We start from the raw sequence: 56663 nt of genomic DNA, 5'->3' as shown, positions 1-56663 counted from the left end.
GCTCGTCGGCGGCCGGGACGGAGACCGAGGTGTAGGAGTGTGCGGCGGTGGCGCGGATCGCGTCAGTCAGGAGGTCGACCGTGGCCCAGGACGGTGGCGGGGTGTCGGGGCCATCGGGGCCGTCGATGCGGATCACGGCGTGGAAGTGCAGAGCGCCGCGCTTCTGGAACTCGGCGACCTTTCCGTACGACAGGCGAGCCGCTTCCTTCAGCTCTCGCTGTGTCAAACCCGCGCGGGCGGCGACCTCGCGGCGGAGCCGATTGGTGAAGCGCTGCCACAGCTGGCCTGCGTGGTTGTTGAACAGGACGGCGCCAGCGTAGTCGTAGCTGGCCGGATCGAGGGCGGTGCCGAGGGCGGGATCGTCGGACAGGTGGCGGGTGCCGCAGCCGCAAGCGCCATGGTTGGGCGGTTGTGGACGCGGCCGAAGGACGGGGCGGTGAGGGTGGCGAAGACGCGGGGGTGGTCGCGGACGGTGGCAGGGATGGCGCGGCGGTCGTCTCCAGCCAGGCCCGCCCGGATGAGGTGATAGGTGTCGCCCGCGTATGTCCAGGCGCAGGAGGGACAGCGGGAGGCACGGCGGTTGCCGCAGGCGAGGCGGAGGCGTCCGCCCGGCTCGTTCTCGGTGGAGTAGTGATGCAGCGTCTCGCCGGTGACCTTGTCTTTGCCGATCGTCCAGCCGGTGAGGTGGATGGGGTCGGAGCAGCCGCCGGTGCGGCGGATCTGCTCGTGCCAGCGGTCGTAGTCGGACGCCGAAGCCACCCTCAGCAGGTCGCCGAGGGTGGTCGGGTCGAGCAGCAGGTCAGGCACGGGCGCCCTCCCGAGTGCTGCGGGTGAGGGTGGTGCCGGTGCCGTGGCAGGCCGGGCAGTGCGCGGTGATGGTGCGCAGGTGGCCGTTCTGGTCGCGGCCGCCGAGGGTGATGGCGGCGGAAGCGTATCCGTCGCAGTTGGGGCAGATGCGGTGCGTCATGCTGGGGGTTCCTTCCGGCTCTTCGGATTCGGAATGGGGCAGGGCTCCCGGGCGGCGGAGACTTGGCGGTTGAGGCCGCCCGGGGGCCGGTCAGTGGCGCTTGGCTTCGGTGCTGATGAGCGAGCGGATGACCAGGGCGCAGACTGCGACCGAGGCGCCGGTGACGGCGACCGCGAGGAGCATCGAGACCAGGACGGCGCCGACGACCAGGACCACGGCGGTGCCGCCACCGACGAGGGCAACGACGGCGCCCGGGGTGAGCTGGACGGTGGGCCGGGCAGACGCCGTAGCCGGGGCCGGCACGACCGGGGTGGTGGTCGGCTGGTGCTGGATGACTGCGGTCGGTTCGATGGCGGCGGGCGGGGTGATCAGGCCGGTCGGCTGGGGCATGGTCGGGATCTTCGGGCGGAACATCAGCGATCTCCCTTCGCGGGCGGGCTACTTGACGGCGGTGTCGATGACGGGGGCGAGGAGGCTGTCTGCGATGAGGTAGCCGCCGAGGAGGAGCACCAGGACCAGCCAGAGCGGCGGGCGGATGAGCTTGCAGCCGAGGTAGCCGATGGCGGCGAGGGCGAACCAGAGCGGGACTTCCATGGCGGTGGCCTCCTAGCGGGCGGTGCAGCGGTGGGTGCGGGCGGCGAGCTGGGCGGCGGTCTGGCTGGAGTAGTCGGCGGACCAGCCGCAGCGATCGTTGGTGCACACGGCGGCGTGCTTGGTGTGGCCGTGGCGGTCGCGGTGGGTGCCGATCTGCACGGGGCCGATCCGCATGACGGAGTGGAAGTGGTCGCGGGCAGGCATGTAGGTGGTTCTCCCTTCGGGTCAGGCGAGTTGGGCGGCGATGGCGTCGGCCAGCTGTGGCGGGACGCCGAGGCGGGCGCGCAGGGTGTCGCTGTCGATCGGCGCTCCGGTCCGGGCCTGGTGGTCGTCGGCGACCTTGCGGGCGTGGTCAACCAGCGCGGCCGGGACCGGAGGAGCGGGAACCGCGGGTGGAGCCGCGACGGGCTCAGGTGCGGGAAGGGCCGGAGCTTCCTCGACCGCAGGCACCGGGGGAGCGTCCAACTCCTCCGCTTCGGTCGCCGGTTCGGGGTCGAGGTGGAGCGCGGGTGCCGACGGATCCGGCACCTGGTCTCCGGCCGAGTGGGCGAGGAGAGTGCCGCCCATGAAGGCCAGGGCGGGCCAGGCGGCGACGAGAATGCGCAGCCAGGCGGGGACGTTGCCCAGGTCGAGGAGTCCGGCGGTGGCGACGTTAGCGCCTAGCGAAGCGATCAGGGCGATAACGAACCAGCACCAGGCCAGCCGGGACGGTCCATCAGTGCGAAGCCGTCGCCAGGCAGCGACGAGCAGCAGGTCGACCGAGACCGGGTAAGCCCAGGCCTTCCAGCCGTCCTGTCCGGCAGCGGCGGCGAGGTCATGCAGGTGGGCGAAGGACAGCGCTCCGGCGATGACGGCCTGGACCAGGACGGCGTCGATACGCAGTCGCGAGGACATCACGTCACTGGTCCTGGCCGGAGTCGGAGGCGTCTTCGGATTCCTCGTCGCGGTACTCGTCCATGACGTCCGGGGAGTTGCTCCAGGCGGACAGCAGGGCGGATTCCAGCGGATCGACCGGGCACGGGAGCGGGGAGTGCTCGGGGCACGGGTTCAGGCTCACGGGGGTCACTCCGTTTCGGGCATGGCTCGGGTATGGACCTGGCGCGAAGGCGGTCGCGCCGACCGAGGAAGCGAGGGAGGGGTCAGGCCGTAGCGGGAGCCGTCTTGGATAGCGGCACGCGGGCCGGGGGCAGCGGGGCGACGGCGGGGCGGAAGGCTGCCAGGGCGGGCAGTTCCGGGGTGCGCTCAGCGTGCTTGTTGCAGATGTTCACAGCCTCGCGCAGCGAGGTGTGCGGGGCGCGGATGCGGGACCAGCCGCCGGAGGCGTCGCCCGTAACGGCGATGCCGGGGGTGTCGGTGGGGATCTGGATGGCGGCGAGGACGGCGTCCGGGGCGATGTCGCCGAAGGCCATGTTGGCGGAGGATTCGTCGTTGACGCGGTGTGCGGTGCGGCCGGTGAGCTGGGCGCGGAGCATGGTGATGCCCTTGCCGAGTTCGGAGCCGAAGCGCTGTCCGCAGATTTCGAGGTATATGCCGGCGGCGCGGCCGAGCTGGGCGAGGCGGACCAGGGCGGTGATGATGCGGTCGCGTCGTTTCTCGTCGTCCTTCGAAGCGAAGAGGGCGAGTTCGGCGACCTCGTCGACCAGGACAACGACCGGGACCGGGCGCAGGTCGTCGGGCAGGTCCCAGATGTCGGCGGCGATCTCCGCATCCGGGACGTTCACCGTGATCCGTTGGTTGGCGCGGATCAGCTGGTAGACGTCCTCCATGTGCGTGACGAGCGCTTCGAGCAGGGCGAGGGCGGTGTCAGGGTTGTCGGCGAGCGCGGAGAACCGGCGTGCCAGCGGGAAGAGTTCCACCCCTTGCTTGCAGTCGATGCCCACCAACGCGACATCCAGCGAAGCCAGACCGGCGACCAGGTTGCGCTGGTAGACGGACTTCCCTGATTCCGTGGCGCCGAGGGTGAGGCCGTGCGGGACGGTCCGGTAGTCGCGGTAGTGCACCGATCCGTCCTCGCGCAGGGCGACCGGGACCCGCATCGGGCGGGCGTCGGTTTTGGCCGGCATCTGCACTCGCCTGAGCACGTCGTAGCCGGTCATCCGTACCTCGACCACGCCCGAGCGCAGCTCACGTGAAGTGACGCCGTACAGCGCGAAGGAGTGGCGAAGCCGGTCGGCGGACGCCGCGACGTCGAAGGCGTCCTGTCCGGGGCGCAGGCCCAGGCGGAGGACCAGGCCGGTGCGGGTGGGCCGTATCCGCAGGATCCGCGGAGGCCGGGACTGCGGGACCTCCCGGTTCGCCATCCGGGCCAGGGCCAGACGCCAGCGGGCAGGCGGGACGGTCAGCCCGCAGGCGTCCATGACCGAGGCGTAGCGGACCAGGACCCGCAGCGAGGCGAGGGTGACCCCGAAGGTCAGCCAGTACCAGGCGGGGCGCCGCCACCGCAGGAGACCCGCAGCGGCGACGACCAGCACTAGAGCGACCGTGAACCAGGTCATGATCAGGCAGCCTTCGGCTTCGAGGCAGCAGCGGCCAGCGAGGTCACGGCGACCGCGCGGAAGGCGATGCCGTGGCGCTTCTGACCGTTGAACTCGTTCTCCCACGCCGAGGCGACGAGGCCCGTCAGCGCGACCGGGGTGCCCATGGCCAGGTCCTCGGAGACGCCCGGCTGCGGAACGGTGAGCTTGAGGATCTCGACCTCGTCCGGGGTAGAGAACATGACCTCCACGGTCATGAGGGTCACGCCGTCCTTGTCGAGGGCGATCTCACCGGTACGGCGGTCCTTGATCTTCGGCTGCGGAGCCTTGGCGACCATCACGGTGGCGTTCGCGGTGTCCACGGGGATCTGACGCATCGTCTTGTCTCCTCAATCGGTGTGGTGTTGACCGACATCCCGTCGGTGAGATCAGGAGACCGCAGGAGAGGGTGGACGCATCACCGTCCGTATGGACGTTTGGGGACGTCTGAGTTATCGTCAAAACGTCCCTAGTGGTCCCGGTGGAGGGCACGTCATGGCGAATGAGCGTCTGCGCGCGGCAATTTCGGCGAAGGGCGAGACGATCCAGTCCGTTGCCGAGCACGTCGGAGTGGATCCCAAGAGCGTCGAGCGGTGGATCACCACCGGCCGCACTCCGCACCGCGGGCACCGCTGGAAGGCGGCGAGCCTCCTCGGAGCCGATGAGGTCTACATCTGGCCGTCCGTGGAGAAGCAGGCGGAGAAGGCCAGCACCTCCGAGCTGATCACGTACTACCCGCACCGTGGCGCGGTGCCCGCCCCGCTCTGGTCATCCCTGATCGAGAAGGCGACGGACCAGGTCGACATCCTCGTGTACGCCGGACTGTTCCTCTTCGACGGCAATCCGGACCTGCCCGACCAACTGGCCGAGAAGGCGAAGGCGGGAGCCCAGGTCCGTATCCTGCTCGGCGATCCCGACTCCGAAGCGGTCCGCCAGCGTGGCGAAGAGGAGGGCATCGGCGGCGATCTGGCCGCACGTGCCCGGATCACCCGCCGCTACCTAGAGCCCGCCATGTCGACGCCCGGGGTCGAAGTCCGGCTGCACGACACGATCCTCTACAACTCGATCTACCGGTTCGACGAGGACGTTCTCGTGAACCCGCACGTACTCGGAGCTCCCGCCGGCCAGAACCCGGTGATGCACTTCCGGTACCTCCCCGGAGCGCGGACCTTCCGGCACTACCTGCGGAGCTTCGACTACGCATGGGAGCGGGGCCGGGAGGCATAGCGGGCCCCGGACGTGCAACGCTGAACACATGGCCCGTGTTGACTACTTCAACGATCCCAATGCCCCGAAGGCGAACAGCCTTGTTCCCTCCGTGACCGCCGTGGCCCGCAATGAGGCCGGGGAAGTCCTGCTGATCCACAAGACCGACAACGACCTCTGGGCCCTGCCCGGAGGTGGCATCGACCTGGGCGAGTCAGCGCCCGGCGCAGCCGTACGCGAGACGAAGGAAGAAACTGGCTTCGACGTGGAGGTGACCGGCCTCGTCGGCATCTACACCAACCCCGAGCACGTCATGGCGTACGACGACGGCGAGGTCCGTCAACAGTTCTCCATCTGCTTCCACGCCCGCATCACCGGCGGCGAGCTGCGGACAAGCAGCGAGAGCAAGGAAGTGGCCTTCGTCGACCCGAGCAAGCTGGACCAGCTGAACATCCACCCATCGATGCGCATGCGGATCGAGCACGGCCTGGCCGACCGGGCGGAGCCTTACATCGGGTGATGAGCCATGCGGTCGCGGGTCCGTTCGACAGCGCCCCGAAGGTAGGGCCGCGCCTTGCTGATCGCGTTGTGCACCTCGCTGCCCGGCTCGTATCGAACAAGGATTTCGTCGATCCGGACGTCGAAGTCGAAGGACTGCCCGGCGGGGCCGGTCGTCATGTCGGCAAAGATCAGGGCGTCCAGGACCGGCGAGTCTTCCCGCTCGTAGACGGCCAGCTCTGCCGAGAGCTCGCGCTGCTCCGCCTCGTACACGGCTCCCGAGTGATGAGCGACCAGCCGCACCAGGCGCGCCGGCGCACCCAGCGATTCGAGGTGCCGAGCACCATCGAGGGGATGGAACCCGGTGTCACGCAGCTCGGGCGCGTAGCCGATGTCATGGAGCCATGCGGCTGCGACGAGGAGATCCCGGTCAGCTCCGGACACAGCCGCCGAGGCCTCGCGAGCCCGATTGGCCACGGCCTGAGTGTGCAGCCAACGGTTTCCGAGCGGAGGAAGCAGGGACTCGGCGAGTTCGGCCGCTCCCTGGGGTGTGTCCAGTGCAGAAGGCATGGATGGAACGGTAGCCGAGCCGAGCAGAGAGTCGACAGCCCACGTTCGAGCGGTTGCAGATCAGAGTGCGGTAAGACTTTCCCTACTTCATCAAGGCCCGCGCGCGGCGCGGGCGCGCGCCGCCTCTGCGGCGCGGCCTGCCTCCTGTCTCCGCCCCGGCTGGCCGCGCCCGGCGGCGCGCTCGGCGGCTGCGGGCATGAAGGGGGGGGAGACACCCTCTGTGGCTGGGGCGGTCGGCTCCACGGCTTTAGGCAGCCACTTTGGGGCGAGCCTCGAAGATCATGGCCCCAACGTCGTGCTTTAACGGGCAGGTCCACAGACTGCCCGACGCGCCGGAAGCTTACGGGGCCATGATCACTCGCCCCAAAGCAGCTCCAGCCCAAAGCCGCTCCGCCGACCTTCAGCTGGTTCCCCTCCTCGCCCAGAGGGCATTCACACGGTCCTTCTGACGCAGATAGACCCAGCTCGGAACCGGTGGTGCTCCCGAGGTGGCAATACAGTAGTCACCATAGGCTGACAAAACTGTGCCAATTTGTGACGTGGACAGTTCTTCCTCGGTGAAGGTTGCGAGCGAATCGAGACGTCGGTCAAGAATCTCGCTCTTTGATTCCGCTGATCTCCACGCCATGACTTCAGTCAGCTGCGTAAATGCTGCTCCAGATGCCAGGGCGACGACGATCAAGCGCGCCAGAATAATATCGTTCTCATCGGAGGTTATTGGGATAGCGATAAGGATAACTCCGACAGAGACAGTGGAAAATACCCACAGCATGCGTCCGTAATATTCTGCAGTCGATTTATATAGCTGCTTCCCCCAGAAGGCGTTTTCTTGGAGGTGATCACAGAGTCGCTTCATGCCGAGGGGGGCGGTGCTAGCGAAATAGTCCGACGGAACGGGGGCGGGGTGCGTTTCTCCTGCAGGTGGAGTTACGCGGCCAAACCAGTTATTGAGGTCGACCCGCTCTTCGATTGTGCCGAGAGCATCGAGCAGGAGCCCGCGGATTCGTCCCTCCTCGCCAGCCGAGTGGCATTTAGCCGCCCTGTTTCGCGTAACCCAAGATGACACCTGGACGCCCAAAGCGATGAGGGCAGGGATATAGGTTAGCGGATTCGTGATGAAGACCGATGTGACACTCAGGACAAAGGTTGCTACCTGGAGCCACCTGCTCGCCTTGTAGCCTGTCGCTGCTTTCTCAAGCTGCGCATTAGCCAGTGCGATGATTTCGTGAGACGACGCCTGCGAACTGGTCACCTAGCAAAATCCCCCAGTGATTGAGAGCCCCTCGCGTGTCTCCTTGCTGCTCGCACTGAAGGGCTCTATTGGCAATGATTCGCGCTTTCGAGATCAAGGCGGAGTGGCTGCTTTGGCGCTTCGTGGATGAAGATTCCGCATTTTCGAAGAATTCAACTATTGCGCGCGTGATAGACGGAATTTGACAAGGGAAGGTAGACGATGCAATATTTTCGATTTCGTACGATGCGATGGGCTGTCCATGTTCTTTACTCCACCACTTGACTATCTTAATAAGCTGGGTGAAGTTGTCCCCCAGTAGTTCGCCCTTTCGGTTTATCTTTTGATTGCGCTCCTCGGGGGCGTAAGTGTTCCATTCGGTTCGGTCGGCCGACGGGATCTTGTAGGTCGGCCCACCGGTAGGGTTGGTGGCATCGGGGATGGCGGGAATTACGTCTACCTCGGGACCACGGTTAAAGCTGATGCGAACCGTGTTTTCTGAGATGCCAGCTTCCTGATAGGTGGGCTTCAGGATGTTCAATAGGCTTGATGTGAGGGACTCGGGAGTGATTGTCGTAGGTGAGGGCTTGTTCAGTGTGGCGACGATGTCCACGTCGGAATATTTTTGAATCGCGGTTGAGCGAGCCATGGAGCCGGTAATTTTGCACTCTTGAACCGCAGTGTCTTGTGAAAGGAATTGGCAAATCTCTTTGGCGCGCTCTAGCGCAACATCAAGCTGATGTTGGCTCAAGCTGATGCTTCGAGCGAAGAGTTCGAAAGTTTTCTCCAGTGTGGCGTTCATGTGTTCGATGGGCTCGGATCCTCAAGTGGAGGGGACGTCAGGGCTGGTCCCAGGTCATCCTGCCCTAGGAGTCCTACAGCACGAGGACTGCTTGGAAGAACTTTCTCCGGGCCGTCCCTGGGCCGTACGAGGCTGACCAACGCCGACAGTCGGTACCCACAGGTGACCACCCCCACCCCGCTCTGGGCTGGGCCATCGGAGTTGATCTGCGACACTAGAAGGGTTATGCCTGCACCCGGAGAACTCACTTTCGTCGCGCCCCGCGGAGCCAAGAAGCCGCCGCGGCACCTCGCCGACCTCACGCCCGCCGAGCGCAAGGAAGCGGTCGCCGCGACCGGCGAGAAGCCGTTCCGCGCCCAGCAGCTCTCGCAGCACTACTTCGCGCGGTACGCGCACGACCCGGCCGAGTGGACCAACATCCCGGCCGCGTCGCGGGAGAAGCTCGCCGAGGCGCTGTTCCCCGAGCTGATGTCCGTGATCCGGCACATCAGCTGCGACGACGACACCACCCGTAAGACCCTGTGGAAGCTGCACGACGGGACGCTCGTCGAGTCCGTCCTGATGCGCTATCCGGACCGCGTCACGATGTGCATCTCCTCGCAGGCCGGCTGCGGGATGAACTGCCCCTTCTGCGCCACCGGGCAGGCCGGCCTCGACCGCAATCTGTCGACCGCCGAGATCGTGCACCAGATCGTCGACGGCATGCGCGCCCTGCGCGACGGTGAGGTGCCCGGCGGTCCCGCCCGGCTGTCCAACATCGTCTTCATGGGCATGGGCGAGCCGCTCGCCAACTACAAGCGGGTCGTCGGCGCCATCCGCCGGCTCACCGACCCCGAGCCGGACGGCCTCGGTCTCTCCCAGCGCGGGATCACCGTCTCCACCGTGGGCCTCGTCCCGGCCATGCTGCGCTTCGCCGACGAGGGCTTCAAGTGCCGCCTCGCCGTCTCGCTGCACGCCCCGGACGACGAGCTGCGCGACACCCTGGTCCCCGTCAACACCCGGTGGAAGGTCCGCGAGGTCCTGGACGCCGCCTGGGAGTACGCGGAGAAGTCCGGCCGCCGGATCTCCATCGAGTACGCCCTGATCCGCGACATCAACGACCAGGCCTGGCGCGGCGACCTGCTCGGCCGGCTTCTCAAGGGCAAGCGGGTGCACGTCAACCTGATCCCGCTGAACCCCACGCCCGGCTCCAAGTGGACCGCCTCGCGCCCCGAGGACGAGAAGGCGTTCGTCGAGGCCATCGCGGCCCACGGCGTGCCGGTCACCGTCCGGGACACCCGCGGTCAGGAGATCGACGGGGCCTGCGGTCAGCTGGCGGCCTCCGAGCGCTAGGAGGTTCCCGGGCGGGCGGTCTCCGGGCGCCCGCGACTCCCGGGCCTCTCCGGTCCGGCCGGAAACCACCGGTGTAGCCTGGGCCGAAATCAACTTCATATTCCGACAGGGGAGCGCCACAGCGCTGAGAGTGCGGCACCAAGGACAGGTTGGCCGCAGACCCTCTGAACCTCGCCCGGGTCATTCCGGGTAGGAAGTTCGGACCTTACTCAAGCTGTTGCGCCCTGCCCGCTTCCGGTTCGCCGGACAGCGGGTGGGGCCGCGTCTCTTCCTGGTCACCTCCAGGAGGAATCACATGAACACCACCACGAAGTACGCGGCGACCGCGCTCGCGGCGGCGCTCGGCGTCACCGTGCTCGCCGGCTGCGGCAGCGACGACGGCTCCGCGGGCTCCGGGGCGTCCAAGGGCAGCGGTTCCAAGACCGTGACCCTGGTCAGCCACGACTCCTTCAACGTCTCGGACGACGTGCTGAAGGCGTTCACGAAGGAGACCGGCTACACGGTCAAGACCCTCAAGAGCGGCGACGCCGGAGCCGCGCTCAACCAGGAGATCCTGACCAAGGGCTCCCCGCGCGGCGATGTCTTCTTCGGCGTCGACAACACCCTGCTCTCCCGCGCCCTCGACAACGGTCTCTTCACCGCGTACGAGGCCAAGGGCCTGGACCGCGTCGCGCCGGACACGCAGACGGACGAGAAGCACCGCGTCACGCCCGTCGACACCGGTGACATCTGCGTCAACTACGACAAGAAGTACTTCGCCGACAAGAAGCTCGCCCCGCCGAAGACCTTCGCGGACCTGCTGAAGCCCGCGTACAAGAACCTTCTCGTCACGGAGAACGCGGCCAGTTCCTCGCCCGGTCTCGGCTTCCTCCTCGGCACCATCGCCGCCGAGGGCGAGGACGGCTACGAGGCGTACTGGAAGAAGCTGAAGGCCAACGGCGTCAAGGTCGTCGACGGCTGGGAGCAGGCGTACAACGAGGAGTTCTCCGGCTCCGCCGGCGGCAAGAAGGCCAAGGCCGACCGGCCGCTCGTCGTCTCCTACGCCTCCAGCCCGCCCGTCGAGGTGCTCTACGCCGACCCCCAGCCGAAGGAGGCCCCCACCGGGGTCGCCACCGGCACCTGCTTCCGGCAGACCGAGTACGCCGGGCTGCTGACCGGGGCGAAGAACGAGGCGGGCGGCAAGGCGCTGCTGGACTTCATGATCAGCAAGACGTTCCAGGAGGACATGCCGCTGAACATGTTCGTCAACCCGGTCGTCAAGGACGCCGAGCTGCCGGAGCTGTTCACGAAGCACGGCGAGAAGGTCGACACGCCTCCCACCGTCACGCCCGAGAAGATCGCCGCCAACCGTGAGCAGTGGATCCAGTCGTGGCAGTCGCTGGTCCTGAAGTAGAGCCGAAGAAGGAAGCCGCCCGGCCCGCCGGCAGCGGGTCCGGGCGGCGGTCCGGGCGGCGCGGAGCCGCGGTGCGGCTCGGCCTGATGGCCGTGCCCGTCGCGTTCTTCGCGCTGTTCTTCGCCTATCCCGTGACCGCCATCGTCGGCCGCGGGCTCAAGGCGGAGGGCGCCTGGCAGTTCGGGCGGATCGGCGAGGTGCTGAGCCGCGCGGACATCCTCGACGTCCTCTGGTTCACCACCTGGCAGGCCCTCGCCTCGACCGCGCTCACCCTGCTGATCGCCCTGCCCGGGGCGTACGTCTTCGCCCGCTTCGACTTCCCGGGCAAACAGGTGCTGCGGGCGGTCGTCACCGTGCCGTTCGTGCTGCCCACCGTCGTCGTCGGCACCGCGTTCCTGGCGCTGCTCGGGCGCGGCGGGCTCCTCGACGAGCTGTGGGGCGTCCGGCTCGACACCACCGTGTGGGCGATCCTGCTGGCCCACGTCTTCTTCAACTACGCCGTGGTCGTCCGCACGGTGGGCGGGCTCTGGTCCCAGCTCGACCCGCGCCAGGAGGAGGCCGCCCGGGTGCTGGGGGCCGGACGGTTCGCCGCGTTCCGCCGGGTGACACTGCCCGCGCTCGCCCCGGCCGTGGCCGCCGCCGCGCTGATGGTCTTCCTCTTCACGTTCACCTCCTTCGGCGTCGTGCAGATCCTCGGCGGACCGGCGTACTCCACCCTGGAGGTGGAGATCTACCGGCAGACCGCGCAACTGCTGGACCTGCCGACCGCCGCTGTGCTGACCCTGGTGCAGTTCGCCGCGGTCGGCGGAATCCTCGCCGTGCACGCCGCGACCGTACGCCGCCGGGAACGGGCGCTGAAGCTGGTCGACCCGGCGCAGACCTCGCGGAGGCCGCGTGGCGCGGGACAGTGGGCGTTGCTCGGCGGCGTTCTGCTCACCGCGCTGCTGCTGATCCTGCTGCCGCTCGGTGTGCTGGTGGAGCGATCCCTCGACGGAGCAGACGGGCCCGGCGGTTACGGCTTCGGCTACTACGAGGCCCTCCAGTCGGTCGGGGCGGGCGGCTCCTCCACGTTCCTGGTGCCCCCGCTGGAGGCCGTCGGCAACTCCCTGCGGTACGCGCTCGTCGCGACGCTCATCGCCCTCGTCATCGGCGGGCTCGCGGCGGCGGCCCTGACCCGGCGGGCCGGGCGGCTGGTCCGCGGCTTCGACGCCCTGCTGATGCTGCCGCTCGGGGTGTCCGCCGTGACCGTCGGCTTCGGCTTCCTGATCACCCTGGACAAGCCGCCGCTCGACCTGCGGACCTCCTGGATCCTGGTCCCGCTGGCCCAGGCGCTGGTCGGCGTCCCCTTCGTCGTACGGACCATGCTGCCCGTCCTGCGGGCCGTCGACGACCGGCTGCGGGAGGCCGCCGCCGTGCTCGGGGCATCACCGCTGCGGGCCTGGCGGGAGGTCGACCTGCCGCTGGTGCGACGGGCGGTGCTGGTCGCGGCGGGCTTCGCCTTCGCCGTCTCCCTCGGGGAGTTCGGCGCGACGGTCTTCATCGCGCGGCCCGACAACCCGACCCTGCCGGTCGCCGTGGCCCGGCTGCTGGGCCGGTCGGGGGAGCTCAACTACGGGCAGGCGATGGCCCTGAGCACGATTCTGATGCTGGTGTGCGCGGTGTCGCTGCTGCTCCTGGAGCGCATCCGCACCGACCGATCCGGGGAGTTCTGAACGACATGCTGAGCTTGCGGGAAGCCACCGTACGGTTCGGGGAGCGGGCCGCGCTCGACGCCGTGGACCTGGAGGTCGCCGACCACCGGATCGTCTGTGTCCTGGGGCCCAGCGGCAGCGGCAAGTCCACCCTGCTCCGGGCCGTCGCCGGGCTCCAGCCCATGGACGGCGGCCGGGTGCTGCTGGCCGGACAGGACCAGGCGGGCGTCCCGGTGCACCGGCGCGGGCTCGGCCTGATGTTCCAGGACCACCAGCTCTTCCCGCACCGGGACGTCGGCTCCAACGTCGCCTTCGGGCTGCGCATGCACGGCGTCGGACGGGCCGGGACGAACGCCCGGGTCCGCGAACTCCTGGAGCTGGTCGGTCTGCCGGGCGCGGAACGCCGGGCCGTCGCCGCGCTCTCCGGCGGCGAACAGCAGCGCGTCGCCCTGGCCCGCGCGCTCGCCCCGCGCCCGAAGCTGCTGATGCTCGACGAGCCCCTCGGCCAGCTCGACCGGAGCCTGCGTGAACGGCTCGTCGTGGAACTCCGCACGCTCTTCCAGGAGTTGGGGACGACCGTGCTGGCCGTCACGCACGACCAGGGCGAGGCGTTCGCGCTCGCCGACCGGGTCGTCGTGATGCGGGACGGCCGGATCGCGCAGGAGGGCACTCCGCTGGACGTCTGGCAGCGCCCCGCCTCCGCGTTCGTCGCCCGGTTCCTCGGCTTCGACAACGTCACCCCCGCCACGGTCACCGGACAGGCCGCCGCCACCGCCTGGGGCAAGGTCCCGGTGCCCGAGGGCTCCCCGCAGGGCGAGGTCGATCTGCTGGTCCGGCCCGCCGGAGTCCGGATCGGCGCTCCCGAGGACGGCCTGCGATGCACGGTCGGCGTCCGCACCTTCCGGGGGAACCACGTGACCGTACGGCTGCTGCCCGAGAACGCGCCGGTGCTGGAGGCCGAATGCGCCCTGCGGGACACTCCGGACGAGGGCGCGGCCGTGGGCGTCCGCTTCGACGCGGCGGAGACGGTGGTGCTGGCAGGGGCCGGGGTGCCTTCAGGGGCCTGAGTTCCCCGCCACCACCAGACCCAGTTCGTACGCCAGGATCACCGCCTGCGCCCGGTCCCGCAGCCCCATCTTCGCGAACAGCCGGTTGATGTGGGTCTTCACCGTGTGGTCGGTGATGGTCAGCCGGTCGGCGATGTCCGCGTTGGACAGACCCCGGGCGATGAGGACGAGGACCTCGGCCTCGCGTGCGGTCAGCCCGTCGATCGAGCGCTTCGGCGGAGCGCTGACCCGCTGCCGCGCGAACTCCGCGATGAGCCGCCCGGTGATCTCGGGGGCCAGCAGGGCGTGGCCGCCCGCCACCACCCGTACCGCGTGCAGCAGTTCGGGAAAGGTCGCGTCCTTCAGGAGGAAGCCGCTGGCTCCGGCGGTGAGAGCGTCGTACACGTACTCGTCCAGGCCGAACGTCGTCAGCATCAGCGCCCTGGTCGCCCCGTGCGACGCCGCGACGATCTCGCGCGCCGCGTCGATACCGCCGAGGCGGGGCATCCGGATGTCCAACAGGGCCACATCGGGCCGCAGTTCGGCCGCGCCGAGCACGGCCTGTTCGCCGTCCTCCGCCTCCCCGACCACCTCGATGTCGTCCTGCGTGTTCAGCAGGCCGGAGAAAGCCGTCCGGACGACGGCCTGGTCGTCGGCCACCAGCACCCGGATCACCACGGCAGCTCCGCCTCCACGAGAAAGCCGCCGCCCGGACCCCGGCCGGTGGTGAGCGCCCCGCCGAGCAGGGAGGCCCGTTCGGCCATGCCCACCAGCCCGTGCCCCGCCCGCCCGGTGGAGCCGGACGGATCGGGGCCCGGCCCGTCATCGCTCACGCGGACCGACAACAGGCGCGGCCCGTAGTGCAGTTCTACGACCGAATGCGCACCCGGGGCGTGCCGTCGGGTGTTCGTCAGGGCTTCCTGGACGATGCGGTACGCCGACAGTTCCCAGGACGAGGGCAGCGGGACCTGCTCACCGCTGATCCGCAGCTCGGCAGTGCCGCCCACCGTCCGGTGCTGGCCGAGGAGTTCGTCGAGACCGGCCAGCGAGGGCTGCGGGGCGGTGAGCGGGGCCCGTGAGGTGTCGTCGCCCGTCCGCAGCACCCCGAGCAGCCGCCGCAGCTCCGCCATCGAGGAACGTGCGGTGCCCGCGATCTCCTGGAAGGCGTCCCGCGCCGGAGGCGAGAGGTCCGGAGTCGTGTACGTGGCGCTCTCGGCCCGGACCGCGATCACCGACACCGAGTGGGCGATCATGTCGTGCAACTCCCGCGCTATCGCGGCCCGTTCCGCCTCGGCCGCCTGCCGCCGCTCCATCTCCAGCAGCCGCGACTGGGCGGCCGCCCGGGTGTGCCGGGTCTCCTCGCGCGCCCGCACCGCGTCCCCCGTGCTCACCGCACCCAGGATCATCACCGTCAGCACCAGCGTCTCGGCGTACAGCCCCAGGCTGAACCGGTCGGTCCCCTGGAGCGCGGGCAGCCCGGGGGAGCCGTCCCGGGCCCACCGGTCGATGTGCACCAGGTTGACCGTCAGCGCCGCCAGCGAACCGGCCAGCACGAGGATCGCCGGGTGCTGCACCCGGTGCCGCCCCAGGGTGAAGCAGCCGATGAGGGAGCCGGCGATGGTCGCGTACGCCATGTTGCCGTCGGTCGCGAAGCTCAGCAGGGCCGCGCCCACGGTCAGGAACCCGACGGCGGGCCAGGTCGCCCGCAGCGCCAGCGAGGCCGTACAGACCACCACCCCGAACGCCGTGATCGCCGAACCCGGTACGAGGGCCAGCTCCACCACCGCGAAGAGCGTCAGCCCCGCCGCCGTCAGCCAGGCGTACGAGGGGGCCGCCGCCGCCCAGTGCCGCAGCCGTCGCCGCAGCCCACGGTCCGGCGGCGGGGCTTCGGGGGCGGCGGCCGGGCGGTCCGGCGTGATGGTGCGCGTCATACGGAGATTCTTCGTCACCGCCGGTGTCCGGCGCATCGGAGTACGGGTGGAATTCCCGGTGCCGGCTCATGCCACGGGTTGACCCCGAGGACCGGACGGTGGTGTGACGATCCGTGAACGGCCCGGTCCTAGCCTCGGATCCATGGCCACGACGACGCCCCTCCCCCCTTCCGACCAGCGCCGAAAGCCCTCGCCGCCCCCTGTCGACGCCCTCTGGTGGGCGCTGTGCGCGGCCGCCGCGCTGGTGCTCGTCGGCTGCTCCTCGCTCGGCCCGCACCGCGTCTGGGGAACGGCCGCCGGGCTCGGCTACCTGGCGGCCGCCCTGCTCGCCTCGCGCGGGCGGAGCCCCCGTACCGCAGGCGCGGTCGCCGTCACCGGGGCGGTGCTGCTGCCCCTGCTGTGGCTTCTCGCCGTGGACCGGGCGCAGTTGGAGGTGCGGGTGGTCGCACGGTCGGCCGGGCTGCTGCTCGCCGAGGGGACGCCGTACCTCCAACATCCCGTGGTGCCGGAGGACTTCAACCCGTACCTCCCGGGCATGGCCGTCTTCGGCCTGCCGGAGGCCGTGGCCGGGCCCGGTCCGCTCACCGACCCACGGCTGTGGATGGGCGCTGCGTTCCTCGGCGCGTTCGCGCTCGCCCTCCCGGCGGGGTCCCGGAGCGCACCGCTGCGGTGGATCGCCGCCTGCCCGCTGGTCGCGCTGCCGCTCGCGGTCGGGGGCGTCGATCTGCCGGTGGCCGGGCTGATGTGCCTCGGCCTCGCCCTCGCCGGGCAGGGACGAGCGGGCGCGGCCGGACTGGTGCTCGGCGCGGCTGCCGCCCTCAAGTGGACGGCCTGGCCCGCGATTCCGGTGGCCCTGGCTCTGCTGGCGGCGACCTCCCGATCGGCGGGCCGCCCGGCGGATCGCGGGGAGGGCCGCCGCCCGGCAGACCGCGCCGCCGCGCGCTGCGGGCTCGTCGCCCTGCTCACCGCCGCTGCCCTCGTCCTGCCCGCCGCGCTGCGCGACCCGGGGGCCTTCCGGGCCCATGTCGTCGACTTCCCGCTCGGGCTGACCGACGCGGTCTCGTCCGCCGCGAGCCCGCTCCCCGGCCATCTGCTGGCCACCCATGTCCCCGGCGGCCGCACGCTCGCCCTCCTGCTGCTCGGGGTGAGCGCCCTCCTCATCGCCCTCTCCCTCCTCGTCCGGCCCCCGGCGACCACGGCGAACGCGGCGGCGAGGCTCGCGCTCGGGCTGCTCCTGGCCATCGCGTTCATGCCCGCGAGCCGGTTCGGCTATCTGGTGCACCCGCTGGTCCTCGCGGTGTGGGCGGCGGTGCGGGAGACACCCGGCCACCCCTGGCTCCTCCGCGTACGGAAGCAGGTGTCCCGATGACCGGCCGCCGCACCCTCGTGGTCACCAACGACTTCCCGCCGCGCCAGGGCGGTATCGAGACTTTCGTCCGGGCGATGACCGACCGCTTCCCCGCGGACTCCGTCGTCGTCTACACCTCCGCCGAACCCGGGGCGACCGCCCACGACGCGGCCCTGCCCTACCCCGTGGTGCGCGATCCGGCCCGGATGCTGCTCCCCGTCCCCCGCGTCACCGCCCGCGCCGCCGAACTCGCCCGCCGCCACGGCTGCGGCAGCGTCTGGTTCGGGGCCGCCGCCCCGCTCGGACTGATGGCGGACCGGCTGCGCCGGGAGAGCGGGGTGAGGCGGGCCGTCGCCACGACGCACGGGCACGAGGTGTGGTGGGCCCGCACCCCGGGCGCCCGGGCCCTGCTGCGGCGGATCGGGGAGCGTACGGACGCGGTGACCTACCTCGGCGAGGCGACCCGTACGCCCATCGCCGCCGCGCTGGGTCCGGCCGCCGCCCGCCGCATGGTGCGGCTGGCACCGGGCGTGGACGCGGAGGCGTTCGCCGTACGGCCGGGAGCGCGCGACGGCGTACAGACTCCTGCCGGCGGTGTCCGCGAGCGGTACGGGCTCGGCGCGCGGCCGGTGATCCTGTGCGCGGCGCGACTCGTCCCGCGCAAGGGGCAGGACACCCTGATCCGCGCCCTTCCCACCGTCCTGCGCTCGGTGCCCGACGCCGTACTCCTGCTGACCGGCGACGGACCCTGCGCCCGGACCCTGCACCGGCTCGCCGCCGACACCGGGGTCGCGGACGCGGTGGTCCTCGCCGGCGGACGCCCGCACCCGGAGATGCCGGAGCACTACGCGGCCGCCGACGTCTTCGCCATGCCCTGCCGCACCCGCAGATGCGGCCTGGAGGTGGAAGGGCTCGGCATCGTCTTCCTGGAAGCGGCGGCCGCCGGGCTGCCGGTCCTCGTCGGCGCCTCGGGCGGTGCGCCGGGCACCGTACGGGACGGGGAGACCGGGTATCTGGTCGACGGACGGGACACGGCCGCCGTCGCGGACCGGCTCGTCACGCTGCTGCGGGACCGGGTGGCGGCCGCGGCGATGGGGGAGAAGGGGCGGGCCTGGGTCCGCGAGGAGTGGGGGTGGGAGAGCGCGTACGCGACCCTCGCCGGACTGCTGCGGCCCTGACCGTGAAGCCGGAGCGCGCGTGCCGTACGCCGCGACAGTGCGCCCCGGGCCCGGCAAGCTGGAGGTCCGGACCGCGTAGCCGTACGCCGTACGGCACCGACAGTGACAGTGACAGTGACAAGGACCGTGAACCATGACCGGTGGCACCCGCGAGGGCATCGACCTCACCCGCGTCCTCGAGGCCCCGCAGCAGCGGGTCTTCGCCGCCTGGACGTCACCGGAGGACTTCGCCGCCTGGTACGGGGGCGAGGCGGACGTCCCCCTGGACCGGGTGGCGATGGACGTACGGCCCGGGGGCTCGTGGAGTCTGGTCATCGTGATGCCGGGCGTCGAGATGCCCTTCCACGGGGTCTACCGTGAGGTCAGCGAACCCGACGGGCTGGTCTTCACGCTGAAGGACGGCTCCGCCCCCGAGGACGCCGAGGGCGAGATGGTGACCGTCACCTTCAGCGACCTCGGGGGCGGCCGGACCGAACTGGCCTTCCAGCAGCGCGGCGGGAACCTCACCCCCGAGCAGTACGCGGCGGCCGAGGACGGCTGGGAGGCTTTCTTCGACGCACTCGCGGACCGCCTCGCCACCCACCCCTGACCTACGCCAGCGGAAGCGCCGCGAGCTGCGCGATCACCCAGGTCAGCGGGGCGAACAGGGCCAGCAGCGCGCCCGCCCGCAGCAGCGTCGCCCGGCGCAGCGTGGCCGCCGGAGCGCCCATCCTGAGGAGCGCCTCGGCCGTATGGGCCCGGGCGTGCTTGGCCTCCAGCGCCGAGGTCAGCAGCGTCGCCGTCGTACAGCCGAGGACCAGCACCGCGCCGAGAGCGGTGAGCGGACCGTACGGGCGGTCGTCGCCCCCGTACAGCGCCGAAGCGGCGACCGCGGCGGACACCACCGCGCAGACGATGCCGAGCGGGCGGCCGATGCGGCGCGCCTCGTCCATCAGGACCCGGCCCGCCAGCAGCCGTACGGCCCCCGGGCGCACCGCCTGAAGCGCCCGGCCGCACAGATACGTCAGGCTCGGCCCGGCCATCGCCAGGCCGACCGCGGTCAGCGTCCACCCGACCAGCACCGCCACCGGGGTGGAGTCGTACCGTCCGGGCAGGGGGAACGCGTTCCCCGCCGCACCCCGGGAGGCGATCGCCTCGACCGCGAGTCCGGCCGCCGTCAGCGCCACGCCCCAGGGGAGACCGGCCGGGGCCGGCGCGGGCTCCGGCAGCTCCTCGGAGCCGAAGGTGTCCCGCGCCGGGTCGGGCCGCGACCGCAGGGCCAGCGCGCTCGCCGTCGACGCGGCCACCGGCACGAGCGCCAGCAGCATCAGGGCGGCGGCCAGCGGCAGCGGAGTGCCCGCGCCGAGGAACTCCGCCGCGCCCCCGTCGAACGGCATCCCGGTCAGATCGCCGCGCAGATGCAGGAAGAAGAGCAGCGCCACCATCGAGCCGAGCGTGGTCGATACGGCCGTGGAGACCGCGGCCAGCGCCGACAGCCGGACAGGGCCGAGGCCCAGCGAGGAGAGGCCGGGACGGGGCCGGGTGCTCGGGTCGGTCCGGGCCACCGCCACGGCGAACTGCACGGTGGCGGCCAGCGGGACGAAGCACCACAGCAGCCGCAGCACCGAACCGGCGGACGCGGGGTGCGCGGCGGCGTACCCGAGGGCGCAGAGGAGAAGGAATCCGACACCGGCCGACGCGGCGGCCACCAGCAGCCGCCGGACCAGGACGAGGGGATGGGAGCCGCGGGCTAGACGGAGAGCGAGCACGCCGCGCGGCCCTCCGCTTCCGGTTTCGAAGGCAGGGTGACGGTGGCGACGCAGCGGCCGTCCAGCATGGGCACGGTCCGGTCGGCGAGCGCCGCGACCTCCGCGTCATGGGTGGCCAGCACGACGGTGATGCCGTGCGAGCGGGCCGCCGTGGTGAAGGTGCGCAGCACCTGGGCGCGGTCCGCGCGGTGCAGGGTCGCGGTGGGCTCGTCCGCGAAGATCACGGTCGGTGCGCCGCACAGGGCGCGGGCCACGGAGATCCGCTGGCGCTGCGCCTGGAGCAGGGCGTGCGGCCGCTTCTTGGCGAACGCGGCGATGTCGAGGCGCTCCAGCCACTCGGTGGCGGACTTCCTGGCGGCCCGGTGCGAGACGCCGCGCAGCAGCAGGGGCAGCGCGGTGTTCTCCCAGACGGTCAGCTCCGGGACCAGCTCGGGATCGGCGGAGATCCAGCCGAAGCGCTCCCGGCGCAGCTGTTCGCGGACCCGGGGGGCCATGGTGTGGACCGGGACACTGTTGAACCAGACCTCGCCCTCCTGGGGCACGAGCCGGCCAGAGAGGCAGTGCAGCAGCGTCGTCTTCCCGCTGCCGCGCGGGCCGGTCACGGCGAGGATCTCCGCGTCCCGGACGCCGATGGAGACACCGCCGAGACCGGGCGATCCGTTGTGGGAGTGGTGCAGTGAACGCGCCCAGATCACGTCGTTGTCCGGCGGGGCCACCATGGCGTACACCTCGGTTCAGGTCGGATTTCCCGTCCCCCGTACGGGGGAACGAAGACGCGGCCGATCGGTCACTGGGCACCGTAGATAGTCGGACCGGTCCGGGAGCACGGAACGCGGCCCGGATACGCCCCTTCTCACTCGAAGGGGCGTATCCGGGCCGCGTGGACCGATGAAATGACCGCTGGGCGGCTATCGGCCGGGGGACCTGGTGGCGGTCAGAGCTTCGTCCACGCCTCCGTGAGGACGGCCCGCAGGATGCCCTCGATCTCGTCGAACGTGGACTGGTCGGAGATCAGCGGCGGGGCGAGCTGGATGACCGGGTCGCCTCGGTCGTCGGCCCGGCAGTAGAGGCCGTTCTCGAACAGCGCCTTGGAGAGGAAGCCGTACAGGACGCGCTCGGTCTCCTCGTCGGTGAACGTCTCCTTGGTCGCCTTGTCCTTCACCAGCTCGATGCCGTAGAAGTACCCGTTGCCGCGGACGTCGCCGACGATCGGCAGGTCGTGCAGCTTCTGGAGCGTGGTCAGGAAGGCGTTCTCGTTGTCGAGGACGTGCTGGTTGAGGTTCTCGCGCTCGAAGATGTCGAGGTTGGCGAGGCCCACGGCCGCGGAGACCGGGTGGCCGCCGAAGGTGTAGCCGTGCAGGAAGGTGTTGCCGCCCTGGTAGAACGGCTCCGCGATCCGGTCCGAGACGATGCAGGCGCCGATCGGGGAGTAACCCGAGGTCATGCCCTTCGCGCAGGTGATCATGTCCGGTACGTAGCCGAACTTGTCGCAGGCGAAGATCGTGCCGAGCCGGCCGAAGGCGCAGATGACCTCGTCGGAGACGAGCAGCACGTCGTACTTGTCGCAGATCTCGCGGACCCGCTGGAAATAGCCGGGCGGGGGCGGGAAGCAGCCGCCCGCGTTCTGCACGGGCTCCAGGAAGACGGCCGCGACGGTCTCGGGGCCCTCGAAGAGGATCTCCTGCTCGATCTGGTCGGCGGCCCAGCGGCCGAAGGCCTCCGGGTCGTCGCCGAAGAGCGGGGCGCGGTAGATGTTGGTGTTCGGCACCTTGTGCGCGCCGGGGACCAGCGGCTCGAAGGGGGCCTTCAGGGCCGGGAGGCCGGTGATGGACAGCGCGCCCTGCGGGGTGCCGTGGTAGGCGACGGCACGCGAGATGACCTTGTACTTGGTCGGCTGGCCCTTGAGCTTGAAGTACTGCTTGGCCAGCTTCCAGGCGGTCTCGACGGCCTCGCCGCCACCGGTGGTGAAGAAGACCTTGTTGAGGTCGCCCGGGGCGTAGTCGGCGAGCCGCTCGGCCAGCTCGACGGCCTTCGGGTGGGCGTAGGACCACACCGGGAAGAAGGCGAGCTCCTGGCCCTGCTTGTACGCCGTCTCGGCGAGCTCGTGACGACCGTGACCGGCGTTGACCACGAACAGGCCCGAGAGGCCGTCCAGGTAGCGCTTGCCCTTGTCGTCGAAGATGTACGTTCCCTCGCCACGCACGATGGTGGGAACGGGCGCGTTCTCGTAGTCCGACATGCGGGTGAAGTGCATCCACAGGTGGTCGTACGCGGTTCGGCTGAGGTCCTTGCTCACGGCTATCGGGTTCCCCACATATAGGTCTGCTTCTTGAGCTTCAGGTAGACGAAGCTCTCGGTGGAGCGCACGCCGGGAAGGGTCCGGATGCGTTTGTTGATCGTCTCCAGCAGGTGGTCGTCGTCCTCGCAGACGATCTCCACCATCAGGTCGAAGGAGCCCGCGGTCATGACCACGTACTCGCACTCGGCCATGGCCGACAGGGCTTCGGCCACCGGATCGAGGTCGCCCTCGACATTGATGCCGACCATCGCCTGGCGCCGGAATCCCACGGTGAGCGGGTCCGTGACGGCGACGATCTGCATCACGCCCTGGTCGAGCAGCTTCTGGACGCGCTGGCGCACAGCCGCTTCGGAGAGGCCCACGGCCTTGCCGATCGCGGCGTACGGACGCCGTCCGTCCTCCTGGAGCTGCTCGATGATTGCGAGGGAGACGGCATCGACCGCCGACGGTGATCCGTTCCCTGTCCTGGAGTCTGCGCTGCGACTGGCCACGCACCCACCATGCACCGCTCCTCGTCTGTCTCGCAACCCCGGAGCGATGAAATTCGTTGAGTAGGTGCTCAGAACCGACTGAATCCGAAGTTGGGGGCGGTTGGGTATGTCGAAAGCGTCGCCCAAGCGATTAGGGTGGATGTCTCACCCATCGGACAGCCGACAGGAGGGGTGGTTGTGACCACCGAGGTGCGCCGTCTGCGCAACTACATCAACGGAGAGTTCCGGGACGCCGCGGACGGGCGGACCATCGATGTGGTCAGCCCGGTGACGGAAGAGGTCTACGCAACCTCGCCGCTCTCGGGCCAGGCCGACGTCGATGCCGCCATGGAGGCCGCAGCGGCGGCCTTCCCCGCCTGGCGCGACACCACGCCCGCCGAGCGCCAGAAGGCCCTGCTCAAGATCGCGGACGCCTTCGAGGAGCGGGCCGAGGACCTGATCGCCGCCGAGTCGGAGAACACCGGCAAGCCGATCGGCCTCACCCGCAGCGAAGAGATCCCGCCCATGGTGGACCAGATCCGCTTCTTCGCGGGGGCCGCCCGGCTGCTGGAGGGCCGCTCGGCCGGCGAGTACATGGAGGGCCTGACCTCCATCATCCGCCGCGAGCCGGTCGGCGTCTGCGCCCAGGTCGCGCCGTGGAACTACCCGATGATGATGGCCGTATGGAAGTTCGCCCCGGCGCTCGCCGCGGGCAACACGGTCGTCATCAAGCCGTCCGACACCACCCCGGCGTCGACGGTCCTCATGGCCGAGATCATCGGGCAGATCCTGCCCAAGGGCGTCTTCAACGTCCTGTGCGGCGACCGGGACACCGGCCGCGCCATGGTCGAGCACCCGACCCCGGCGATGGCCTCCATCACCGGTTCGGTACGGGCCGGCATGCAGGTCGCCGAGTCCGCCGCCAAGGACGTCAAGCGCGTCCACCTGGAGCTCGGCGGCAAGGCGCCCGTCGTGGTCTTCGAGGACGCCGACATCGCCAAGACGGTCTCGGGCGTCTCCGAGGCGGGCTTCTTCAACGCGGGCCAGGACTGTACGGCCGCCACCCGCGTCCTGGTCCACGAGTCGATCCACGACGAGTTCGTCACCGCGCTCGCCAAGGCCGCCGCCGACACGAAGACCGGGCAGCCGGACGACGAGGACGTGGCGTACGGCCCGCTCAACAACGCCAACCAGCTGAAGCAGGTCAGCGGCTTCATCGAGCGGCTCCCCGCCCACGCCAAGGTCGAGGCGGGCGGCCGACGGGTCGGCGACAAGGGCTACTTCTACGCCCCGACCGTCGTCTCCGGCCTGAAGCAGGACGACGAGATCATCCAGAACGAGGTCTTCGGCCCCGTCATCACCGTCCAGTCCTTCACCGACGAGGACCAGGCCGTCACGTACGCCAACGGCGTCGAGTACGCACTCGCCTCCTCGGTCTGGACGCAGAACCACGCCCGCGCCATGCGCATGTCCAAGAACCTCGACTTCGGCTGCGTGTGGATCAACACCCACATCCCGCTGGTCGCCGAGATGCCGCACGGCGGGTTCAAGAAGTCCGGCTACGGCAAGGACCTCTCCGCGTACGGCTTCGAGGACTACACCCGCATCAAGCACGTCATGACGTCCATCGAGGACTGATCCGCGGACCGTCGTCGCGGTCGTACGGCCCCGGGCTCCGGCCCGGGGCCGTACGCATGTCTGCGTGTCTGGACAACGTGTGCGGGGCGGGCCCGCCCCGCTGGACGCTTGGTCCATTGTCCGCGCGAGCGCCGACCGGCATTCTGCGCGGGTGCGAGCGATCAGGAAGAACCCCATGTCCCGCCGGTCCCTGCTGCGCGCCCTCGGGGCGGGAGCGGCCGGCGCCACGCTGGCCGGCTGCGGGGTGCCCGCGGCCTTCGTCGAGCCGGGGGACCGTGCCGGACACGACAGTTCGGCCACCGACCACACCCTGCACTTCGCCAACTGGCCGCTCTACATCGACACCGACGACGAGGACGAGTCGAAGCGCCCCACCCTGGACGCCTTCTCGAAGCGCACCGGGATCTCCGTGACGTACACCGAGGAGATCAACGACAACGACGAGTTCTTCGGGAAGATCAGCCCCGCGCTGATGAACCACCAGCAGACCGGCCGGGACCTGATCGTCATCAGCGACTGGATGGCCGCCCGCTTCGTCCGGCTCGGCTGGGTCCAGGAGATGGACCGGGCGAAACAGCCCAACGTCGCCAAGTACCTCGACCCCCAACTGCGCACCCCCGCCTTCGACGAGGGGCGCCTCCACAGCGTCCCCTGGCAGTCCGGCATCACCGGCATCGCGTACAACCGCAAGAAGCTCGGCCGCGAGATCCGGTCCACGGGCGACCTGTGGGCCGACGACCTGCGCGGCCGGGTCACCCTGCTCTCCGGGCTCGACGAGTCGTTCGCGCTGCTGATGCAGGGCAACGGCGTCGACATCACCCGCTGGACGGCCGACGACTTCCACACGATGTGCGAACAGGTCGAGAAGCGGGTCCGCTCGAAGCACATCCGCCGCTTCACCGGCAACGACTACATCAAGGACCTCGCCACCGGCGACGTACTCGCCTGCCAGGCCTACTCCGGCGACGTCATCCAGCTCCAGGCCGACAACCCGGACATCGAGTTCGTCGTCCCCGAGGAGGGCGCCGAACTCTGGGCCGAGTCGCTGATGATCCCCAACCTCGCCCGCCACAAGCGCAACGCCGAACGCCTGGTGGACCACTACTACGAACCCGAGGTCGCCGCCGAACTCGCCGCCTGGGTCAACTACGTCTGCCCGGTCCCCGCCGCCCGTGACGTCCTCGCCTCCGCCAAGGACGAGGAGACGGCCGCACTCGCCGAGGATCCCCTCATCTTCCCCGACGACGCGATGCGCGAACGGCTCGCCATCGCCCGCGACATCACCTCCGAGGAACGGATGGACTTCGCCAAGAAGTGGAACGGCATCGTCGGCTTGTGAAGCGCTGGCAGGGGTGCCGTAAAGGGGCGGTAAACACGGGCGTACGCTGCGGATATGAGCGAAAGACAGGCCCTCACACGGGGGATACGCAGGTGGCTGGTCTTCTTCATCGTCTGTCTGGTGCTGAGCGGGCTCACGGCCTTCCCGCTCGTCACCGAACTCCGCTGGACGGAGGACCTGCTGAGCGCCTCCGCCTCCCCGGTCCCCGAGCACTTCCCCGGTCTGATGGAGTGGATCACCCGGGTCCGCGAAGGCCTCGACACCATCGACCGCGAGCAGCCCTTCATGCTGTACGGCACCGACTGGCTGGCCTTTGCCCACCTGGTCATCGCGGTCGCCTTCTACGGCCCCTACCGCGACCCGGTCCGCAACATCTGGGTCATCGAGTTCGGCATGATCGCCTGCGCCGGGATCATCCCGCTCGCCCTGATCTGCGGCCCGCTCCGCGGCATCCCGTTCTGGTGGAGCGTGATCGACATGTCCTTCGGGGTCTTCGGCGTCATCCCGCTGCTGATGGTCCGCCGCATGATCAAGCGGCTGGAGGTGCTGGAGCGGGCAGCGACCGCCGCGAACCCGGCGGCCGTTCCGGCGGGCGCCTGAGCCTCAGGGCTTCCGCGCCACCGCACCGAACTGCGCGACCTCCGGCTCCCGCGGGTTCGTCCGCCAGCGGGAGCAGGAGACGATCCCCGGCTCCAGGAGCTCCAGACCGTCCAGGAACGAGGCGAACTCCGCACGGCTGCGGGCGGTGATCGGCGGGGTGGCGTTCTCGTTCCAGAAGCGCATCGCCGCCTCGTTGCCCTCGCCGCCCAGCTCCAGCGTCGGGTGGGTCAGCACCAGGTGGCTGCCCGAGGGAACCGCCGCCATCAGCGTCCGCACGATGGAGCGGGCCTCGTCCGTGTCCAGCACGAAGTTCAGGATGCCGAGCATCATCACCGCGACCGGCCGGCCCAGGTCCAGGGTGGGCTGGGCGGCCCGCAGGATCTGCTCGGGGCGGTGCGCGTCCGCGTCGATGTACTCGGTCGCGCCCTCCAGCGAACTGGTCAGCAGGGCGCGGGCGTGGGCCAGCACGATCGGGTCGTTGTCGACATAGACGATGCGGGCGTGCGGCGCGGTGTGCTGGGCGATCTCATGGGTGTTGTTCCCGGTCGGCAGCCCGGTGCCGATGTCGAGGAACTGGTCGACGCCCGCGTCGCCCGCCAGATGCCGCACCGCCCGGCCGAGGAACGCCCGGTCCGCGCGGGCCACTTCACCGATACTCGGGTACATCCCGGTGACCCGGTCACCCACCGCCCGGTCCACCGGGTAGTTGTCCTTGCCGCCCAGCCAGTAGTTCCACACCCGCGCGTTGTGCGCGACGTCGGAACGTATCCGGGGGGTAGCTGTCTGCGGGCGGGGGTCCATGACGGTTGGCTCCTCGGTGACGGAGGGGGCCCGCGTGCCGCGTGGGGCGGTGCGGCGGCGGGCGGTGCGGGCCCTCCATCATGCCGGACCGATCAAGAGCCGCCGTGTCCGGGCGAGTTGGCCAGGAGTCGGTGGAGCGTGTCGATCCGGTTGGTGGTGATCGAATCGACGCCGCGCTCGATCAGCTTGCGCATCGTGCGCTTCGTGTCGGCCGTCCACGCGGAGACGAGCAGCCCGTCCCGGTGCGCCCGGTCCGTCAGCTCCCGGCTGATCAGGCCGAAGCGGTAGTTCAGCCAGCGCGGCTTCACCGCGGCCAGCAGCTCCGGGCGCGGCGGGGCCAGCGTGGTCCAGGTCAGGGCGATCTCGGCGGACGGGTCGGCGGCACGTACCCGCAGCATCGCTGCCGAGTTCGCGCAGTAGTACGCCCGCTCGCCGGCCCCGCACTCGCGGACCGTCCTCACGATCTTCTTCACCGAGGCGTCCGTGGAGCCGGGCAGGTCCACCATCACCCGGTGCGCCCCGGCGGCGAGCAGCGCGTCGCGGAGCGTGGGCACCCCGCCGCCGGTCAGCTCCTTCAGCTCCGCGTGGTCGATCCACTCCAGCCGCCGGTCGTGGCCCCACAGCCGCTCCAGCGTCGCGTCGTGCAGCAGGACCGGTACCCCGTCGCGGGTCACGCGTACGTCGATCTCGACCGCGTCCGCCCCCCGTTCGAGGGCGGAGCGGATCGAGGGCAGCGTGTTCTCACGGGCGAGGTACGGATCGCCGCGGTGGGCCACGGCGGTGACGCGGGAGACGGTGTTGGCCATGAGGCCATTGTGACGACCGGGGTCAGCTGCCGGGTGCCCGGAGCCAGTTCGCCGTGTACGTGTCGATCTCCTCGGCCAGCTTCCGCTTGCCCGCCGGGTCCAGGAACGAGGCCTCCACGGCGTTCTTCGCGAGGTCCGCGATACCGCGCTCGTCCAGCTCCAGCAGCCGGGCGGCCACCGCGTACTCGTTGTTGAGGTCGGTGCCGAACATCGGCGGGTCGTCGCTGTTGACCGTCACCAGCACCCCGGCCTGAACCATCTCCCGGATCGGGTGGCGCTCGATGTCGGTGACCGCCCGGGTGGCGATGTTCGACGTCGGGCAGACCTCCAGGGCGATCCGGTGCTCGGCCAGGTGCTCCAGCAGCTTCGGGTCCTGCACGGAGCTGGTGCCGTGCCCGATGCGCTCGGCGCGCAGCGCGGTCAGCGCGTCCCAGATGGTCTGCGGCCCGGTGGTCTCCCCGGCGTGCGGCACGGAGTGCAGGCCCTCGGCGATGGCCCGGTCGAAGTAGGGCTTGAACTGCGGGCGCTCCACCCCGATCTCCGGTCCGCCGAGGCCGAAGGAGACGAGCCCGTCGGGCCGCCGTTCCACCGCGAGCCGGGCGGTCTCCTCGGCCGCCTGGAGCCCGGCCTCGCCCGGGATGTCGAAGCACCAGCGCAGGACCACGCCCAGCTCGGCCTCGGCTGCCTTGCGCGCGTCCTCCAGGGCCTCCATGAACCCGACCTCGGGGATGTTCCGCTTGGTCGAGCTGTACGGGGTCACGGTCAGCTCGGCGTACCGGATGTTCTGCCGGGCCATGTCGCGGGCCACCTCGAAGGTGAGCAGCCGGACGTCCTCCGGGGTGCGGACCAGGTCCACCACCGACAGGTAGACCTCGATGAAGTGCGCGAAGTCGGTGAAGGTGAAGTAGTCGGCCAGCGCCTCCGGGTCCGTGGGGACCTTGGAGTCCGGGTGGCGGGCGGCCAGCTCGGCGACGATCCGGGGCGAGGCCGACCCGACGTGGTGGACATGGAGCTCGGCCTTGGGCAGCCCGGCGATGAAGGGGTGCGGATCGGTCATCGGAATTCTCCCGGTTCGGCGTGACATCGGCCGGGCGTACCGGCCGCACCGATCATCGCAGGCGGGGTCCGGGCCCGTCAGGCCTGGCCGTAGCATGACGGGACCACGATGGGGGAGGCCCATGTCAGACAACACAGAGCAGCCCGGGGGCGGGGCCGCGCCGCGCGATCCGTGGGCACCGCCGGACAGCACCAGGGTGGATCTGGGCAAGCAGGGCGCGCAGACGCCGCCGCCCGCCGCGCACACGCCGCCCGCGGTCCACGACCAGCCGACCGTGACGTCGATGCCGAGCGCCGGACCGGGGGACGGCACCGGACCGATACCCCAGGCCGGCGGCTTCGGGCCGGCGCCCTCGGACGTACCGCCGCCACCGATCGGCCCGAACGGCCCCGGCCACGCGGGCCCGCCGCCCGCCGCGCACTACGGCTACCCGGCTCCGCCCGCGCAGCCGTACGGCGGATACCCGGGCTACGGTGCCTACGGCGCCGGTCCGGCCGCCTGGGGCCCGGCGCCCAACAACGGTCTGGGCACGGCCGCGATGGTGATCGGCATCATCTCCGTGGTCGGCTTCTGCCTCTACGGCCTCAACATCATCCTCGGCATCCTCGCGCTGATCTTCGGCATCATCGGCCTCGGCCGTGCCAAGCGCGGCGAGGCCACCAACCGGGGCATGGCGCTCGCCGGTGTCATCCTCGGCTCCGTCGGCATCGTCGTCGGCGCCGCAATCCTCGGCCTGTTCATCTGGGCCGCCACGACGGCCGATGACCGGGACAGCGACTACAACGACCCCTACGACGACCCGTTCGCCACGTCGCTGGTCGTCGAGGACCGCCGCTAGCGGACCTCGCGCCGAACGCCACGACGACCGGCCGGGCAGGGAGCGATCCCCGCCCGGCCGGTCGTCGTACAGGTGCGACCCCGGGTCACCCCGTCGCGCCCGCCCGCAGCCTCTCCCGGGCCTCCATCAGCGCGAAGCCCAGCAGATTCAGCCCCCGCCACTCCTGCGGCCGCTCCGCCCGCTCGTCGTCCGCCGCGAGCCCGATGCCCCAGATCCGGTCCCGCGGGGACGCCTCCACCAGCACCCGGTCCCCGGTGCCCAGGAGATAGCCGCCCAGCTCCGGGTCCTGCCCGAACTTGTGCACGCTGCCCGCCACCACCAGGGCGAACCGCTCCCGTATCCACACGTCCTCGTCGAAGCCGCGCACCAGCCGCCCCGCCTTCTTCGCCGCGGCAGGGCTCTTCGCCGTGACCGCCGCCGCCTCGGCCTCCGGATCGCCGAAGAGCCGCGCCTTGCCCGCCATCATCCAGTGCTCGGCGCTCGCATACGTCACCCCGTCCACCGTGAAGGGCGAGGGCCACCACTGGCTCAGACAGCTCGCACCGATCCGCCCGTCGGGGCGCGGACGGTGCCCCCAGAACGGCAGATACTTCACCCGCTTGCCCCGCGCCACGTCCGCCAGAAGCTCATCGATCGGTCCCATGGCATGTGAGTGTGGCATCCGCCACTGACACTCCGTACGGGGATTTCCGCACCGACACGACACATGGTCGACAGATTCCGTCGCGTAACCAAAAGGCAACAACGGAATCACTTGTTGGGCTTGAACCCCTCTGTCAGGATCGGCACTCAATTCACGAAGAAGCTACGCCGACCCCGCCCAGCGGGTACAGCGGCGGAGGAGAGCGTCATGAGCAACGGCTTCCAGGTTCAGGACCGCTTCGCGGAAGGTGCGCAGTACATCGGCGGCAAGCTGCTCCCCGGCACGTCCGGCCGCCACCACGACATCGTGAACCCCGCGACCGGCGAGAGCGTGCTCCGCTACGAGCTCGCGGGCACCGACGACGTGGACGCGGCCGTCGCCGCCGCCCGCGCCGCCTTCCCCGGCTGGTCCGGCGCGACCCCCGGCGAGCGGTCCGACGCCCTGCACCGGTTCGCCGCCGTCCTCGCCGAGCAGGCCGACGACTTCGCGTACGCCGAGTCCCTCCAGTGCGGCAAGCCGGTCAAGCTCTCCACCGAGTTCGACGTCCCCGGCACCGTCGACAACGCCGCGTTCTTCGCGGGCGCGGCCCGCCACCTGGAGGGCAAGGCCGCCGCCGAGTACGACGGCGACCACACCTCCTACGTACGCCGCGAGGCGATCGGTGTCGTCGGCTCCATCGCCCCTTGGAACTACCCGCTCCAGATGGCCGCCTGGAAGATCCTCCCGGCCGTCGCCGCGGGCAACACCATCGTCCTCAAGCCCGCCGAGCTCACCCCGCTCACCTCGCTGATGTTCGCCCAGGCCGCCACCGAGGCCGGTATCCCCGACGGCGTCATCAACATCGTCACCGGCGCGGGCAAGGACGCCGGCGAGCACCTCGTCGGCCACCCGGACGTCGTGATGACCTCCTTCACCGGCTCGACCGCCGTCGGCAAGCGGGTCGCCGAGATCGCCACCGCCACCGTCAAGCGCCTCCACCTGGAGCTCGGCGGCAAGGCCCCCTTCGTGGTCTTCGACGACGCCGACCTGGAGGCCGCCGTCCACGGCGCGGTCGCCGGATCGCTCATCAACACCGGCCAGGACTGCACCGCCGCCACCCGCGCCTACGTCCAGCGCCCCCTCTACGACGCCTTCGTCCGGGACGTCGCCGCTCTCATGGAAACCGTCCGGATCGGCGACCCCTTCGACGCGTCGACCGACCTCGGCCCCCTCATCAGCCACGCCCAGCGCGACCGCGTCGCCGCCTTCGTCGAGCGGGCCCGCGGCTACGCCCAGGTCGTCACCGGCGGCGAGGCCCCGGGCGGCGACCTCGCCGACGGCGCCTACTACCGGCCGACCCTGATCGCCGGTGCCGCCCAGGACAGCGAGGTCGTCCAGTCGGAGATCTTCGGCCCCGTCCTGGTCGTCCTCCCCTTCGACACCGACGACGAGGGCATCGCGCTCGCCAACGACACCCCGTACGGACTGGCCGCCTCCGCCTGGACCCGCGACCTGTACCGCGCGAACCGCGCCACCCGCGAGATCCAGGCGGGCTGTGTGTGGGTGAACGACCACATCCCGATCCTCTCCGAGATGCCGCACGGCGGGTACAAGGCCAGCGGCTTCGGCAAGGACATGTCGGCGTACTCCTTCGAGGAGTACACGCAGGTCAAGCACGTCATGTACGACAACACCGCCGTCGCCCGCAAGGACTGGCACCGCACGATCTTCGGGGACCGATAGCAGCTGCCGCATCCCGGGGGCCCGACCACGACCGCGGGCCCCCGCGGCCTCCCACCCGAAAGGGCATACAGCGTATGGAGAGTTACGAGCCCGAGCGCCTCACGCCGGTCCAACTGGCGGCCATGAGGCGGTCCCTGACCAGCGGCAGGGGCGCCCTCACCCGCCGCTCCCTGCTGCGCGCCTCCGGCATGGGCGCGCTGGCCGTCGGCGGCATAGCCACCCTCGGCGCGTGCGGCATCCCGCCCGCCAAGCGCGCCGACGCCGGCCTGGCGTCCGACGACCACTCGGAGAAGGAGAAGGTGCTGAACTTCTCCAACTGGACCGAGTACATGGACGTCAGCGAGGACGAGAAGAGCCGCCCCACCCTGGAGGCGTTCACCGAGCGCACCGGGATCAGGGTCAAGTACACCGAGGACATCAACGACAACGTCGAGTTCTTCGGGAAGATCAAGCCGCAGCTCGCCGCCGGACAGGACACCGGGCGCGATCTCATATGCGTCACCGACTGGCTCGCCGCCCGCATCATCCGGCTCGGCTGGGCGCAGAAGCTCGACGCCTCGAACCTCCCGCACGCCTTCGCCAACGTCTCCGCCCAGTTCCGCAGCCCCGACTGGGACCCCGGCCGCGCCTACTCCTATCCGTGGACGGGCATCCCCACCGTCATCGCGTACAACAAGAAGGCGACCGGCGGCCGCAAGGTCGACTCCGTCACCCAACTGCTCGACGACCCGAAGCTCAAGGGCCGGGTCTCCTTCCTCTCCGAGATGCGCGACACCGTCGGCATGACCCTCCTCGACCAGGGCAAGGACCCGGGGAAGTTCAGCGACGCCGACTTCGACGGCGCGATCGGCCGCCTCCAGAAGGCCGTCGACAAGAAGCAGATCCGCCGCTTCACCGGCAACGACTACACCGCCGACCTCAGCAAGGGCGACATCGCCGCCTGCGTCGCCTGGGCCGGGGACGTCATCCAGCTCCAGGCCGACAACCCGGACATCGAGTACGCCATCCCGGCCGCCGGATACATCACCTCCAGCGACAGCCTCCTGGTCCCCGCGCAGGCCCGGCACAAGACCAACGCCGAGAAGCTCATCGACTACTACTACGAGCCGCCGGTCGCCGCCCAGCTCGCCGCGTACATCAACTACGTCTGCCCGGTCGACGGCGTACGCGAGGAACTCGCCAAGATCGACGAGTCGATGGCCTCCAACACGCTGATCCTCCCCGACAAGGAGATGGCGGCGAAGTCCCGCTCCTTCCGCTCCCTGAGCACGGAGGAAGAGACGGCGTACGAAGAGAAGTTCGCCAAGCTCATCGGCGCCTGACCCGGCCGCCACCGGTGCCTCACCGGCCCTGCCCTCTCCGAACTCCCCCCGAACACACTGGGACTGCGACCCATGACACAGCAGCAGCAGACCGCGGGCGGCGATGTCCGCCTCGCCGGGATCAGCAAGACCTACGGCTCCTTCACCGCCGTGCACCCGCTCGACCTGACCGTTCCCCAGGGCTCCTTCTTCGCCCTGCTCGGCGCGTCCGGCTGCGGCAAGACCACCACCCTGCGGATGATCGCGGGCCTGGAGGAGGCCACCACCGGCACGGTCTTCCTCGGTGACAAGGACATCACCGACCTGCCCCCGTACAAGCGGCCCGTCAACACCGTCTTCCAGAGCTACGCGCTGTTCCCGCACCTCGACATCACCGAGAACGTCGCCTTCGGGCTGCGGCGGCGCGGCATCAAGTCGGTGAAGAAGCAGGTCGACGCGATGCTGGAGCTGGTCCAGCTCGGTGACTTCGCCCGCCGCAAGCCGCACCAGCTCTCCGGCGGCCAGCAGCAGCGCGTCGCCGTCGCCCGCGCGCTCATCAACCACCCGCAGGTCCTGCTGCTCGACGAACCGCTCGGCGCCCTCGACCTCAAGCTCCGCCGCCAGATGCAGCTGGAGCTCAAGCGGATCCAGACCGAGGTCGGCATCACCTTCGTGCACGTCACCCACGACCAGGAGGAGGCCATGACCATGGCCGACACCGTCGCGGTGATGAACGGCGGCCGCGTCGAGCAGCTCGGCGCCCCCGCCGACCTCTACGAGAACCCGAGCACCACCTTCGTCGCCAACTTCCTCGGCACCTCCAACCTCATCGGGGGCGAGATCGTCTCCACCGGCGAGAACCTGGTGGTGGCCGCGGGCGGCGGAAAGCTCTCGCTGCCCCGCCAGCGATGTTCGGCCTCCACCGCCGCCGGCGGCCGTCTCCTCCTCGGCATCCGGCCGGAGAAGATATCCCTGGCCCACGCGGACGACGCCGGTGACATCCCCGCCGGCCGCAACCGCGCCACCGGCCGCATCACCGACTCCAGCTTCATCGGCGTCTCCACCCAGTACGTCGTCGAGAGCCCGGCCGGAACGGCCCTCCAGGTGTACGAGCAGAACATCGAGCGCGACACCCGGCTGGTCCCCGGCGCCGAGGTCGTCCTGCACTGGAACCCCGCCCACACCTTCGGACTCGACGCCGCCCAGGACATCGACGCGGGCGCGACGAGCGTGGAGGACGCGGAATGAGCGTCACCGAGGCGCCGCCCGCGCCGACCCCTGAGGAGCCCCGGGAGCTCACGCTCCGCAAGCCCTCCACCCGCAAGCGGCTCGTCCCCTACTGGCTGCTGCTCCCCGGCATCCTCTGGCTGGTCGTCTTCTTCGCCCTGCCGCTCGTCTACCAGGCCTCCACCTCCGTACAGACCGGCTCGCTGGAGCAGGGCTTCGAGGTGACCTGGCACTTCCAGACGTACGTGGACGCGCTGCGCGAGTACTACCCGCAGTTCATCCGGTCCCTGCTGTACGCGGGCACCGCCACGATCCTGTGCCTGCTGCTGGGCTACCCGCTTGCCTACCTCATCGCGTTCAAGGCGGGCCGCTGGCGCAACCTCGTCCTGGTGCTGGTCATCGCCCCGTTCTTCACCAGCTTCCTCATCCGTACGCTGGCGTGGAAGACGATCCTCGCCGACGGCGGCGCGGTCGTGGACGTGCTCAACACCCTGCACGTCCTGGACGTCACCAGCTGGCTCGGCTGGACCGAGTCCAACCGGGTCCTGGCCACCCCGATGGCCGTCGTCTGCGGCCTCACGTACAACTTCCTGCCGTTCATGATCCTGCCGCTCTACACCTCGCTGGAGCGGATCGACGGCCGGCTGCACGAGGCGGCGGGCGACCTCTACGCCACCCCCGCCACCACTTTCCGCAAGGTGACCTTCCCGCTCTCCATGCCCGGCGTGGTCTCCGGCACCCTGCTGACCTTCATCCCGGCCAGCGGCGACTACGTCAACGCCGAACTGCTCGGCTCCACCGACACCAAGATGGTCGGCAGCGTCATCCAGAGCCAGTTCCTGCGGGTCCTGGACTACCCGACGGCCGCCGCGCTCTCGTTCATCCTCATGGCGATCGTCCTGCTGATGGTCACCTTCTACATCCGCCGCTCCGGGACGGAGGACCTGGTCTGATGCCCGTACTGCGCTGGATACGCCGGAACCTGGTCGTCATCGCGGGTCTGCTGACCCTCGCGTACATGATCCTGCCGAACATCGTCGTGATGGTGTTCTCGTTCAACAAGCCCAAGGGGCGCTTCAACTACGCCTGGCAGCAGTTCTCGCTGGACGCCTGGAAGGACCCCTGCGGCGTCGCCGACCTGTGCGGCTCGCTCTCCCTCTCGCTCCAGATCGCCTTCTGGGCGACGCTCGGGGCGACCGCGCTCGGCACGATGATCGCCTTCGCCCTGGTCCGCTACCGCTTCCGGGCGCGCGGCGCGATCAACTCGCTGATCTTCCTGCCGATGGCGATGCCCGAGGTCGTCATGGCGGCCTCCCTGCTCACCCTCTTCCTGAACATGGGCGCCGAGCTCGGCTTCTGGACCGTGCTGATCGCGCACATCATGTTCTGCCTCAGCTTCGTGGTGACCGCCGTCAAGGCGCGCGTCATGTCGATGGACCCGAGACTGGAGGAAGCCGCCCGCGACCTGTACGCGGGCCCCGTGCAGACCTTCGTACGGGTGACCCTTCCCATCGCCGCCCCCGGTATCGCGGCGGGAGCGCTGCTCGCCTTCGCGCTCTCGTTCGACGATTTCATCATCACGAATTTCAACGCGGGCTCCACCGTCACGTTCCCCATGTTCGTCTGGGGATCGGCGCAGCGCGGCACGCCCGTGCAGATCAATGTCATCGGCACCGCCATGTTCGTGATTGCGGTACTGATGGTTCTTGTCGGTCAGCTCATCGCGAGCCGCCGCAAGAGCAACGCTCGAAACTGAAATTCCTGAAGGAGTTGGAAACCATGGCCCCAGCTGCCATGCGTACTGCTGCACAATCCCTTTCCGGCGCCAAGCCGGTCTCCTACTGGCTCGACGACCCGGCCAAACCCGACGCGCTCGACGCCCTCACCGGCGACGAGCACACCGACCTCCTGGTCGTCGGCGGCGGCTACAGCGGACTGTGGACCGCGCTCATCGCCAAGGAGCGCGATCCGGAGCGGGACGTCGTCCTCATCGAGGGGCACGAGGTGGGCTGGGCCGCCTCGGGCCGCAACGGCGGCTTCTGCGCCGCCTCCCTCACCCACGGGCTGGCCAACGGCGTGGAGCGCTGGCCCGACGAGATCGCGCGGCTGGAGGAACTGGGGGAGCGGAACCTCGACGCCATCGAGGCCGCCGTCGCCCGCTACGGCATCGACTGCGAGTTCGAGCGGACCGGCGAGATCGACGTCGCCACCGAGCCCCACCAGCTCGAAGAGCTGCGGGAATGGCACGAGGAGATCGTCAAGCTCGGTATCACGGGCGTCGACTTCCTGGACCGTGACGCCCTGCGCGCCGAGGTCGACTCGCCGACCTTCCTCGGCGGCCTCTGGGACCGGCGAGGCGTCGCGATGCTGCACCCGGCGAAGCTCGCCTGGGGCCTCAAGCGGGCCTGTCAGGAACTGGGCGTACGGATCTACGAGCACACGCGCGGGCTCGACCTCGTCCGCTCGGGGGAGGGGATGGCGGTCCGCACCCCGTACGGCAGGGTCTTCGCCCGCCGGGTCGCCCTCGGCACCAACATCTTCCCCTCGCTCGTCAAGCGGGTCCGGCCGTACACCGTGCCGGTCTACGATTACGCGCTGATGACCGAACCGCTCACCCCCGAGCAGCTCGAATCCATCGGCTGGAAGAGCCGCCAGGGACTCGGCGACAGCGCCAACCAATTCCACTACTTCCGGCTTTCCGCGGACAACCGGATCCTGTGGGGCGGATACGACGCGATCTATCCGTACGGGGGCCGGCTCAGCGCCGATCTCGACCAGCGGCCGGAGACGTTCCTGAAATTGGCGGAGCAGTTCTTCACCTGCTTCCCGCAGCTTTCCGGACTGAATTTCACGCATGCCTGGGGCGGTGCGATCGACACCTGTGCCCGCTTCACGGCATTCTTCGGAACGGCCCATCAGGGGCGGGTCGCCTACGCCGCCGGATTCACCGGCCTCGGCGTCGGGTCGACCCGCTTCGGGGCCGACGTGATGCTCGATCTGCTCTCCGGTGAGGAGACCGAACGGACCCGTCTGGAGATGGTCCGTTCCAAGCCGATGCCCTTCCCGCCGGAGCCCTTCGCCTGGGCCGGCATCGAGATCACCAAGCGGTCCCTGGCCCACGCCGACAGCAACGGCGGCCACCGCAACCTGTGGCTGAAGACCATGGACAAGCTGGGTCTCGGCTTCGACAGCTGACACCCTGTCGAATAATGTGACTCACGTCACGGCCATTCGTGGCCCCAACCCGCGTCATAGTCGAGGCCGAACTCTCTCTCGCACGTGTACCCACCGGTAGAACCCTGCCGGTGTCCACGTCAACGGGAGGCTGGTCATGACGGGACCGGAAACGAAAGCCGCGGTCGAGTGGCTCGCATCGGTGGCACCGGACCCCGGCGCCTGCCGGTGGGAATGGGAGCGCAGCCCGCAGGGGATCGCTCTTCTTCCCGCCGGCAGGCGCTGGGACGTGCTGATCCTCCCCGGTGAGCTGGGCTATCCGACGCTCGACGTCCTCACCCGCCTCATCGACCGGCCGGGCCCGGTCCTCGCCGACTTCGGGGAGTCCCGCATGGGCTTCTTCGTCCCGCCGGGCACCGTCTCCCGCTGGATCGGCACCGGGATCAGGGGCTGCGGCCAGGGCACCTGGATCGTCGTCCCGTATCCGGGGCGGGCCACCGGGGGAGTGCGCTGGCTCATCCCGCCGGACGGCTCGGGGACTCTCACCGACGCCGCGCTCCTCGAACTCGCGATGCACGAGGCGGCGGGCGCCGCGGCCGGCGAGGCCCGTGATGCCCGTGGCGATCGCGATGCCCGTGACGATCGCGGCCGCCCGGAGGGCTGAGAGCGACTGCCAGAGGTCTTGACAACCTGATTGGTCTGGACCATGTTGTGCGCACGTCACTCGCCGACTTCCCCCTGCGCGGAGGCTGTTGTGGAACGCACCGGACCAACCGTCAGATTCTCCGGACTTCTGGCCGCCGCCACGGCCGCCGTGCTCGCCGCCGGTGCCCTGGTCGCCACGGCGCCGGCGGCCGGCGCGGCGGACATGGACCTGGCCCGCAACGGCGGCTTCGAGTCGGGACTCGACGGCTGGAGCTGTACGGCCGCCAGCGGGGCGGTCGTCTCCACCCCGGTGCACGGCGGCACCAAGGCGCTGAAGGCCACCCCGGCCGGCAGCGACAACGCCAAGTGCTCCCAGAGCGTCACGGTCAAGCCCAACTCCTCGTACACCCTGAGCGCCTGGGTACAGGGCAGTTACGTCTACCTCGGCGCTTCCGGCACCGGCACCACCGACGTCTCCACCTGGACCCAGTCCTCCGGCGCGTGGAAGCAGCTCACCACCACCTTCAGGACCGGCCCCTCCACCACCTCGGTGAGCGTCTACACCCACGGCTGGTACGGCACCCCCGCCCACTACGTCGACGACCTCACCCTCGTCGGCCCCGGCGGCGACCCCGTGGTGATCCCGGCCGTCCCCGCGGGCCTGAAGACCACCGCGATCACCTCGTCCTCCGTCGCGCTCTCCTGGAACGCCGTGTCCGGCGCGAGCGGCTACAACGTCTACCGCGGCGGTACGAAGGTGGCCACGGCCACCGGTCCTTCCGCCACCGTGACGGGCCTGACGCCCTCGACCGCGTACAGCTTCCAGGTCAGCGCCACCAACGCGGCCGGGGAATCCGCGAAGTCGGCGGCGGTCACGGCGACCACCACGGCAGGCGGAGGCGGCGGCGACACCAAGCTCCCGGCCCGCGCGCTCGTCGGCTATCTGCACTCCAGCTTCGCTAACGGCTCCGGCTATACGCGGATGGCGGACGTGCCCGACTCCTGGGACGTCATCAACCTCGCCTTCGGCGAGCCCACCTCCGTCACCTCCGGCGACATCCGCTTCGCGCTCTGCCCGGTCGCCGAGTGCCCGAACGTCGAGTCCGAGGCGGAGTTCAAGGCCGCCATCAAGGCCAAGCAGGCCGCAGGCAAGAAGGTGCTGATCTCGATCGGCGGCCAGAACGGACAGGTGCAGCTCGCCTCCACCGCCGCCCGGGACGCCTTCGTCACCTCGGTCTCGAAGATCATCGACACCTACGGCCTCGACGGCCTCGACATCGACTTCGAAGGCCACTCGCTCTCCCTCAACACGGGAGACACCGACTTCCGCAGCCCGACCTCACCGGTGATCGTCAACCTGATCTCCGCGGTGAAGTCCCTCAAGGCGAAGTACGGCTCCGACTTCGTCCTCACGATGGCGCCGGAGACCTTCTTCGTGCAGCTCGGCTACCAGTTCTACGGCTCGGGCCCCTGGGGCGGCCAGGACCCGCGCGCCGGGGCCTACCTCCCGGTCATCCACGCGCTGCGCGACGACCTGACCCTGCTGCACGTCCAGGACTACAACTCGGGCCCGATCATGGGCCTCGACAACCAGTACCACACCATGGGCGGCGCGGACTTCCACATCGCGATGACCGACATGCTGCTCGCGGGCTTCCCGGTGGCGGGCGACACCACCAAGGTCTTCCCGGGCCTCCGCCCCGACCAGGTCGCCATCGGTCTTCCGGCCTCCACCCAGGCGGGCAACGGCCACACCACCCCGGCCGAGGTCAACAAGGCGCTCAACTGCCTGATCAAGAAGACCGACTGCGGCTCCTACCAGACCCGCGGAACCTGGTCCGACCTGCGCGGCCTGATGACCTGGTCCATCAACTGGGACCGCTTCAACAACTGGGAGTTCAGCCGGAACTTCGACGCCTACTTCGGCAACTGACCCACCACAGGGGCGCCAGCACCAACGGCCCCAGGCACCAACTGGCCAGCACGTCCAGCGGCCAGTGGTAGCCGTGCAGCACCAGACCGATGCCCGTCGCCGTGGTCAGCAGGATCGCGGCGACGGGCATCATCCACGCCCGGGGCCAGGAGGCCTCCCGCAGCCACGCCGGACGCGGCAACGCGAGCAGCACCAGGGCGGTCGCCCCGTACGCCACGGCGGCCGTCGCCGTATGGCCGGACGGGTAGTAGTTGACGGCCTCCGTCAGCGGCCCCTGCCGGGCGGTGGCCACCTTCAGCGGGATGACCAGCGCGGGCACCGCCGCCATGGTGAGGGTCGCGTACACGGCGAGCCGCAGAGCACGGCGCCACAGGGCGTACGCGATCGCGCAGGTCAGCACGGGAAGCGCCACGGGCATCCCGCCGAGGTCGGAGAAGACCTGGGTCAGTGCGCCGGGCCCCTGCCCGAAGAGCTTCGCCCCCACCCGCTCGTCCAGCCGGAAGAGCGGACCTTCGACGACGACCTGCCAGGTGATCAGCGCGAAGAGGACCGCGAGCAGACCGAGGGCGCCGGAAACGAGGGGGGCCGGCCACCCGGGAACAGGGGGGGTTGTTCCGGGATGGCCGGCGAGATCGGTTCGCCGCGCGCCCCGGGGGGTGTGGGGCGGGCGGCCGTCCGATCGGTGAGGAGTCCCGGAGCCATCGGCTCCGGCATGCGCGAACGCACGCTCCGGACGGCGCTGGGGAAGCCCCGACCCGGAGTCGGCCGCGGTTTCCCGAGGCCGAGGTGTTTCTCTCATCTGCAGAAACCGTACGGCAGGGGAGGGGCGGCCGACAGTCGCCACGGCCTCCCGCCATCGGCCCCGCACACGTTCTTCACAGGCCCTCACCCGGATGCCGTACGGCAGCGGCGCGGAGCCGCCGCCGTACGCGCCCGGGTTCGAGGAATCAGAGCGTGCCGAACGCCCGCTCGATGATGTCGAGGCCCTCGTTCAGCAGGTCCTCGCCGATCACCAGCGGCGGCAGGAAGCGCAGGACGTTGCCGTACGTGCCACAGGTCAGGACGAGCAGACCCTCGGCGTGGCAGGCCTTCGCGAGCGCGCCCGCCGCCTCCGGGTGCGGGTCCTTCGTGCCGGACTTCACCAGCTCGATCGCGATCATCGCGCCGCGGCCGCGGATGTCACCGATGATGTCGCCGTTCGGGAGCTTCGCCTGCATCTCGGCGAGGCGGCCCTTCATGACCTCCTCGATTCGCTTGGCCTTCCCGTTCAGGTCCAGCTCGCGCATCGTCTCGATCGCGCCGAGCGCACCGGCGCAGGCGACCGGGTTCCCGCCGTACGTACCGCCCAGGCCGCCCGCGTGCGCGGCGTCCATGATCTCGGCGCGGCCCGTCACGGCGGAGAGCGGCAGGCCGCCCGCGATGCCCTTGGCGGTGGTGATCAGGTCCGGGACGACACCCTCGTCCTCACAGGCGAACCACTGGCCGGTACGGCAGAAGCCGGACTGGATCTCGTCCGCGACGAACACGATGCCGTTGTCCTTGGCGAACTGCGCGATCGCCGGGAGGAAGCCCTTGGCCGGCTCGATGAAGCCGCCCTCGCCGAGCACCGGCTCGATGATGATCGCGGCGACGTTGTCGGCGCCGATCTGCTTGGTGATCGCGTCGATGGCCTGCGCGGACGCCTCGGTCCCGGCGTTCTCCGCACCGGTCGGCCAGCGGTAGCCGTAGGCGACCGGGACGCGGTAGACCTCGGGCGCGAACGGGCCGAAGCCCTGCTTGTACGGCATGTTCTTCGCCGTCATGCCCATGGTGAGGTTGGTGCGGCCGTGGTAGCCGTGGTCGAAGACGACGACGGCGGTGCGCTTGGTGTGGGCGCGGGCGATCTTCACCGCGTTCTCGACGGCCTCGGCGCCCGAGTTGAACAGCGCGGACTTCTTCGCGTGGTCGCCCGGCGTCAGCTCGGCGAGCTGCTCGCAGACCTCGACGTACCCCTCGTACGGCGTGACCATGAAACAGGTGTGGGTGAAGTCGGCGAGCTGCGCGGAGGCCCGCCGCACGACGGCCTCGGCGGACGCGCCCACGGAGGTCACGGCGATCCCGGACCCGAAGTCGATCAGCCGGTTGCCGTCCACGTCCTCGATGATCCCGCCGCCGGCCCGGGCGGTGAACACCGGCAGGGTGGAGCCCACACCTGCGGCGACGGCCGCGGTACGACGAGCCTGCAGCTCGATGGACTTCGGGCCGGGGATGGCGGTGACGACGCGGCGCTCCTGCGGGATTGCGGTCATGCGGGGCTCCTGGGGGTGTTTCGGACGCTCTTCTTTCTGCAGGCTAGGGGTGGGGGAGGGGTGCGGGCATGCTCCGATCGGGAGTGGTGGGGGGTGTGTCCTTGTCCTTGGCGGACAGGTGGGGTGGCAGGTGGGGGACCTGCTCGCCGTGCCGGCGCGGCCGGAGTCCACGGCGGGTCCGACGGTCACTATCCGGGCGCGTTGCTGAACTCACCGTGTGTGCGCACTAGATTGACCGGGGCAGCGGACGGACCGGCAGGTCAAGGGGGCAGTGGTTCATGGACGACGACGGCACGCGGGGTGGACGGGGACCGGGCGCGGACAGGGCCCCCGGACCGGCCGCTCCGCCACCGCCCGCGCATCCGCCGCGGGTACCGCACCCCGCCTCCGGCACGCATCCGGCCGACCCGCATCAGGGCGACCGTAACCAGGCCGATCCGTATCCGGCCGACCGGAAGCAGGCCGACCCCCAACCGGGCCGGCCGGCTGAGCAGTGGCGCGCCGGGTCCGCGTCCGCCCAGCCGGTGGAGCACCGGCAGGCCGGGCCCGCCCCGGCGGCCCCGCCCGTCGAGCAGCCGGCCCCCGGAGTACCGGTCGACGCCTGGCTGCGCACACCCCGCCCCCAGCAGGAACCGGGTGTCTGGCGGTACGGGTACACCCCGCCCCCGCCCGAGGAGTCCGAGCGGGTCTCCGACCGGTCGCTGCTGGTCGGCACCCTGATCGCGCTGCTCTCCGCACTGCTGCTGTGGTCGCTGTGGCGCAACGGCTACCTCCCCTACCGCCTCGTCCCGCTGAAGCTCTTCACCCCGGGTGAGTGGTGGAACCCGGGCACCTCCGGCGGCCCCCGCACCATCGAGGGCAGCGACGCCCTCACGGTGTACGAGGCGATCCTCTTCGGGCTGCTGGCCTACGGCTGCGGCCGGATCGGTAACTTCTCCGAGCTCTTCCGCCGTCATGTCGCGGAGCGCGGCCAGCCCTTCCTCGCCCTCGCGGCGGCCGTCGCGGCGGGCCTGACCCAGCTGCTCGTCTGGAAGGAGACGCTCCCGGTCGTCCGCCCGGTCCTGGTGCTCGTCGCCTCCGTCGCGGGCGGCGAGATCTACCAGAGCCAGACCGTCGTCAACGTGATCTACGGGCTGATCGCCGCCGCCGTCCTCTGGCCCTTCGCCCGGCTCGGCCGCTGGCGCGAACTGATCGCCGCCCGCCGGGGCGGCTCTGCGCCCGCGCCCGCCGATCCCTCGGCCCCCGCCACCACGACCTCCGCCGACCAGTGGCCCGAGCTGCGCGCCGCAGGCTGGACCGACGCCGCGGACACCCTCACCGCCGAGGTCCGCACCGGGCGCATGAACGACGTGGACGTGGCCCGGTTGCGCCACGCCTGGCGGCTCGCCACCCGGCGGCCCGACCGGCTCGGCCCCCTCGCGGAGTCCGTCCTGCGGACCGGCGGGGCCGCCGCCCTGCACCCCTCCGGCCACCGCGACCTCCCCCGGCGCACCGCCCGCCACGACGTGCTCACCGGCCAGGTCAGGATCGGCCGGTGCGCCGACGACCCGCACAACCCCTACGTCCGCCGGGGCACGGGCCTCGCCCTGGACCCCGCGCTGCTCGGCACGTCCCTGCTCGCCGTCGGACCGCCCGGCGCCGGGAAGTCCGCCCGGCTGGTCCGGCCGGCCGTCGAGGCGCTCGCCCTGCGCGCGCTGGCCGGACAGGCGGCGGTCCTCGCCGTCGGCGGAGCGGGTGAGCCGCTCGGCCCGGACGACGCCTTCGACGTCGTCGTCCGGGTCGGCCACCCCGGCTCCGCCCATGACATCGACCTGTACGGGGGCACCACCGACCCCGATGAGGCGGCAGCCGTCCTCGCCGAAGGGCTCGTCGGCGATGTCGGCAGCCTCGACAGCCGTCGTGCCGCCACCGTCCTCGCCCAGCTGCTCGGCCCGTACCGTGCCGCCCACGGCCACTTCCCCTCCGTGCCCGAACTGCGGGAACTCCTCGACGGCACACCGGCCGCGTTCGCCGGGCTCCGCGCCTCCCTCGAAGCCGCCGGTCACCACGCCATGCTCCGCGAGCTGGACGCGCGGTCCCGGCAGGCGGGCGGCCCCGGCGATCCGGCCCCCGCCCTCGCCGACCGGGTGGCCCTGCTCGACCGGCCCACGTTCGCCGGGTTCTTCGCCACCGGCCCGGACGCCCGCCCCTTCGAGCTGCGTGCGCTCGGCCAGTACCCGCTGCGGGTCCGCGTCGACCTGCCGGAACGCGGCCACGCGGAAGCGTCCCGGCTGCTGACCCGGCTGCTCCTCGCCCAGTTCACCGCGATCACCGCCGCCCGCACCGACACCTCGCTCTTCGTCTGCCTGGTCCTGGACGACGCCACCCACGCCGTCACCGCCGAGACCGTCCGGGGCATCCGCCGGCTCCGCTCGGTCAACGCCGGGGCGGTGCTCGCCCTGCGTACCGTCGACGACGTCCCCGAGGCTCTGCACACCCCGCTGCTCGGCGCGGTCGGCTGCACGGCGGCCTTCTCCGGCATCACCACCTGGGACGGGAAACGCTTCGCCGAGGCCTGGGGCAAGGAATGGGTGGAGACCCGCGAGGTCGCCCAGCACACCGTCTTCGCCGACCAGCCGTTCACCCGCGCCCTGCACGCCCTGCGCAAGCTCGTCACCGGCAAGGCGGTGACCACGGACGCGGTGACCGTACGGCAGGTGGAGAAGGAGCGCTGGTCGGCCTCGGAACTGGCGTACGCGGTTCCGTCGGGTCACGCAGTCATCCGATTGGCCAATGTCGAGGGCGATCACGCACCCCCCCTCCTCGTCCACTTCGACGGCTGACATGACCGGACCGGCTACCCGGAAGTAACGCGACGGTCGACGGAGAGCGGTTACCGCCACCCTGCCAGCCTGGCAGAATCGGTGGGAGCCGTTCATACGGGACGGCGAAATGCGGGGCCACCGTGACGGCCGGGGGACCGGTCGTCCGTACGGCGGCGCGCGCGACCTCATCCCCGACCCCGAGGGTTCCTGGCCCATGCCCCCCACGCTCGCCTCGCTCGTCCAGCACTCGGCGCTCAAGCTCACCGTGCGGGCGGGCGCGGACCGGCTCGGCACCCCCGTGCGCTGGGCCCACGCCAGCGAGCTCGCCGACCCCGTCCCGTACATGGACGGCGGCGAACTCCTCCTCGTCACCGCCACCAACCTCGACGCCGAGAACGCCGACTCCATGCGGCGCTACGTACGGCGGCTGGCCGGGGCGGGAGTCGCCGGGGTCGGCTTCGCGGTCGGGGTCAACTACGAGGACGTGCCGCAAGCGCTCGTCGAGGCCGCCGACGAGGCGGGCCTGCCGCTCCTCGAAGTGCCCCGCCGCACCCCGTTCCTCGCCATCAGCAAGGCCGTCTCCGCCGCCATCGCCGCCGACCAGTACCGCGCGGTCACCGCCGGCTTCGAGGCCCAGCGCGAGCTGACGAAGGCCGCGCTCGCCGGGGACGGGCCCGCCGACCTCCTCGCCCGGCTCGCCGCCCACGTCGACGGCTGGGCCGCCCTGTACGACACCTCCGGCGCGGTCCTCGCCGCCGCCCCCGACTGGGCCGCCCGCCGAGCCGCCCGCCTCACCCCCGACGTCGAACGCCTCCGGGACAGACCCGCCCCCGCCAGCGTCGTCGTCGGCGACAGCGAGGACCGGGTGGAGCTCCAGTCGCTGGGCACCGGCCGCCGGGCGCGCGGCGCCCTGGCCGTCGGTACGGGTGCGGCGCTCGGGACCGCCGAGCGGTACGCCGTGCACTCCGCCGTCGCCCTGCTCACCCTCACCACCGCCCGCTCCCGCTCCCTCCAGGGCGCCGAACAGCGCCTCGGCGCCGCCGTCCTGCGGATGCTGCTCGCCGGGCAGCCCGACCACGCGCGGGCCGTCGCCGGGGACCTCTACGGCGGGCTGCTCGACGCGCCGTTCCGGCTGCTCATCGCCGAGGCCGCCGCGCCCGCCGGGCCCGAGCTGTTCACCGAGACCATGGAGGCCGCCGCCGCCCGCAGCGGCGAGGCGCTGCTCCTGGTCCCCGAGGGCGAAGGCGAACGCGTCGTCGTGCTCGCCGCCGACGGCGGAGCCGCCGTGGCCGCCTGCGCCGCCTACGCCGAGGCCCAGGACGACCGCGCCCCGCGCGAAGGCGGCGCCGAGGACAGCGACATCGTGGTGGGGCTCTCCGCCCCCGCCGGCCCGATCGCCGTATCCGCCGCGTACAAGCAGGCCGAACAGGCCCTCTCGGTCGCCCGCCGCCGGGGCCGGGCCCTGGTCGAGCACGAGGAGCTGGCCGCCGGTTCGGTCCTCCCGCTGCTCGCCGACGACGCGGTACGGGCCTTCGCCGACGGCATGCTCCGCGCCCTGCACGAGCACGACGCCAAGGGCCGCGGCGACCTGGTGGCCTCCCTGCGCGCCTGGCTCTCCCGCCACGGCCAGTGGGACGCCGCCGCCGCCGACCTGGGCGTGCACCGGCACACCCTGCGCTACCGGATGCGCCGGGTGGAGGAGATCCTGGGCCGCTCCCTGGACGACCCGGACGTCCGCATGGAGCTGTGGCTCGCCCTCAAGGCGACGGCGGCGACCACGCCCGCCGAGGACTCCGGAAGCTGAACGCCGCCCGTCGAGCGGACGGCCCGACCGCCACGCACACCCCTTCCGCCAATTCGGCGCACCCGGCCCCCGCTCCGCTCCACACCGGACAAACGCCCTGGGCGCCTCCTCCCCTACCGTGGGACCACAGAGGGGAGCCTTCTGGGCGCCCACGACCTCCGTCACGACTTCGGTCACGACCTCCTCACGACCTCCGAAGGGCCGGAACCTCCATGACTTCGCCCCACGCCTTCTGGGTGGCCGGCCGCCAGGCCACCGGTGCCGACAGCTTCGACGTCACCAACCCGTACGACGGTCGCCTCGTCGGCACCGTCAGCGTGCCGACCGACGCCCAGGTCGAGGAGGCCGTCGCCGCCGCCCACGCCGTACGCGACGAGTTCGCCGCCACCCCGGCGCACGTCCGGGCGGCAGCCCTCGACCACGTCGTACGGCGGCTCACGGAGCGCACCGAGGAGATCGCCCAGCTGATCTCGGCGGAGAACGGCAAGCCGATCAAGTGGGCCCGCGGCGAGGTCGGCCGGGCCGTGTCCGTGTTCCGGTTCGCCGCAGAGGAGGCCCGCCGCTTCAACGGCGGAGAGGCCCAGCGGCTCGACACCGACCTCGGCGGCACCGGCCGCCTCGGGCTGACCCGGCGCTTCCCGCGCGGGGCCGTCCTCGGTATCGCGCCCTTCAACTTCCCGCTGAACCTCAGCGCCCACAAGGTCGCCCCGGCCATCGCCGTCGGCGCCCCGATCATCCTCAAGCCGGCCCCGGCGACTCCGATCTCCTCGCTCATCCTGGGCGAGCTGCTGGCCGAGACCGACCTTCCGGCCGGCTCCTGGTCCGTCCTGACGGTCCCGAACGACAAGATGCCCGCCCTGGTCCAGGACGAGCGCCTGCCGGTGATCTCCTTCACCGGCTCCGGCCCGGTCGGCTACGCGATCATGGAGTCGGTGCCCCGCAAGCACTGCACCCTGGAGCTCGGCGGCAACGGCGCCGCGGTCGTCCTCGGCGACTACGCCTCCGACGAGGACCTGGACTGGGCGGCCACCCGGATCGCCACCTTCTCCAACTACCAGGGCGGCCAGTCCTGCATCTCCGTGCAGCGCGTCATCGCCGACGCCTCGGTCTACGACCGCCTCGTCCCGAAGATCGTCGCCGCCGTCGAGGCCCTCGTCACCGGTGACCCGGCCGACGCCGCCACCGACGTCGGCCCCCTCGTCAGCGAGGACGCCGCCCAGCGCGTCGAGTCCTGGGTCGACGAGGCCGTCCAGGGCGGCGCGGAGCTGCTCACCGGCGGCAAGCGCGACGGCGCCACCTACGCCCCGACGGTCCTGGCGGGCCTCCCGGACGACGTGAAGCTCTCCTGCGAAGAGGTCTTCGGCCCGGTCATGTCCCTCCAGAAGGTGGACGGCGAGGCCGAGGCGTTCGCGGCCGTCAACTCCTCCAAGTACGGCCTCCAGGCAGGCGTCTTCACCCACGACCTCCAGACCGCCTTCCGCGCCCACCGCGCCCTGGAGGTCGGCGGCGTGATCATCGGCGACGTCCCCTCGTACCGCGCCGACCAGATGCCGTACGGCGGCGCCAAGCAGTCCGGCGTCGGCCGCGAGGGCGTCCGCTACGCCATGGACGACTACACCTACGAGCGCGTCCTGGTCCTCACGGGCCTCGCCCTGTAACACCCCGGACGACCCCCGCCCGCCTTCCGCCCGGACAGCGAGCGCGGGCGGGGGCGCGCAAGAGAACGGCCTGAGCCCACTGTGCGGGGGCTCAGGTCGTTCGCGTGTTCGTGCGCGGGGTCTGGTGCGGGTGCCGAACCACGGGTACAGGGGTTACATACGGACCAGTAAGCAGCGACTAGCAGTCCGTGCGTCCCGGGCGTCCCATCCCTCCTGGTCTCGCGCGGCGAGGTGAGGTCCCTCATGTCCGCACCACACAACATCCCCCAGGTCCCCAAGGCCCCCAAGGTCACCGAACGCGAAGCGCGACGGGTCGCCGAGGCCGCCCGTGAGCAGGACTGGCGCAAGCCCAGTTTCGCCAAGGAGCTGTTCCTGGGGCGCTTCCGGCTCGACCTGATCCATCCGCACCCCCTGCCACCGCCCGACGACATACGGCGCGGCGAGGAGTTCCTGGCGCGGCTGCGGGCGTTCTGCGAGACGCACATCGACAGCGTGCGCATCGAACGCGAGGCGAGGATCCCCGACGAGGTGATCAGCGGGCTCAAGGAGCTCGGCGCCCTCGGGATGAAGATCGAGACCAAGTACGGCGGCCTCGGACTCACCCAGGTGTACTACAACAAGGCACTCGCTCTCGTCGGCTCCGCCAGCCCCGCGATCGGCGCGCTGCTCTCCGCGCATCAGTCGATCGGCGTACCGCAGCCCCTGAAGATCTTCGGCACCCAGGAGCAGAAGGACGTCTACCTGCCCCGGCTGGCCACCACCGACATCTCCGCCTTCCTGCTCACCGAGCCGGACGTCGGCTCCGACCCCGCCCGCCTCGCCACCACCGCGGTGCCCGACGGGCCGGACTACCTCCTCGACGGCGTGAAGCTCTGGACGACCAACGGCGTCGTCGCCGACCTCCTCGTGGTCATGGCCCGGGTACCCGCCTCCGAGGGGCACCCGGGCGGCATCACCGCCTTCGTCGTCGAGGCCGACGCCCCCGGCGTGACCGTGGAGCACCGCAACGCCTTCATGGGCCTGCGCGGGATCGAGAACGGCGTCACCCGTTTCCACCAGGTGCGGGTGCCCGGAGCCTGCCGGATCGGGCCCGAGGGCGCCGGGCTGAAGATCGCCCTGACCACCCTCAACACCGGCCGCCTCTCGCTGCCCGCGATGTGCGTCGGCGTCGGCAAGTGGTCGCTGAAGATCGCCCGCGAATGGTCCGCCGTACGCGAGCAGTGGGGCCGGCCCGTCGCCCGACACGAGGCGGTCGGCTCCAAGATCTCGTTCATCGCGGCCACCACCTTCGCCCTGGAGGCCATCGTCGACCTCTCCTCGCAGATGGCCGACGAGGACCGCAACGACATCCGCATCGAGGCTGCCCTCGCCAAGCTGTACGGCTCCGAGATGGGCTGGCTGATCGCCGACGAACTGGTCCAGATCCGCGGCGGCCGCGGCTTCGAGACCGCGGAGTCGCTGGCCGCCCGCGGGGAGCGGGCCGTCCCGGCCGAGCAGATGCTCCGGGACATGCGGATCAACCGGATCTTCGAGGGCTCCACCGAGATCATGCACCTGCTGATCGCCCGCGAGGCCGTCGACGCCCACCTCAAGGTCGCGGGCGACATCATCGACCCCGACAAGCCGCTCTCCGCCAAGGCGAAGGCGGGCGCCAACGCCGCCGGGTTCTACGCCCGCTGGCTGCCCAAACTCGTCGCCGGACCGGGGCAACTGCCGCGCACGTACGCCGAGTTCCACCCGGCCGGGCACCGCGACCTCTCCGGGCACCTCCGGTACGTCGAGCGGTGCTCGCGCAAGCTCGCCCGGTCCACCTTCTACGCCATGTCCCGCTGGCAGGGCCGGATGGAGACCAAACAGGGCTTCCTCGGCCGGATCGTCGACATCGGCGCCGAGCTCTTCGCCATGAGCGCCGCCTGCGTCCGCGCCGAGCACCTGCGCGGGGCGGAGGAGCACGGCCGCGAGGCCTACCAGCTCGCGGACGCCTTCTGCGAGCAGGCCCGCATCCGGGTCGAGGAACTGTTCACCCGCCTGTGGTCCAACACCGACGACCTCGACCGGCGCGTGGTCGACGGCGTCCTGTCGGGGACGTACACCTGGCTGGAGGAGGGCGTCATCGACCCGAGCGGCGAGGGCCCCTGGATCGCCGACGCCACCCCCGGCCCCGCCGTCCAGGAGAACCAGCACCGGCCGGTGCGCTAGGGACGGTCGTACGGGGTACGTCGGGTGCGTCCACCGGGTCAGCCGCGTCCACGCACCGGACGTACCCCGCCCGGCCCGCCCGCCGCAGGGCAGGATGAGCGCCGTGACCGTCATCGACATCCCCGGCTCCAAGTCCGTCACCGCCCGCGCCCTCTTCCTGGCCGCCGCGGCCGACGGCACCACCACCCTGCTGCGGCCGCTGCGCTCGGACGACACCGAGGGCTTCGCCGAAGGGCTGAAGAGCCTCGGTTACGCCGTCGAGCAGGAGGCCGACCGCTGGCGCGTCCAGGGGCGCCCGGCCGGGCCCGCCGCCGACGACGCCGACGTCTACTGCCGCGACGGCGCGACCACCGCCCGCTTCCTGCCCACCCTCGTCGCGGCCGCCGCCTCCGGCACGTACCGCTTCGACGCCTCCGCCCAGATGCGCCGCCGCCCGCTCGCCCCGCTCACCCGGGCCCTCACCGCGCTCGGCGTCGACCTGCGCCACGGGGGAGCGGAGGGGCACCACCCGCTGACCGTGCGCGCCGCCGGGATCGAGGGCGGCGACCTCACCCTGGACGCGGGGGAGTCGTCCCAGTACCTCACCGCGCTGCTGATGCTCGGGCCGCTCACCGCGAAGGGGCTCCGCATCGAGGTCACCGAGCTGGTCTCCGCGCCGTACGTCGAGATCACCCTCGCGATGATGCGCGATTTCGGCGTGGAGGTACTGCGGGAGGGGAACACCTTCACCGTCCCTCCCGGCGGCTACCGGGCCACCGCCTACGCCGTCGAGCCCGACGCCTCCACCGCGAGCTACTTCTTCGCCGCCGCAGCCCTCACCGGCCGCGAGGTCACCGTCCCCGGCCTCGGCATCGGCGCCCTCCAGGGCGACCTGCGCTTCGTCGACGTCCTGCGGGACATGGGCGCCGAGGTGAGCGTCGGCGCCGACGCCACCACCGTCCGTTCCACCGGCCGGCTGCGCGGCATCACCGTCAACATGCGCGACATCTCCGACACCATGCCGACCCTCGCAGCGATCGCGCCGTACGCGGACGGTCCCGTACGGATCGAGGACGTCGCCAACACCCGGGTCAAGGAGTGCGACCGGCTGGAGGCGTGCGCCGAGAACCTCCGCGCCATGGGCGTCACCGTGCACACCGGCCCCGACTGGATCGAGATCCATCCCGGCACGCCGAAGCCCACCGAGATCGCCACCCACGGCGACCACCGCATCGTGATGTCCTTCGCCGTGGCCGGACTGCGCACACCCGGCCTGACGTACGACGACCCCGGCTGCGTACGCAAGACGTTCCCGCGCTACCACGAGGTGTTCGCGGACTTCGCGCACGGCCTCGAAGGGCGCTGAACGGGGTTGCGGCCCGGCTCACCCGGGACGCGCTGTCCCCGCACACAGCCGGAGCGGCAACAATGGGGGCATGAGCGACAGCCCCGCCCCCCTCGCCGATCCGCATCTCCTCTTCGACGCCGCGGACGGCCGCCGGGATCTCGTGATCCTCGGCTCCACCGGGTCCATCGGTACGCAGGCCATCGACCTGGTCCTGCGCAACCCCGACCGCTTCCGCGTCACGGCGCTCTCGGCCGCCGGCGGCCGGGTCGCCCTGCTGGCCGAGCAGGCCCGCCGGCTGCGCGTGAACACGGTCGCGGTCGCCGCGGAGGACGCGGTCCCCGCCCTGCGCGAGGCGTTGCGGGACCAGTACGGGGCCGGTGAACCGCTCCCCGAGATCCTCGCCGGACCCGACGCGGCCACCACCCTCGCCGCGAGCGCCTGCCACACCGTGCTCAACGGCATCACCGGCTCCATCGGGCTCGCCCCGACCCTCGCCGCGCTGAAGGCGGGCCGCACGCTCGCGCTCGCCAACAAGGAGTCGCTGATCGTCGGCGGCCCGCTGGTGAAGGCGCTCGCCGCCCCCGGCCAGATCATCCCGGTCGACTCCGAGCACGCCGCGCTCTTCCAGGCGCTGGCCGCGGGCACCCGCGCCGACGTCCGCAAACTCGTCGTCACCGCCTCCGGCGGACCCTTCCGGGGCCGTACGCGCGAGGAGCTGGCCGACGTCACGCGCGAGCAGGCGCTCGCCCACCCGACCTGGGCCATGGGACCGGTCATCACGATCAACTCCGCGACCCTGGTCAACAAGGGTCTTGAGGTCATCGAGGCGCACCTCCTCTACGACATCCCCTTCGACCGCATCGAGGTCGTGGTCCACCCGCAGTCCTACGTGCACTCGATGGTGGAATTCAGCGACGGCTCCACCCTCGCCCAGGCCACCCCGCCGGACATGGGCGGCCCCATCGCCATCGGTCTCGGCTGGCCCCAGCGCGTCCCGGACGCGGCCCCCGCCTTCGACTGGTCGAAGGCCTCCACCTGGGAGTTCTTCCCGCTGGACACCGAGGCCTTCCCGTCCGTCGGTCTCGCCCGGCACGTCGGCGGCCTCGGCGGCACCGCACCCGCCGTGTTCAACGCGGCCAACGAGGAATGCGTCGACGCTTTCCTCGCCGGACAGCTGCCCTTCAACGGAATCATGGATACGGTCACGGCTGTGGTGTCCGAACACGGCACCCCCGCCCCGGGAACCTCGCTCAGCGTCGCGGACGTCCTCGAAGCGGAAACGTGGGCCCGCGCACGGGCCCGGGAACTCTCGGCGAAAGCGACAGCGGAGGCGCACGCATGAGTCTGACCTCGATCCTGCTGACGGTCCTGGGGATCGCCGTCTTCGTCGTGGGCCTGCTCTTCTCCATCGCCTGGCACGAGCTGGGCCACCTCTCCACGGCCAAGATGTTCGGCATCCGGGTCCCGCAGTACATGGTCGGCTTCGGCCCGACGCTCTGGTCGAAGAAGAAGGGCGACACGGAGTACGGCATCAAGGCCATCCCGGCCGGCGGCTACATCCGCATGATCGGGATGTTCCCGCCGGGCCCCGACGGCCGCCTCGAAGCCCGCTCCACCTCCCCGTGGCGCGGCATGATCGAGGACGCCCGCTCCGCCGCCTTCGAGGAGCTCCAGCCGGGCGACGAGAAGCGGCTCTTCTACACGCGCAAGCCGTGGAAGCGCGTCATCGTGATGTTCGCCGGCCCCTTCATGAACCTGGTCCTCGCGGTCGCCATCTTCATGGGCGTCGCGATGACCTTCGGCTTCCAGACCCAGACCACCGAGGTCGGCGGCGTCCAGAAGTGCGTGATCGCGCAGAGCGAGAACCGCGAGAAGTGCAAGCCCACCGACGACGTCTCGCCGGCCAAGGCCGCCGGGCTCCGGGAGGGCGACAAGATCGTCGCCTTCGCCGGGACCAAGGTCGACGACTGGGCGACGCTCTCGGACCGCATCCGCGAGACGATCGGCCCCGCCACCATCGTCGTCGAACGCGACGGCAGGGAAGTCACGCTCAACGCCGTCCTGCGCGAGAACGACGTCGCCAAGAAGGACGGCAACGGCGAGATCATCCCGAAGGAGTTCGTCAAGGCGGGCTACCTGGGCTTCGCCGCGAAGACCGAGATCGTGCCGCTCGGCTTCGGCGACTCCGTCGTCCGCATGGGCGACATGATCGAGAACGGCGTCGACTCCATCATCGCGCTGCCCTCCAAGATCCCCGCCCTCTGGGACGCCGCCTTCAGCGACGGCGAACGGGCCGACGACTCGCCGGTCGGCGTGGTCGGCGCGGCCCGGATCGGCGGCGAGGTGATGAACCTCGATATCCCGGCGCAGAACCAGGTCGCGATGATGCTTTTCCTGCTCGCCGGCTTCAACCTCTCGCTGTTCCTGTTCAACATGCTCCCGCTGCTCCCGCTGGACGGCGGGCACATCGCGGGTGCGCTGTGGGAGTCGCTGCGGCGCAATGTGGCCAAGGTCTTCCGGCGCCCCGACCCGGGCCCGTTCGACGTGGCCCGGCTGATGCCGGTCGCCTATGTGGTCGCCGGACTCTTCATCTGCTTCACGCTGCTGGTCCTGGTGGCCGACATCGTGAACCCGGTGAAAATCAGCTGACCGCCCCACGCACCCCTTCCGTCCCTGCTGCCCCACAGGTGTCGGCCGGACACACACGTCGTGTCCGGCCGGTCACCGAGGGGTGGACATGTCGGCACGGGTGCGTCCGCCCGGGCTCCGGTGCCGTAACCTCGAAGCCTGGAGCCCGCCGATCTCGGGACCTTGATCCACACCTTGGGGATGCACAGCGCATGACTGCGATTTCTCTCGGAATGCCGGCCGTTCCGACCAAGCTCGCCGACCGAAGGGTCAGCCGACAGATCCAGGTCGGCACGGTCGCGGTCGGCGGCGACGCACCCGTTTCCGTGCAGTCGATGACGACGACCCGTACGTCGGACATCGGCGCCACGCTCCAGCAGATCGCCGAGCTGACGGCGTCCGGCTGCCAGATCGTCCGGGTCGCGTGCCCGACGCAGGACGACGCCGACGCGCTCGCCACGATCGCCCGGAAGTCGCAGATCCCGGTGATCGCCGACATCCACTTCCAGCCGAAGTACGTCTTCGCCGCGATCGATGCCGGCTGCGCGGCCGTCCGGGTCAACCCGGGCAACATCAAGCAGTTCGACGACAAGGTCAAGGAGATCGCCAAGGCGGCCTCCGAGACCCGCACCCCGATCCGGATCGGCGTCAACGCCGGCTCCCTGGACGCGCGGCTCCTGAAGAAGTACGGCAAGGCCACCCCCGAGGCCCTCGTCGAGTCCGCCCTGTGGGAGGCGTCCCTCTTCGAGGAGCACGGCTTCGGCGACATCAAGATCTCGGTCAAGCACAACGACCCGGTCGTCATGGTCAACGCCTACCGCCAGCTCGCCGCCCAGAGCGACTACCCGCTGCACCTCGGCGTCACCGAGGCCGGACCGGCGTTCCAGGGCACCATCAAGTCGGCCGTCGCGTTCGGGGCCCTGCTCTCCGAGGGCATCGGCGACACCATCCGCGTCTCCCTCTCGGCCCCGCCGGCCGAGGAGGTCAAGGTCGGCCTCCAGATCCTGGAGGCGCTGAACCTCAAGCAGCGCCGCCTGGAGATCGTCTCCTGCCCGTCCTGCGGCCGCGCCCAGGTCGACGTCTACAAGCTCGCCGACCAGGTCAGCGCCGGCCTGGAGGGCATGGAGGTCCCCCTGCGCGTCGCGGTCATGGGCTGCGTCGTCAACGGCCCGGGTGAGGCCCGCGAGGCCGACCTCGGTGTCGCCTCCGGCAACGGCAAGGGCCAGATCTTCGTGAAGGGCGAGGTCATCAAGACCGTCCCGGAGTCGAAGATCGTCGAGACCCTCATCGAAGAGGCCCTGAAGATCGCCGAGCAGATGGAGAAGGACGGCATCGCGTCCGGCGAACCCCAGGTCTCCATCGGCGCCTGACCTGCGCCTTTCCACGCCATGACCGCCCCGCCCGGCTCCGTGCC

52 protein-coding genes and 1 pseudogene (1 of these 53 only partly in view) are annotated in these 56663 nt (G+C 70.8%); 29 read left to right on the top strand and 24 right to left on the bottom strand.

Features of this window, described 5'->3' with window-relative positions:
* The 9 genes and pseudogenes from repSA to IE134_RS28090 all read right to left on the bottom strand — a co-directional run.
* Positions 1 to 759: pseudogene (gene repSA / locus IE134_RS28130) on the bottom strand (replication initiator protein RepSA); it reaches 569 nt to the left of the window's first position.
* A 40-nt stretch (positions 760 to 799) separates the two neighbouring features.
* On the bottom strand, positions 800 to 967 hold the full coding sequence (locus IE134_RS28125) for a hypothetical protein (RefSeq protein ID WP_189432097.1): 168 nt from the start codon (positions 965 to 967) through the stop codon (positions 800 to 802).
* A gap of 90 nt (positions 968 to 1057) precedes the next feature.
* Positions 1058 to 1381, bottom strand: coding sequence for a SpdD-like protein (locus IE134_RS28120; protein ID WP_097984271.1), 324 nt, complete (start codon positions 1379 to 1381; stop codon positions 1058 to 1060).
* Positions 1382 to 1405: 24 nt separating this feature from the next.
* Positions 1406 to 1561, bottom strand: coding sequence for a hypothetical protein (locus tag IE134_RS28115; RefSeq protein WP_097984273.1), 156 nt, complete (start codon positions 1559 to 1561; stop codon positions 1406 to 1408).
* A 12-nt stretch (positions 1562 to 1573) separates the two neighbouring features.
* Positions 1574 to 1765, bottom strand: a complete 192-nt coding sequence (locus tag IE134_RS28110; protein WP_053750104.1) for a mobile element transfer protein — start codon at positions 1763 to 1765, stop codon at positions 1574 to 1576.
* A gap of 21 nt (positions 1766 to 1786) precedes the next feature.
* Complete coding sequence (locus tag IE134_RS28105; RefSeq protein WP_189432095.1) at positions 1787 to 2455, bottom strand: DUF2637 domain-containing protein; 669 nt, start codon at positions 2453 to 2455, stop codon at positions 1787 to 1789.
* Positions 2456 to 2459: 4 nt separating this feature from the next.
* Complete coding sequence (locus tag IE134_RS28100) at positions 2460 to 2618, bottom strand: hypothetical protein (RefSeq protein ID WP_189432093.1); 159 nt, start codon at positions 2616 to 2618, stop codon at positions 2460 to 2462.
* A gap of 82 nt (positions 2619 to 2700) precedes the next feature.
* Positions 2701 to 4056 (bottom strand): FtsK/SpoIIIE domain-containing protein, encoded by a 1356-nt coding sequence (locus IE134_RS28095; protein WP_189432091.1) that lies wholly within the window; start codon positions 4054 to 4056, stop codon positions 2701 to 2703.
* Positions 4057 to 4058: 2 nt separating this feature from the next.
* Positions 4059 to 4412 (bottom strand): SCO3933 family regulatory protein, encoded by a 354-nt coding sequence (locus IE134_RS28090; RefSeq protein WP_097984278.1) that lies wholly within the window; start codon positions 4410 to 4412, stop codon positions 4059 to 4061.
* Between the two features lie 157 nt (positions 4413 to 4569).
* Between IE134_RS28090 and IE134_RS28085 the strand changes: the two genes are divergently transcribed.
* Complete coding sequence (locus IE134_RS28085; protein WP_189432089.1) at positions 4570 to 5301, top strand: XRE family transcriptional regulator; 732 nt, start codon at positions 4570 to 4572, stop codon at positions 5299 to 5301.
* A 28-nt stretch (positions 5302 to 5329) separates the two neighbouring features.
* Positions 5330 to 5800, top strand: coding sequence for an NUDIX hydrolase (locus tag IE134_RS28080; RefSeq protein ID WP_189432086.1), 471 nt, complete (start codon positions 5330 to 5332; stop codon positions 5798 to 5800).
* Here the strand turns inward: IE134_RS28080 and IE134_RS28075 are convergent.
* The 3 genes from IE134_RS28075 to IE134_RS28065 all read right to left on the bottom strand — a co-directional run bounded on the left by IE134_RS28075 (position 5788) and on the right by IE134_RS28065 (position 8381).
* A complete protein-coding gene (locus IE134_RS28075; protein ID WP_097984286.1) occupies positions 5788 to 6348 on the bottom strand; it encodes an HDIG domain-containing metalloprotein in 561 nt (186 codons plus the stop codon). The two genes, IE134_RS28080 and IE134_RS28075, sit on opposite strands and share 13 nt — an antisense overlap.
* Positions 6349 to 6748: 400 nt before the next feature.
* A complete protein-coding gene (locus IE134_RS28070; RefSeq protein WP_189432084.1) occupies positions 6749 to 7600 on the bottom strand; it encodes a hypothetical protein in 852 nt (283 codons plus the stop codon).
* Positions 7554 to 8381, bottom strand: coding sequence for an SMODS domain-containing nucleotidyltransferase (locus tag IE134_RS28065; protein WP_189432082.1), 828 nt, complete (start codon positions 8379 to 8381; stop codon positions 7554 to 7556). Before IE134_RS28065 ends, IE134_RS28070 begins: the two co-directional genes overlap by 47 nt.
* A gap of 225 nt (positions 8382 to 8606) precedes the next feature.
* Between IE134_RS28065 and rlmN the strand changes: the two genes are divergently transcribed.
* From rlmN to IE134_RS28045, 4 genes are all read left to right on the top strand, one after another.
* Positions 8607 to 9713, top strand: coding sequence for a dual-specificity RNA methyltransferase RlmN (gene rlmN / locus IE134_RS28060; protein WP_097984292.1), 1107 nt, complete (start codon positions 8607 to 8609; stop codon positions 9711 to 9713).
* A gap of 295 nt (positions 9714 to 10008) precedes the next feature.
* Positions 10009 to 11106, top strand: a complete 1098-nt coding sequence (locus IE134_RS28055; protein ID WP_098017239.1) for a thiamine ABC transporter substrate-binding protein — start codon at positions 10009 to 10011, stop codon at positions 11104 to 11106.
* Positions 11107 to 11192: 86 nt separating this feature from the next.
* On the top strand, positions 11193 to 12818 hold the full coding sequence (locus IE134_RS28050; RefSeq protein WP_030715660.1) for an ABC transporter permease: 1626 nt from the start codon (positions 11193 to 11195) through the stop codon (positions 12816 to 12818).
* Between the two features lie 5 nt (positions 12819 to 12823).
* Complete coding sequence (locus IE134_RS28045) at positions 12824 to 13864, top strand: ABC transporter ATP-binding protein (RefSeq protein ID WP_098017240.1); 1041 nt, start codon at positions 12824 to 12826, stop codon at positions 13862 to 13864.
* Here the strand turns inward: IE134_RS28045 and IE134_RS28040 are convergent.
* Together IE134_RS28040 and IE134_RS28035 are read right to left on the bottom strand one after the other, a co-directional pair.
* Positions 13853 to 14521 carry a response regulator gene (locus tag IE134_RS28040; RefSeq protein ID WP_098017241.1) on the bottom strand — a complete coding sequence of 223 codons (669 nt, stop codon included), beginning with the start codon at positions 14519 to 14521 and terminating at the stop codon, positions 13853 to 13855. The two genes, IE134_RS28045 and IE134_RS28040, sit on opposite strands and share 12 nt — an antisense overlap.
* Positions 14515 to 15774, bottom strand: a complete 1260-nt coding sequence (locus IE134_RS28035; RefSeq protein WP_098017242.1) for a sensor histidine kinase — start codon at positions 15772 to 15774, stop codon at positions 14515 to 14517. The genes IE134_RS28040 and IE134_RS28035 overlap by 7 nt, the downstream gene beginning before the upstream one ends.
* Before the next feature lie 142 nt (positions 15775 to 15916).
* On the opposite strand from IE134_RS28035, the gene IE134_RS28030 reads away from it, so the two are divergent.
* From IE134_RS28030 to IE134_RS28020, 3 genes are all read left to right on the top strand, one after another.
* Positions 15917 to 17143, top strand: a complete 1227-nt coding sequence (locus tag IE134_RS28030; protein ID WP_189432080.1) for a hypothetical protein — start codon at positions 15917 to 15919, stop codon at positions 17141 to 17143.
* Positions 17140 to 18300 (top strand): glycosyltransferase family 4 protein, encoded by a 1161-nt coding sequence (locus IE134_RS28025; protein WP_098017244.1) that lies wholly within the window; start codon positions 17140 to 17142, stop codon positions 18298 to 18300. Before IE134_RS28030 ends, IE134_RS28025 begins: the two co-directional genes overlap by 4 nt.
* Before the next feature lie 133 nt (positions 18301 to 18433).
* Positions 18434 to 18889: an SRPBCC family protein gene (locus IE134_RS28020; protein WP_030715674.1), complete on the top strand. Its 456-nt coding sequence runs from the start codon at positions 18434 to 18436 to the stop codon at positions 18887 to 18889.
* A 1-nt stretch (position 18890) separates the two neighbouring features.
* Here IE134_RS28020 and IE134_RS28015 read toward each other — a convergent pair whose 3' ends face one another.
* The 4 genes from IE134_RS28015 to IE134_RS28000 form a co-directional block, all read right to left on the bottom strand.
* Positions 18891 to 20048 (bottom strand): hypothetical protein, encoded by a 1158-nt coding sequence (locus IE134_RS28015; RefSeq protein ID WP_030715677.1) that lies wholly within the window; start codon positions 20046 to 20048, stop codon positions 18891 to 18893.
* Positions 20030 to 20767 carry an ABC transporter ATP-binding protein gene (locus IE134_RS28010; protein ID WP_030715687.1) on the bottom strand — a complete coding sequence of 246 codons (738 nt, stop codon included), beginning with the start codon at positions 20765 to 20767 and terminating at the stop codon, positions 20030 to 20032. The genes IE134_RS28015 and IE134_RS28010 overlap by 19 nt, the downstream gene beginning before the upstream one ends.
* 215 nt (positions 20768 to 20982) lie before the next feature.
* A complete protein-coding gene (locus IE134_RS28005; RefSeq protein ID WP_030715690.1) occupies positions 20983 to 22362 on the bottom strand; it encodes an aspartate aminotransferase family protein in 1380 nt (459 codons plus the stop codon).
* On the bottom strand, positions 22347 to 22838 hold the full coding sequence (locus IE134_RS28000; RefSeq protein WP_006127933.1) for an Lrp/AsnC family transcriptional regulator: 492 nt from the start codon (positions 22836 to 22838) through the stop codon (positions 22347 to 22349). The genes IE134_RS28005 and IE134_RS28000 overlap by 16 nt, the downstream gene beginning before the upstream one ends.
* Positions 22839 to 23015: 177 nt before the next feature.
* Between IE134_RS28000 and IE134_RS27995 the strand changes: the two genes are divergently transcribed.
* The 3 genes from IE134_RS27995 (at position 23016) to IE134_RS27985 (ending at position 26394) form a co-directional block, all read left to right on the top strand.
* On the top strand, positions 23016 to 24455 hold the full coding sequence (locus IE134_RS27995) for a gamma-aminobutyraldehyde dehydrogenase (protein ID WP_030715693.1): 1440 nt from the start codon (positions 23016 to 23018) through the stop codon (positions 24453 to 24455).
* A 175-nt stretch (positions 24456 to 24630) separates the two neighbouring features.
* Positions 24631 to 25794, top strand: a complete 1164-nt coding sequence (locus tag IE134_RS27990) for a polyamine ABC transporter substrate-binding protein (protein WP_098017245.1) — start codon at positions 24631 to 24633, stop codon at positions 25792 to 25794.
* Positions 25795 to 25848: 54 nt separating this feature from the next.
* Entirely contained in the window at positions 25849 to 26394 is a 546-nt protein-coding gene (locus IE134_RS27985) for a hypothetical protein (protein WP_030715698.1), read from the top strand.
* Between the two features lie 3 nt (positions 26395 to 26397).
* On the opposite strand, the gene IE134_RS27980 is transcribed toward IE134_RS27985, so the two are convergent.
* The 3 genes from IE134_RS27980 to IE134_RS27970 all read right to left on the bottom strand — a co-directional run bounded on the left by IE134_RS27980 (position 26398) and on the right by IE134_RS27970 (position 29058).
* Positions 26398 to 27195 carry an SAM-dependent methyltransferase gene (locus IE134_RS27980; RefSeq protein WP_030715700.1) on the bottom strand — a complete coding sequence of 266 codons (798 nt, stop codon included), beginning with the start codon at positions 27193 to 27195 and terminating at the stop codon, positions 26398 to 26400.
* A 92-nt stretch (positions 27196 to 27287) separates the two neighbouring features.
* Positions 27288 to 28001, bottom strand: coding sequence for a glycerophosphodiester phosphodiesterase (locus IE134_RS27975; protein ID WP_098017246.1), 714 nt, complete (start codon positions 27999 to 28001; stop codon positions 27288 to 27290).
* 22 nt (positions 28002 to 28023) lie between these two features.
* On the bottom strand, positions 28024 to 29058 hold the full coding sequence (locus tag IE134_RS27970) for an adenosine deaminase (RefSeq protein WP_032789212.1): 1035 nt from the start codon (positions 29056 to 29058) through the stop codon (positions 28024 to 28026).
* Positions 29059 to 29179: 121 nt separating this feature from the next.
* On the opposite strand from IE134_RS27970, the gene IE134_RS27965 reads away from it, so the two are divergent.
* Positions 29180 to 29896 (top strand): DUF4190 domain-containing protein, encoded by a 717-nt coding sequence (locus IE134_RS27965; protein WP_097984326.1) that lies wholly within the window; start codon positions 29180 to 29182, stop codon positions 29894 to 29896.
* 85 nt (positions 29897 to 29981) lie between these two features.
* On the opposite strand, the gene ybiA is transcribed toward IE134_RS27965, so the two are convergent.
* A complete protein-coding gene (gene ybiA / locus IE134_RS27960) occupies positions 29982 to 30539 on the bottom strand; it encodes a riboflavin biosynthesis intermediates N-glycosidase (RefSeq protein ID WP_030715707.1) in 558 nt (185 codons plus the stop codon).
* 207 nt (positions 30540 to 30746) lie between these two features.
* Between ybiA and IE134_RS27955 the strand changes: the two genes are divergently transcribed.
* The 8 genes from IE134_RS27955 (at position 30747) to IE134_RS27920 (ending at position 40541) form a co-directional block, all read left to right on the top strand.
* Positions 30747 to 32261 (top strand): gamma-aminobutyraldehyde dehydrogenase, encoded by a 1515-nt coding sequence (locus tag IE134_RS27955; RefSeq protein ID WP_189432078.1) that lies wholly within the window; start codon positions 30747 to 30749, stop codon positions 32259 to 32261.
* A 74-nt stretch (positions 32262 to 32335) separates the two neighbouring features.
* On the top strand, positions 32336 to 33583 hold the full coding sequence (locus IE134_RS27950; RefSeq protein WP_098895271.1) for an ABC transporter substrate-binding protein: 1248 nt from the start codon (positions 32336 to 32338) through the stop codon (positions 33581 to 33583).
* Between the two features lie 72 nt (positions 33584 to 33655).
* Positions 33656 to 34810, top strand: coding sequence for an ABC transporter ATP-binding protein (locus IE134_RS27945; protein ID WP_189432077.1), 1155 nt, complete (start codon positions 33656 to 33658; stop codon positions 34808 to 34810).
* Positions 34807 to 35742 carry an ABC transporter permease gene (locus IE134_RS27940; RefSeq protein WP_010061911.1) on the top strand — a complete coding sequence of 312 codons (936 nt, stop codon included), beginning with the start codon at positions 34807 to 34809 and terminating at the stop codon, positions 35740 to 35742. Before IE134_RS27945 ends, IE134_RS27940 begins: the two co-directional genes overlap by 4 nt.
* Positions 35742 to 36545 (top strand): ABC transporter permease, encoded by an 804-nt coding sequence (locus IE134_RS27935; protein WP_030715723.1) that lies wholly within the window; start codon positions 35742 to 35744, stop codon positions 36543 to 36545. Before IE134_RS27940 ends, IE134_RS27935 begins: the two co-directional genes overlap by 1 nt.
* Positions 36546 to 36568: 23 nt before the next feature.
* Entirely contained in the window at positions 36569 to 37984 is a 1416-nt protein-coding gene (locus IE134_RS27930; protein WP_098017249.1) for an NAD(P)/FAD-dependent oxidoreductase, read from the top strand.
* A gap of 136 nt (positions 37985 to 38120) precedes the next feature.
* Positions 38121 to 38627 carry a hypothetical protein gene (locus IE134_RS27925; protein ID WP_098017250.1) on the top strand — a complete coding sequence of 169 codons (507 nt, stop codon included), beginning with the start codon at positions 38121 to 38123 and terminating at the stop codon, positions 38625 to 38627.
* Positions 38628 to 38717: 90 nt separating this feature from the next.
* A complete protein-coding gene (locus IE134_RS27920) occupies positions 38718 to 40541 on the top strand; it encodes a chitinase (RefSeq protein WP_030715733.1) in 1824 nt (607 codons plus the stop codon).
* Here IE134_RS27920 and IE134_RS27915 read toward each other — a convergent pair.
* Both IE134_RS27915 and gabT read right to left on the bottom strand, forming a co-directional pair.
* A complete protein-coding gene (locus IE134_RS27915) occupies positions 40507 to 41340 on the bottom strand; it encodes a phosphatase PAP2 family protein (RefSeq protein ID WP_030715734.1) in 834 nt (277 codons plus the stop codon). The two genes, IE134_RS27920 and IE134_RS27915, sit on opposite strands and share 35 nt — an antisense overlap.
* 148 nt (positions 41341 to 41488) lie before the next feature.
* Complete coding sequence (gene gabT / locus IE134_RS27910) at positions 41489 to 42829, bottom strand: 4-aminobutyrate--2-oxoglutarate transaminase (protein WP_030715737.1); 1341 nt, start codon at positions 42827 to 42829, stop codon at positions 41489 to 41491.
* A 278-nt stretch (positions 42830 to 43107) separates the two neighbouring features.
* Between gabT and IE134_RS27905 the strand changes: the two genes are divergently transcribed.
* The 8 genes from IE134_RS27905 (at position 43108) to ispG (ending at position 56619) form a co-directional block, all read left to right on the top strand.
* Positions 43108 to 45651, top strand: a complete 2544-nt coding sequence (locus IE134_RS27905; RefSeq protein ID WP_189432075.1) for an ATP/GTP-binding protein — start codon at positions 43108 to 43110, stop codon at positions 45649 to 45651.
* A gap of 196 nt (positions 45652 to 45847) precedes the next feature.
* Positions 45848 to 47437, top strand: a complete 1590-nt coding sequence (locus IE134_RS27900; protein WP_189432120.1) for a PucR family transcriptional regulator — start codon at positions 45848 to 45850, stop codon at positions 47435 to 47437.
* A gap of 212 nt (positions 47438 to 47649) precedes the next feature.
* Entirely contained in the window at positions 47650 to 49095 is a 1446-nt protein-coding gene (locus tag IE134_RS27895) for an aldehyde dehydrogenase family protein (RefSeq protein ID WP_030715746.1), read from the top strand.
* Between the two features lie 243 nt (positions 49096 to 49338).
* Positions 49339 to 51294 (top strand): acyl-CoA dehydrogenase family protein, encoded by a 1956-nt coding sequence (locus IE134_RS27890; protein ID WP_030715749.1) that lies wholly within the window; start codon positions 49339 to 49341, stop codon positions 51292 to 51294.
* A 103-nt stretch (positions 51295 to 51397) separates the two neighbouring features.
* A complete protein-coding gene (gene aroA / locus IE134_RS27885; protein ID WP_189432073.1) occupies positions 51398 to 52639 on the top strand; it encodes a 3-phosphoshikimate 1-carboxyvinyltransferase in 1242 nt (413 codons plus the stop codon).
* Positions 52640 to 52709: 70 nt separating this feature from the next.
* Positions 52710 to 53963, top strand: coding sequence for a 1-deoxy-D-xylulose-5-phosphate reductoisomerase (dxr, locus tag IE134_RS27880; RefSeq protein ID WP_098017254.1), 1254 nt, complete (start codon positions 52710 to 52712; stop codon positions 53961 to 53963).
* On the top strand, positions 53960 to 55270 hold the full coding sequence (locus IE134_RS27875; RefSeq protein ID WP_030715758.1) for a M50 family metallopeptidase: 1311 nt from the start codon (positions 53960 to 53962) through the stop codon (positions 55268 to 55270). The genes dxr and IE134_RS27875 overlap by 4 nt, the downstream gene beginning before the upstream one ends.
* Positions 55271 to 55461: 191 nt before the next feature.
* On the top strand, positions 55462 to 56619 hold the full coding sequence (gene ispG, locus IE134_RS27870; RefSeq protein ID WP_003965892.1) for a flavodoxin-dependent (E)-4-hydroxy-3-methylbut-2-enyl-diphosphate synthase: 1158 nt from the start codon (positions 55462 to 55464) through the stop codon (positions 56617 to 56619).
* Positions 56620 to 56663 lie beyond the last annotated feature (44 nt).

This window comes from Streptomyces rubiginosohelvolus, from assembly GCF_014649875.1.
GTDB classification, from domain to species: Bacteria; Actinomycetota; Actinomycetes; order Streptomycetales; family Streptomycetaceae; genus Streptomyces; species Streptomyces rubiginosohelvolus.
The sequence above is the reverse complement of the archived record's forward strand: the minus strand, read 5'-3'. Positions and strand labels throughout refer to the sequence as shown.

Bases quoted from the DNA above. Each gene is read 5' to 3' on its own strand.
- IE134_RS28125 (WP_189432097.1), bottom strand. From the start codon at position 967: ATGACGCACCGCATCTGCCCCAACTGCGACGGATACGCTTCCGCCGCC.
- IE134_RS28120 (WP_097984271.1), bottom strand. From the start codon at position 1,381: ATGTTCCGCCCGAAGATCCCGACCATGCCCCAGCCGACCGGCCTGATC.
- IE134_RS28115 (WP_097984273.1), bottom strand. From the start codon at position 1,561: ATGGAAGTCCCGCTCTGGTTCGCCCTCGCCGCCATCGGCTACCTCGGC.
- IE134_RS28110 (WP_053750104.1), bottom strand. From the start codon at position 1,765: ATGCCTGCCCGCGACCACTTCCACTCCGTCATGCGGATCGGCCCCGTG.
- IE134_RS28105 (WP_189432095.1), bottom strand. From the start codon at position 2,455: ATGTCCTCGCGACTGCGTATCGACGCCGTCCTGGTCCAGGCCGTCATC.
- IE134_RS28095 (WP_189432091.1), bottom strand. From the start codon at position 4,056: ATGACCTGGTTCACGGTCGCTCTAGTGCTGGTCGTCGCCGCTGCGGGT.
- IE134_RS28090 (WP_097984278.1), bottom strand. From the start codon at position 4,412: ATGCGTCAGATCCCCGTGGACACCGCGAACGCCACCGTGATGGTCGCC.
- IE134_RS28085 (WP_189432089.1), top strand. From the start codon at position 4,570: ATGGCGAATGAGCGTCTGCGCGCGGCAATTTCGGCGAAGGGCGAGACG.
- IE134_RS28080 (WP_189432086.1), top strand. From the start codon at position 5,330: ATGGCCCGTGTTGACTACTTCAACGATCCCAATGCCCCGAAGGCGAAC.
- IE134_RS28075 (WP_097984286.1), bottom strand. From the start codon at position 6,348: ATGCCTTCTGCACTGGACACACCCCAGGGAGCGGCCGAACTCGCCGAG.
- IE134_RS28065 (WP_189432082.1), bottom strand. From the start codon at position 8,381: ATGAACGCCACACTGGAGAAAACTTTCGAACTCTTCGCTCGAAGCATC.
- rlmN (WP_097984292.1), top strand. From the start codon at position 8,607: ATGCCTGCACCCGGAGAACTCACTTTCGTCGCGCCCCGCGGAGCCAAG.
- IE134_RS28055 (WP_098017239.1), top strand. From the start codon at position 10,009: ATGAACACCACCACGAAGTACGCGGCGACCGCGCTCGCGGCGGCGCTC.
- IE134_RS28050 (WP_030715660.1), top strand. From the start codon at position 11,193: ATGGCCGTGCCCGTCGCGTTCTTCGCGCTGTTCTTCGCCTATCCCGTG.
- IE134_RS28045 (WP_098017240.1), top strand. From the start codon at position 12,824: ATGCTGAGCTTGCGGGAAGCCACCGTACGGTTCGGGGAGCGGGCCGCG.
- IE134_RS28035 (WP_098017242.1), bottom strand. From the start codon at position 15,774: ATGACGCGCACCATCACGCCGGACCGCCCGGCCGCCGCCCCCGAAGCC.
- IE134_RS28030 (WP_189432080.1), top strand. From the start codon at position 15,917: ATGGCCACGACGACGCCCCTCCCCCCTTCCGACCAGCGCCGAAAGCCC.
- IE134_RS28025 (WP_098017244.1), top strand. From the start codon at position 17,140: ATGACCGGCCGCCGCACCCTCGTGGTCACCAACGACTTCCCGCCGCGC.
- IE134_RS28020 (WP_030715674.1), top strand. From the start codon at position 18,434: ATGACCGGTGGCACCCGCGAGGGCATCGACCTCACCCGCGTCCTCGAG.
- IE134_RS28010 (WP_030715687.1), bottom strand. From the start codon at position 20,767: ATGGTGGCCCCGCCGGACAACGACGTGATCTGGGCGCGTTCACTGCAC.
- IE134_RS27990 (WP_098017245.1), top strand. From the start codon at position 24,631: ATGTCCCGCCGGTCCCTGCTGCGCGCCCTCGGGGCGGGAGCGGCCGGC.
- IE134_RS27985 (WP_030715698.1), top strand. From the start codon at position 25,849: ATGAGCGAAAGACAGGCCCTCACACGGGGGATACGCAGGTGGCTGGTC.
- IE134_RS27980 (WP_030715700.1), bottom strand. From the start codon at position 27,195: ATGGACCCCCGCCCGCAGACAGCTACCCCCCGGATACGTTCCGACGTC.
- IE134_RS27975 (WP_098017246.1), bottom strand. From the start codon at position 28,001: ATGGCCAACACCGTCTCCCGCGTCACCGCCGTGGCCCACCGCGGCGAT.
- IE134_RS27970 (WP_032789212.1), bottom strand. From the start codon at position 29,058: ATGACCGATCCGCACCCCTTCATCGCCGGGCTGCCCAAGGCCGAGCTC.
- IE134_RS27965 (WP_097984326.1), top strand. From the start codon at position 29,180: ATGTCAGACAACACAGAGCAGCCCGGGGGCGGGGCCGCGCCGCGCGAT.
- ybiA (WP_030715707.1), bottom strand. From the start codon at position 30,539: ATGGGACCGATCGATGAGCTTCTGGCGGACGTGGCGCGGGGCAAGCGG.
- IE134_RS27955 (WP_189432078.1), top strand. From the start codon at position 30,747: ATGAGCAACGGCTTCCAGGTTCAGGACCGCTTCGCGGAAGGTGCGCAG.
- IE134_RS27950 (WP_098895271.1), top strand. From the start codon at position 32,336: ATGGAGAGTTACGAGCCCGAGCGCCTCACGCCGGTCCAACTGGCGGCC.
- IE134_RS27945 (WP_189432077.1), top strand. From the start codon at position 33,656: ATGACACAGCAGCAGCAGACCGCGGGCGGCGATGTCCGCCTCGCCGGG.
- IE134_RS27940 (WP_010061911.1), top strand. From the start codon at position 34,807: ATGAGCGTCACCGAGGCGCCGCCCGCGCCGACCCCTGAGGAGCCCCGG.
- IE134_RS27935 (WP_030715723.1), top strand. From the start codon at position 35,742: ATGCCCGTACTGCGCTGGATACGCCGGAACCTGGTCGTCATCGCGGGT.
- IE134_RS27930 (WP_098017249.1), top strand. From the start codon at position 36,569: ATGGCCCCAGCTGCCATGCGTACTGCTGCACAATCCCTTTCCGGCGCC.
- IE134_RS27925 (WP_098017250.1), top strand. From the start codon at position 38,121: ATGACGGGACCGGAAACGAAAGCCGCGGTCGAGTGGCTCGCATCGGTG.
- IE134_RS27915 (WP_030715734.1), bottom strand. From the start codon at position 41,340: ATGAGAGAAACACCTCGGCCTCGGGAAACCGCGGCCGACTCCGGGTCG.
- gabT (WP_030715737.1), bottom strand. From the start codon at position 42,829: ATGACCGCAATCCCGCAGGAGCGCCGCGTCGTCACCGCCATCCCCGGC.
- IE134_RS27905 (WP_189432075.1), top strand. From the start codon at position 43,108: ATGGACGACGACGGCACGCGGGGTGGACGGGGACCGGGCGCGGACAGG.
- IE134_RS27900 (WP_189432120.1), top strand. From the start codon at position 45,848: ATGCCCCCCACGCTCGCCTCGCTCGTCCAGCACTCGGCGCTCAAGCTC.
- IE134_RS27895 (WP_030715746.1), top strand. From the start codon at position 47,650: ATGACTTCGCCCCACGCCTTCTGGGTGGCCGGCCGCCAGGCCACCGGT.
- IE134_RS27890 (WP_030715749.1), top strand. From the start codon at position 49,339: ATGTCCGCACCACACAACATCCCCCAGGTCCCCAAGGCCCCCAAGGTC.
- dxr (WP_098017254.1), top strand. From the start codon at position 52,710: ATGAGCGACAGCCCCGCCCCCCTCGCCGATCCGCATCTCCTCTTCGAC.
- IE134_RS27875 (WP_030715758.1), top strand. From the start codon at position 53,960: ATGAGTCTGACCTCGATCCTGCTGACGGTCCTGGGGATCGCCGTCTTC.
- ispG (WP_003965892.1), top strand. From the start codon at position 55,462: ATGACTGCGATTTCTCTCGGAATGCCGGCCGTTCCGACCAAGCTCGCC.